The organism is Gilliamella sp. BG2, assembly GCF_046635645.1.
GTDB classification, from domain to species: Bacteria; Pseudomonadota; Gammaproteobacteria; order Enterobacterales; family Orbaceae; genus Gilliamella; species Gilliamella bombi.
Genome location: NZ_JBIDFF010000001.1, coordinates 115,343 through 173,013, shown reverse-complemented (window position 1 = coordinate 173,013; position 57,671 = coordinate 115,343). Strand labels below are relative to the sequence as shown.

Below are 57,671 nucleotides of genomic sequence, written 5' to 3'. Positions count from 1 at the left end.
GAAAGGCTATATAAATCACCATTAACAAATACTTCTACAGATGAAGCATCAACATACACATGTAAAGTTAATTTTTGGCTCTCTGGTAATGGTACGCTACGATAACCAGTTAATTCAAGACCGGATAAACTACGATCAAGAACAATACGATTAGATTGTAAATCAACATATAGTAATGTTGCTTGTTTACCATTTTCAGTGGCAGCAAGTTGCAAACCAAAACGCTCAGCATCACTTTCTTTTAGATCAAACTCAACACAAAGTTCACAACAAATTGACTCAATATTGGTATTTTTAAGTTCACTATTGAGCGTTATTTCACCAAATGATTTTGGCTTTTCGCGCAATGCTTCAAGTTCTTTTACTGGGCGATTTCTGACTTTATTATATTGATCTAAAATCAGTTCACGAGGAAGTGTAAATGCGCCTGCCCATTTATCTTTTTTGCTTGGCATGGCTGACTGCCACATATCCATCCAAGCAAAAATAATACGACGTCCATCAGCGGCAAGAAATGATTGCGGTGCATAAAAATCGTGTCCAAAATCCATTTCTTGAAAAGGTCTAACTATTGAAAATTGCTGCCCAGGTTGCCAATTACCTACTATATAGCCTGATTGGAATTGATTACGATACTGATAACCTTTTGCTTTCAACCCTTGTGGTGAAAACATCAAAACCCATTTATCACCAAGTGGAAAAAAGTCAGGGCATTCAAGCATATAAACATCAGGATCGATATCACTCACTACAACATGATCCAATTGCCACTCATTTAAATCATCAGATCTAAATAGTAAAACTTGACCAACATTATTTGGCGTTCTTTGACCAACAACCATCCACCATTTACCATCTTGTTGCCACACTTTAGGATCGCGAAAGTGCATTACTCCGTCTTGGGGTATAAGTACTGTGCCTTGCTTTTCAAAATGAATGCCATCTTTACTAGTTGCAAGACATTGGCTTTGTCGAATCTGTTCATCATAACCTTGGCCACTCAACCAAATATGACCAGTATAAATTAAGCATAACTCACCATTGTTATCTACGGCCGATCCAGAAAAACAGCCTGACTTATCAAATTCTTGATCGGGAGCAATAGCTATTGGCAACCTTCGCCATGTGACTAAATCATCACTAACAACATGTCCCCAATGCATTGGTCCCCAATTTTCATCATAAGGATGATGCTGATAAAAGGCATGATATTGACCTTTAAAGTAAATCAAACCGTTAGGATCATTCATCCAACCAGCTGGTGGAGCTAAATGAAAATGTGGATAATATTGTTTATTCATTACTTTTTCTAAATTTTTAACAGCTAGATTGGCTTTATCAATAGCAGTAGACATAAAAACCCCTTTTTTATCCAATATTAGATACCTTTATTTAATAGTATCTTAATTTAATTGTTAACGTTAACTGTTAATGAAATTAGCGATAAAATATGTGATGATAGTCACATATTTTTAACGTTAACAATGAATTTTTTGTCAAATGATTTAGTCTATGACGGACTTTTAAAAAATGACTATTATAAATTCAACAACAGATTAACTATTAATGACTTTACTAAAAAGTAAAAAGATGACATATTTCAAAAAACTCAAGTAATCTGTCTCTATACTAGATTACCGCAGTAACTGACTATAATCGAGTTAAAAAATGAATAATACTAAAGTTTGGTCCCTTGGGGATGCCGTTATTGATTTATTGCCATTTGGTGATATGAATTATAAAGCATGTGCTGGTGGCGCACCTGCAAATGTTGCAATTGGTATTGCAAAATTAGGACTGCCTTCAGCGTTTATTGGTCGTGTTGGTAATGACCCTTTTGGTGATTTTATGGAAACCACATTCCGCCAATATAACGTTGATTGCCAAAGCCTTGAAAAAGATGAACATCATCGAACAAGTACTGTGGTTGTTGATTTAGGAAAAAACGGTGAACGTAGTTTTACTTTTTTGGTTTCACCTTCAGCAGATCAATTTTTATCTCAGCAAGCAATCCCTAATTTTAACCAAGATATTTTACACTTTTGCTCTTTGGCGCTAGTTGGCCACACCTGCCGTCAAACACTTAAAACTGCGATTGAACAGCTTACCGCTAAAAATGGCCTAATCAGCTTTGATGTTAACTTGCGCGAACAGATGTGGGCCAATAAAGACGAAATGCGTACCACCATTACCCAATTTTGTCATGATGCTGATATCCTCAAACTATCAGACGAAGAACTATTTTGGTTAACTCAAAGCAATGATTGGAGTGAAGCATTAAATAAACTACAACAACACTATGAAGCACCATTAAAATTAATTACCAAAGGTAAAGATGGCAGCATTGTATTATGGCAAGGTAAAACATTTTCGTTTGATTCGTACCATGTAAATAGTGTTGATACAACTGGTGCAGGTGATGCTTTTGTCGCAGGATTACTCAGCAGTATTGCATCATCAGGCATGCCTGATGATAAACTGATGTTAGAAAGCATGATGACCATTGCCAGTGCTTGTGGAGCCTTAGCTACAACCAAAAAAGGCGCATTAACTGCACTACCTGATAGTACATTTTTACAATCATTTATTAGCGATAATCCAACATTAACAGCAAAACAAATAGCATACTAAAAATAGTAAAAACTTACTAATAGGGCAGCAAGATTGAACACAATAGTTTCAAAATATAATTATGATTGACTGCCCTTTACCACTCAATAACTTAACTATTTAGTTAAATTACTGTTTATAAAATAAAATAGCATTTAACACCGACTGCATTGTGATCTTGCCCATTGATCTATCATAAAAACATCATCAATTGTCGATGGCTCAGGGAAAGCCAATTGATCTAATACTTTTGATACATTTTTAGCAATATCCATAAAACCAATTTTATGTTGCAAAAATGCTTCAACCGCAACTTCATTGGCGGCATTGAGCGCCGTGGTAGCCGCTTGGCCTTGATTAAAGGCATCGATTGCCAATTTTAAACATGGATAACGGTCAAAGTCAGGTTGTTTAAATGTTAACGACGAAATTTGCGTAAAATCTAAAGGTGGTACGCTTGAAGGAATACGATCGGGGTAAGACATGGCATAAGCAATTGGCGTGCACATATCAGGCACACCAAGTTCAGCCACCACACTGCCATCTTGATAACGTACCATTGAATGGATAATTGATTGCGGATGAATAATAATTTCCATTTCGTCGGCACTGGCATTAAATAGCCAACGAGCTTCAATATATTCCAGCCCTTTATTCATCATCGTTGCCGAATCGACAGATATTTTTTTACCCATCGACCAATTAGGGTGAGCAACCGCTTGCTCGGGGGTGACATGTACCAGTTTAGCTAAATCCCAATCGCGAAATGGTCCGCCAGAACCTGTTAACACGATTTTAGTAATACCATGCTCAGCAAGGTTAGCAAAACCTAAATCATGCTGTACCGCCGTTGGTAAACTTTGAAAAATAGCGTTATGTTCGCTATCTACCGGCAACAACTCAGCGCCATACTCTTTAACCGCTTGCATAAATAAATGCCCACAGGTTACTAGCGATTCTTTATTGGCCAACAAAATACGCTTACCTTTCTTAATCGCAGCAAGCGTTGGTTTTAATCCTGCCGCCCCCACAATAGCCGCCATCACTTGATCGACCTCGGGCAACTGCGCTAAGTCGCAAATGGCTTGTTCACCACTTAACACATCAATATCCAATTTTAGATTGGCAAGATTTGCTCTTAATGCCGTCTCAGCTTGCGCTGTTGCCATGGCAACGTATTTAGGCTTAAAAGCCAGACATTGCTCAGTCATTTTGGCAACGTTATTACCTCCTACTAAAGCATAAGCTTTAAATAGATGTGGATTTTGAGCAATAACCGCTAGCGTACTGCAACCAATTGAACCTGTCGAACCTAAAATTGTGATATTTTTCATATTAATACATTAAATCTATATTATGGTTAGCTAAAAAATTAATAAATTCCTTGGTTGGCACTTTATCTGTAATAATTTGATTAAACAGAGTTAACTCACCAATAAAAGCCGGTTTAACTTGATTAAATTTAGTATGATCGGCAATCAAAATACTTTGACCTGATTTTTTTATAGCCTGCAATTTCATATCAACTTCATCAAAATGATAACAAGTTGCACCTTGTTCAATATCAACCCCTGCGGCCGAAATAAACGCTTTATTTGGGCAAATCGAATTTAATTCACTATGCTGTCCAATAGTGCTAAAAATCGCATTATTAGCCTGATAATGACCACCACATAAAATTGTCTTACAATTAGATTTATTTTGTAATGCTAAAAATGCGTTTAATGAATAACAGATAGCAGTAAAAGTTATTTCATCATTAATGGCATCAATAATAAAAGGAATAGTGGTACCACAATCAAAAAAAACGGTATCGTTTTCTACAATGTATTTACTAGCTATATTGGCAATATATTGCTTTTCATAAACCTGTTTATCTTGTTGGTCTGACAAAAAATACGGGGTAATTTGATGACGAGCATCACTAACAACATAGCCACCTAAAACACTTAGGGAACAACCAACATTGCTCAAATCTCGGCGAATAGTCATTTCTGAAACAGCCAACAACTTAGCGGCTTGTTTTAAATGAATCTTATCTGTTTTTTTTAAAAGTTGAATAAGATCATTCACTCTTTTTTGTGATTGTGTTTCCATGCTGATCCCATAAATCAATAATAACAAGCTACATAAGTAGCTTATTAATTGATATCATTGATTAATAATCACTGGTCGAAGTTGCATCGCCAGAAACAATCGCAATACCAGCACTAGCCCCTAAACGCGAAGCCCCCGCTTGAACCATTTTTTCAGCCGTTTGACGATCACGAATACCACCCGATGCCTTAACGCCCATCTCATTGCCAACGGTATCACGCATCAACTTAACATCCTCAACCGTTGCGCCAGATACACTAAACCCAGTCGAGGTTTTAACAAAAGCAACACCGATTTGCTTACAGATTTCACAGACTTTAACAATTTCGTCTTTAGTTAATAAACAAGTTTCTAAAATCACTTTTAATGGCACAGCACCACAAGCATTAAATACCGCCTCAATATCTTGTTTAACCGCATCCCAATCATTGCTTTTTAACCAACCCACATTGATGACCATATCGATTTCTTGCGCACCTGCTTTAACCGCCATTTCGGTTTCAAAGGCTTTAGCGCTAGTTAGCATTGCACCTAAAGGAAAGCCAACGACTGAACACACTTTTACATCGCTACCTTTCAGTAAACTAGCCACTAAAGGAACATAGCCTGAATTTACACAAACTGAATAAAAATGATATTGTTTAGCTTCTTCACAGAGTTTAGTTATTTGGTCTTTTGTTGCGTTCATCGCAAGTAAAGTATGATCGATATACTTTGCATAACTCATAACGAGATCCTTAAAATGTCTTTGTAATAATGTTTAATTAAATATTGTTAGTCTGTAAATAAATAGGGATGTTATAAAAATAACAAATATAGCCAAGCACTGTTATTTTTATAACATTATGGCGTAATTGATTGAAATAGTACAGATAAAAATCTGTGTTTAAATTTTAGTTTTTCGTGAAAGAAATAACATTTATATCAATACTTTACCAAACATTATTATTTGGCGTGCTAATTTCGCTTAGGTGACGGCACATCCTGATGAAGGAAAAGAGTTAATGGAATTTAATTCTTCTATTTTTCATTTTTTTTATAATACTCTGTTTTATGAGCCGAGTGTGTTTTATCACAAGATAAAAACGATCGAAACTCAGCACATCCAAAAAAAATCAAGTATCTTAATAAATCTTTACAAAATTTTTAGTTAAAAATGTAGCCAAATTTTTTTTAAACATTATAATTTTAAAAATTAAAATTAATTCAGCTATATTTTATAGATTATAGATCGTTAAAAAAATAAAATAAAACAATATATTACTTTACAAAAGGGATGTTATGCAGTATACTTATCAACACCAGACACCAGACACCAGCACTGGCAAACCTATGTCTTAAATTTATTAAATAACCACGCTAGACGAGTTTTTACACTTACTTCATTTTTAGCATCGAAATTATCCATACAATTATCTACAAAAAAAACGTTGGTATTAGTGCCATTGTTGTTATTGCCGTATTCGCCTAATTTGCAGGCATTAACTGCGCATACTAGTAATGTTATAGAAGGTAGTGCACCATATTTAACATTTGATGGTGGTAAAACTAAAGCGATCACAACCGATGATTTATTGAATATCACTCTATTGGATGGAACAATAGTTACTCCATCAACCAATACATCAAGCGTAACAAATCCAATAACTTTACCTAAAGGAAGTACTTTAAGTGATATTCACATGTTGATTCCCTCATCAGTTGATTCAGTCAGTTTAAATGATATAGTGAACACTTATCATTATTGGGGCGATGATGATGGTGATGGTCAGGGAATAAATGGCGTAACCGCAAAAGGAAATCTATCTGCTTATTTTTCCGATAAAAATGGTAATGCTGTTAGTCGTAATGATATTTTAGATATTTGTAAAGCACCTTATAAGGTGATATTAAGTAGTACAGAGGGGTCTTTAAAAACACAGTACGGTGTACCAGATACAAATTATTTCCACCGTCAATCGGTGGAGTACTACATCAGCCCAAATTTACCTCCTAAAATCTGTCATGTAAGACCAAATCTAACCTATGGTGCAGGTGATTACGCTGGTCCAGCTAATATTTGGAATCCAACTAAAGGATTTCTAGTTCAATCAACTAATCCAACATTTTACGAATTAAATTTTCCGACAACAGGTGCAGATGGTTTGTACTTTGATTTAGACATAGGTGGAGGTAGTCAGTTGACTTGGACTCCTGTTACACATGGGGGAATAACAGCTACTGTGACAAGGACGTTACCAAATGCAGGCGATAATTGGATATCCAATCATTCAGTAGAGGTAATGCGCGTTACGCTAACGGGTCCTAGGGCAAGTGATAACCAAAAAAGCTCAGATTCACCAAGTCCAATTAGCAAGCCAACCTTGCCTCAAACATTCGAGTTAGTGGGTAGAGATAGTCAAGGTAGTGTGGTTGTCAAGTATGGGTTTGTGTTGAAGCAATGGTTCGTTAATCGTGGATTTCGAGCGACTGACGCTTCTAAACAAGCTTCTTGGTGTAGCCATTTAGGTTATCGTTTTCCACAGGTAAGGGATTTAACTAATGCGGTTTGTTCCGGTAAGTGGTCAGGTCACTGGTGTCAAGGTTCTGTCGGTGCCATCCCATCATCATCTGGTAATCATTACCAGCGTCGAATTGGCGTAGGCTTTTTTACTGAGTGGGGAGATATGAGCCGTTATACCAACGCAGATTTTGCTAGTCGCAACTACTGGACAAGTGATACTGGAAATAATTACTTATTCGGTGTTGACTCGGACGACGGTGATGTGCTCGGTGAGAGAGCTAGTAGGAATGGACTTTGTGCTGCTAATTAGCCTTTCGGATTTAGTCCTTGACTGCTGGGGGGAATTATATTCTCAATAGCAGACAATCTATTAAAAAAAGTAAACTTTAATGGTTGTTTTTATTCGGTATAGTTTCGGACGTTTTGAGCTTTTGCTTTAAATAGTTTTAGTAGCAATGTATGAGCTAAGAAGATAGAGCGATTTTCTTAGCAATTTTTGGCTTTAGCTGGGATAAAATGGTCTCTTTGCTATCCTGTTGCAGTTGTCAGCAATTTGTAAGAGTGGTAAATAATCCAAAAAACATCGTAATAAAAACATAAAGCAAACTATAAGTATTTGATTTTACAAAAACAATAAATTTAAAAAACTTTAATAAAATCAATACTCTACCTGAACGATTTTATGGGGGAATATCAACTTTCATAATATCGAAAAGCTAGGCAAACGAGTCGTTACCTAGACCGTCATTTAGTCTGTAATACATTAAAGCAAGCTTTGTTTCGGCGCTACTTTCTTAAAAATATGCTCGTTCGCAGTGACCGAGGATGCTAGCCAATAAAGCACTATTTAAATATATTGAAATCTATTATTATTGTATGCGTGGTTGTTCAGCCAAGAACTAGGTATTGCTAGAACAATATGAACAACAATATTATCAAAATAAAAAAATGATAGAGGGGGCTATGTATAATATTTTGGTAAGGATCGTGTTAATTCTTTTTATGGTGATGTGACATAATCAGCAAATATTTAGCGATTTAAAAAGATAGAAAACGAAAGTTTAAACTATTTATTAGCTTTGATATTATGGTTAATATTTAGAACTTTGACACCATATTAAATATGATGTCAACAAATGAGAAGATGAAAATATTAGGTTGGTGTATCGACATCATCCCAATCAGCATTTTCAAAATTGGTTAACCAATTTAAAGCATAATGACGCTCTTGAATAACATCACTTATAATCGATGCGGGAGGTTGCTTATCTTTCATTCGAAAATCTGTGGTTATCCAATGTAAGCGGTAGTGTAAATCTAAAGCATCCAACAATTCACTAACTGGTCTTAAGGCCACGGTTGAAAAATCTTGTCCACTATGTTGCATTCCTTGGTCAACTAACGATGAAACATCGCAGATAGTATCAGCAAAAGGGAGCTCAGATTGCCAATTGATAGCCCATTGTAAAGGTAATAATGCTTCGTATTTCCAAGACATATCTATCACATCTTGCTCTGTCGGCTGCCCGCTATAAATAAAGTCACGCTCATTATTTGATAAAGCCTCAAACCCCATTGGACAACGTTCTTTAAATTCCATCGGATTAATTGGATCATTTTCTCTAAAACTTTCAGCCTGAATACCTGTTAACATTATTGCTAAGGCTCGTTTAGCTACTTCGTCAGGTGTTCTAAGTATTACTTCCGATTCGGCAATAACCGGTGGTAAATGTGTAGGTGTATGCAACCCCAATTTGGCTAAATACTGTTCAGTTTTTGTTTTTCGCTTTAATGCTTCTAGTGGATAAGGGACGATTACATCTAAATCAATGTTACCATCAGGATCTTGTAATACATCTCCGTCAGGATTCCGAATAGTTCCATCAGGCATAAATATAATTGCATTCGCCTGCCAGCCCCAAGTGGTAAATTCATTGAAATTATCTTCTTCAATCTCAAAGGTAAATTGATGTTTAACTCGTTGGATATGGCGATACAAAGCATAACGGCGTGAATTCATCTGCCCATCTCCTGCTTGCATGACATAACCGATAAAACCATCAAGGTGTTTCGTCAACTCAGAATCATCCAATCCGCGATGGTATAGACGCTCGCAGGGAAAATTAATGGCTGGTGGATGAGTGACTGTAGAATAAGCATTTATCAATATTGGCATTTCAAATATTCCTAGTTTAGATTTGGTATTTTTATTATTATAAATAGTGGCTGTTTTTTAATCTAATTCTATAATAGATCATGGTAGTTTTCTATATTTTTTAAATGCTATACTCCGTTTTGTGATGTTTGTTATTCTGTTGAATAAATGATTTTATCTGGTGCATCGCTGAACAAGATATATTTTATTTTTCAATGTATACGTTTATTCCTTACTTTGTAAATACCATACTGTCATTTCCATTCTTGATTTAAAATTAAGTTTTTTGAATATACTTTTGATATGTACTTTGACTGTGCTTTCAACGATACCTAAATCTTTTGCAATTAGCTTATTTGGTAGTCCTTGTACTAATAAATTAAAAATTTCATTTTCTCTTGGTGTCAATAAACTGACATCATGCATTTGTTTTGTAGTTAGTTGTTCGTTATTACGCATATAATTGAGGATAATATGTGAAATAGCATTATCCATAATTAGCTTTCCAATCGAGATTTCTTGTAGTGATTTTAGAAAATCTTCAGGCTCCATATCTTTTAATAAATAGCCATCAGCACCTGTTTTTAGTGCGGTGATTATATCTTCTTTTGCATCTGATACTGTAAACATAATAATGCGACTCGATATTTTTTTTTCACGCAGGTAGCGTAATATTTCTAATCCATTAACATCTTGCATATTGATATCAAGTAGAATAATATCAGGATCAAGCTCTTCGGCTAATTTAACGCCTTCTATTCCAGAGCCAGTTTCTCCCACAATGTCAAAATGGTTGACTGTATTTATCAGCTGTTTTACGCCATTTCTTAACATTGGATGATCATCAATAAGAAGTATTGAGCAATTTATTTGTTCCATTTTTACTCTTCTATTGCTTTGAATGAAATGGTTTTATTAACCTTAAATGCTATCATAATTTGTGTCCCTTTGTGGGGAGGACTGTTTATTGTTAAATTACCATTTAGTATTTCAACTCTATCACGCATAATGATTAGACCATAACTATTATCCTGTTTAATATTGTTTTGTAAACCAATGCCATTATCCTCAATACAGACGGAAATAATTTGATGATCATCAATTTTTAAACTGACAATAACCTGTGTGGCTTTAGCATGTTTATATATGTTATTTAGTCCTTCACGAATAATTTGTAATAAATGAAATGCATATTTACTATTGATAATATTCAGCGGCAATAAATATTCAAACTGAATATTGAATTGTAATTTTTGATTAAATTCCTCAATTAATTCCATTAAATTTGCATAAAAACCCGTTTGGTTAAGGCGTAAGCGAAAAGAGGTAATTAGTTCTCTTAGTTGAGAGTAGGTTATATTGACTTCTTTACGCATTGTTGCCAATAAATCAATACTGCTTTGTGATGTTAAATCTGATTGCATTTGTAAGCAGCTGAGGTGTATTTTTAAACAAGATAGAGATTGAGCAATGGAATCATGCAGCTCTCTGGCCATTGCTGAGCGTTCTTTTATTAATAAATATTGTTTTTGTTGTTCAATTTGTCTATCGAGCTTCATTGCAGTAGTCATTTGCTCGATAACTCCCACAATTAAGTTTTCTTGTTCATTGGTTAATATGATATTTTTTGGCTGCAAAGCAAATAATATCCCATATTTTTCCCCGTTTTCTTGAAGGTGCCAATGGCGTTGAAAGTTATTTTTTTGATAAGATTTTGATGAGATTAAACAAGCTTTGCATTTAGAATTTTGGCAATAAGGTAATTTTTGCTCATTATCGTAACTGATTTGTTGATAATGCTCAGGATCATTTGATTCATAAAAACGGATTTTAAATTGAGTTAATGGTACTAAATCTTCTAATTTGTGTAGTATTTTTAGAAAACGTTCACACAATGGCTCTGAAGTATGTAGTTGCTTAATTGTTTGATATTGAAATGAAACAATTTTATTGGTTTGTTGTAATTTAGCTGTTTTTTCTGCAACTTGTTTTTCTAACAATAAATATTGTGATTCAATTTGCTCGGACATTTTGTTAAAAGCTAGCCCTAAAAGATCAAATTCATTCTTTCTGCTTTTAATATTAAAACGCGATTTAAAATTGTGGCTAGAAATTGCTTCAGCCATACTAACTAATTTTTGCCATGGTGCAAGAAGGTAGTAACGTAAGTAATAAATTTGAACAGCTAAAAAAATTACGATAATAACAATAAATAATTGTTGTACTTGAGAAATATAATAAATTTTGTTTTCGGTTTTTTGATCAATCTTATCTACCAAATGGTTGATACGAGCAACATAGCTTTCAATATCAATTCTTATTTCATCGATTTTTTGTGCTTGCTGTATTTTAGTAATAAGTCGAGTATTCCAATCAGTTTCTAACTGATTAAATTCATTAATTAAATTATAGCGTTTTAAAAGCGTTAAATGTTTTTGTGATGAAGAAATATTAATAAAAATATTTAAATTATCATAATCTTTCTTATTGAGTGGAACCATTGTTAGTATTTGGTAGTTCTTCATTCTTAGTAAGCCTAATTGATTAACCATATATGCCCCACCTTTTGTATCATTGGCTACCTGGATTGAAAATGATAAAGCGATTAAAGCAATAGCACCTAAACAGAACAGTAATAGTGTTAAACGATTAATAATTGATTCGGTGGGGCGAATTTTTATTTTCGACATATAAACACTCAATATTATTTTGTAATTTTATTTTAGCTAAATAGTAATTTATGGTTATTGTAGCTTGAAAAGAGTATCTATCTGATCTTTTTTGTAACTTTTTGCGATCTTTTGTTAAACAGCGCTTGCAACAAGAATAAAATTTGCGTAAAATTCACGCCCTATAAGATTAATCACGCAGACATATATGTTTAATCAAGTAATCGTCTGCTTTTTATTGCGGAGTTAAGTATGTACGCAGTTTTCCAAAGTGGTGGTAAACAACACCGAGTTAGCGAAGGACAAGTCGTTCGCTTGGAAAAAATTGAAGTCGAAACAGGTGCAGAAGTTGTTTTCGATAAAGTTTTAATGGTAGCAAATGGTGAAGACATCAAAGTTGGTGCTCCGTTTGTTGAAGGTGCAACAATTAAAGCAGAAATTGTTGAACACGGTCGTGGCGATAAAGTGAAAATTGTTAAATTCCGTCGTCGTAAACACTATCGTAAACAACAAGGTCACCGTCAGTGGTTCACTGATGTGAAGATCACTGCAATCGCTTAATAGGAGTATCGAACAATGGCACATAAGAAGGCTGGTGGTTCATCACGTAATGGTCGTGATTCCCAAAGTAAACGTTTAGGTGTTAAACGTTATGGTAGTCAAGAAGTTCTTGCTGGTAACATTTTAGTTCGTCAACGTGGAACTCAATTCCACCCTGGCACTAATGTAGGTTGTGGTCGTGATCATACCTTATTTGCTTTAATTGATGGACAAGTAAAGTTTGAAGTTAAAGGACCTAAGAATCGTCGTTATGTTAGTGTAGTTGCTAACAGCTAATTCATAAACGGTTCAAAAAGTTTTAGAAGCCTCACAATTATTGTGGGGCTTTTTTCATTTCTTGAAGTTAATATAAAATTGATGGTGATATGATAAAGCAGCAAAATGTTAAATTAGGTTTTGCACTTGCCATGTTAACCGCAGTGATGTGGGGCATTGTGCCAATTGCAATGAAATATGCGCTAGTGGTTGTTGATCCATTGACATTAGCTTGGTCGAGATTGGCTATTTCAGCTCTTGGTATTACTATTTGGTTGGCTTACAAAAAGCAATTTCCTAATTTAATGATGTTCAGAAAACATCGTCGTTTTGTTTTATTGATGATTGCAGGTTTTGGGTTGTTGGGTAATTTTGCACTGTTTGCTAGTGCAGTTCAGTATCTTTCAGCTACAACCGCTCAGGTTGTCGGGCAAACTGGCATTGTGATTTTTATGATTTCAAGTGCTTTTATTTTTAGAGAGCGACTCAGGCCGACTCAAATTATTGGTATTTTAGTATTATTAGTTGGGCTTGCGTTATTTTTTAATAAAAATATTGTAGATCTGTTTTCTAATATGTCTTCGTATGGTATTGGTGTGTGGTTTGGTTTACTGGCTTCGGTATCATGGGCTTGCTATGCGCTTGCTCAAAAAGTACTATTACAGAAATTACGTGCAGAACAGTTACTTTGGTTAATTTACCTTATTTGTACTGTTTTTTTGTTGCCTTTTACGTCGTCAAGTAAAATTATAAATGCTGATGCAACTCAACTGTTTGCTATCATATTTTGTGGTTTAAATACTATTATTGCTTATGGTGCGTTAGTGATGGCTATGGAGCGCTGGCAAGCAGCACAAGTGAGTGCAATAACAACTTTAACGCCATTATTTTCGCTCATCTTTTCAGATTTGTTTGCTTTAATTTGGCCTGAAAAGTTTGCTATGCAATATTTAAATATTTTAGGTTATATTGGTGCAGTATCTGTTGTTGCGGGTGCTATGTTTGCGACCATTGGGCATTATATTTGGCATCCAAGGAAAGGCTGGCTAATTAACCGCAATAAAGGGGAAGAATAATGAAATTTGTTGATGAAGCATCAATCCGTGTTGAAGCTGGAGATGGTGGAAATGGTTGTGTCGGTTTTCGCCGAGAAAAGTATATACCTAAAGGTGGTCCTGATGGTGGCGACGGTGGCGATGGTGGTGATGTCTTTTTTATTGCTGATGAGAATTTAAATACATTAGTTGATTTTCAGTTTGAAAAAAATTACCGCGCTGAGCGTGGCCAAAATGGACAAGGTTCTGATTGTACGGGTAAGCGTGGTCGAGATATTACCGTTAAAGTGCCTGTGGGAACACGAATTACCGACAAATATACAGGTGAAATTATTGGTGATTTAACGCATCACCAACAAAAAGTATTGGTTGCCAAGGGCGGTTTTCATGGGCTTGGAAATGCGCGTTTTAAATCATCGGTAAATCGTGCGCCAAGACAAAAAACTGATGGTACTCCAGGTGAAAAGCGCGATGTATTATTAGAATTATTATTACTTGCTGATGTGGGGATGTTGGGTTTGCCTAATGCTGGTAAATCAACTTTTATTCGCTCAGTTTCAGCAGCTAAACCGAAAGTTGCAGATTACCCATTTACTACCTTAGTGCCTAGTTTAGGTGTAGTAAGAATGGATAATGAACAAAGTTTTGTTGTTGCTGATATTCCTGGTTTAATAGAGGGGGCATCAGACGGTGCAGGACTTGGTATTCGTTTCTTAAAACATCTTGAACGTTGTCGTGTTTTAGTTCATTTGATCGATATGGCACCAGTAGATGAATCAGATCCGATAGAAAATGCTAAAGTAATAATCAAAGAGGTTCAACAATATAGTGAAAAATTAGCTAATAAACCACGTTGGTTGGTATTTAATAAAATGGATGTATTAGGTCCTGAAGAGAGCGCTAAACGTGCAGCTGAAATAGCTAGGGCACTTGATTGGCAAGATAAATATTATATTATTTCAGCCATTAATCAAGAAGGTATAAAGGCCTTATGTTGGGACTTAATGGAATATATCAATGCGCATCCACGTGAAGCCGAACAAGAAGAGTCATCACCTGAAAAAGTGGAATTTATGTGGGATGATTACCATCAACAAGCAATGGATGAGGCTTTTGATGATGACGATGATTTTGATGACTGGGACGAAAGCGATGAAGAAGGTGTTGAATTTATTTATCAAAAATAATAAGTATTATACTCTATTTTATTTCGCCTAAATTAGCCATTGCGTATAATTTTTTATAAAAAGCAGAATAGGAATATTCTGCTTATTTTTTATATTGTTAAATATCAATCCTCTTATTATGAAATTAGTGAATAAAGCGTTTATTTTTATTTAGCTTAGAAAAATAAAAAAATGCTTGATTTTGTTAATGATAATCATTATCATTAATTCGTACTTTGTTAGAGCTTTAGAGGCTTTTGAAAAAGTATGACATTGCTCACATTGCTTCCAATGTTTACCAGCTTGACGTTATCGCTAAGCTGGTTTTTTTGTTTTATGTTATTAACAACTATTTTTTAAACATTATTCTTTAGTTAACGTTATTTTATTTTTTGTTTTTTATCTACATGCTAATGTCATCACAAAGGTTTAGATGAAAATTGACGGAAGAAGAGTAAAAAATTATTTTTATGATTATCTAGATAGTTAAGTTTTCAAAAGCTAACTATTTATTAGTTTGTTCTCGATATCAAATAAAATGAGAAGTGCTGCGTTGCCACCAAATTCTTTAGGCGCTTGATGAAAACAGATAACATGAGGATGTTGAGCTAGCCACATGGGTGTTTGTTTTTTTAAGATGTTTTTCCCATGTCCATACATGATACAAGCACAATGAGCTCTTTCATGTAAACATGCTGCGATAAGAGCGGCAATTTCTTTTTTAGCCTCTTGTTGAGTTAACCCATGTAGATCCAAAAAGAATTCTGGTTCATAAAATCCACGGCGCAATTTTTTTACTTCGTAGGGATCTGCATTTTCTCGGCTATAGCGAATTGGGTCTTCTTGCAATAGCGGCTGATAATCATCAGAAAAATAAAATTCAGCATTAATTTTTTCATATTGCTGTTTTTGGGTTTCTATTGCTTTTTGTGAACGTTTTTGTGGTTTATGAACGACAGTATCTTGTTTTAGTTTTTTGGTGATGTTACCAATACTATTTTTAAACAAGTTTATATCATCTTGGTCTAAATTAAATTTATTTGGCATTGATTTCTACTCTGGGTAAATTTTTTCTTTAAATTCGCACAAATCTTCTATAACACAGGATCCACATCTAGGCTTTCTAGCAATACAGGTATAACGGCCATGTAATATTAGCCAGTGGTGACAATTTATTTTATATTCTTTAGGTACGACTTTCAGTAATTTTTCTTCAACAACCTCTACCGTTTTACCTGGTGCAAAACCTGTACGGTTGCTTACTCTAAATATGTGTGTATCAACTGCAATGGTAGGCCAACCGAAAGCGGTGTTTAACACAACATTTGCCGTTTTACGACCAACACCCGGTAATTCAATTAGTGCATCAAAACTTTCAGGGACTTCACCTTGATATTTATCTACCAAAATTTGACATGTTTTTATAATGTTATCTGCTTTACTGTTATAAAGGCCAATGGTGCGGATGTAACTTTTTAATTTCTCAATACCAAGAGCCAAAATTTGTTCAGCCGTATTTGCAATAGCAAACAGTGGTTTTGTGGCTTTGTTTACACTAACGTCAGTCGCTTGAGCAGAAAGTACTACTGCGATTAATAGTTCAAAAGGTGTTTCATACACTAGTTCTGTTGTTGGATCTTTAATATGATCCTTTAATCTTTCTAGAATTTGAATTCGGGTAGATTGTTTCACAAAATAATTTTATTAAAAAATAGTAAGGTGCATATTATATACTTTTATTTATTGTTTATCTGTAAGTTGCCTTTAGTTTTTTTAATATAGATGGGAACGATGAAACATACTGATTAATAATTGTAAGATATTTTTATTTTTAATGTTGTTTAGTTTTTTATTATTTGTCTATTCACATTTATACTCACTGACTTTTTAGCATAGTCATTTTATGATAAGCTAGCGTACTATTTCTTAATTTTATCAAATAAGGTTTTTTAAAGATATGCCCTTACCAATGATTGTCACCTTTGCTGTATATATTTTAGGCATGATTGCCATAGGTTTTTTTGCGTTTCGCTCAACGCAAAATTTTGGTGATTATATTTTAGGTGGGCGTCGTATCGGTAGTGTTGTGACTGCGCTTTCAGCTGGCGCATCAGATATGAGTGGTTGGCTATTAATGGGATTACCTGGTGCTGTTTTTTTGTTTGGTATTTCACAAAGTTGGATTGCAATCGGATTGATTATTGGTGCTTATTTAAATTGGCTACTCATTGCTGGACGATTACGAGTCTTTACTGAAATCAATCATAATTCATTAACTTTACCCGATTATTTTGCTCGTCGATTTGATGATAAAAGCTCACTTCTACGCATTATTTCAGCTGTCATTATTCTAATATTTTTTACCATTTATTGTGCTTCTGGTGTAGTTGCAGGCGCAAAGTTATTCGAGAGTACATTTGGTATGAGCTATGGCTGGGCGATGTTAGCGGGTGCAGGTGCAACAATTGCCTATACGTTTATCGGTGGTTTTTTAGCAGTAAGCTGGACTGATACTATTCAAGCTAGTTTAATGATGTTTGCACTTATTCTAACGCCAATTATGGTTATGGTGAATGCTGGTGGGCTTTCTGATGCATTGATATATATTGAATCGCTCAATTCAGATTATACCAATTTATTTGCTCATATGGATTTTATTGCCATTATTTCATTATTAGGTTGGGGGCTTGGATATTTTGGGCAACCTCATATTTTAGCCAGATTTATGGCTGCTGATTCACATGAAGTAATGAAAAACGCTCGACGGATTAGTATGACATGGATGATTTTGTGTTTAGCTGGCGCAATCACGGTTGGTTTTTTTGGTATCGCCTTTTTTGCTCATAATCCAGATTTATCTTACTTGATTAACGATGGTAAACATGAACGTATTTTTATCGAATTGTCGAAATTACTTTTTAATCCTTGGATTGCTGGTATTTTGTTGGCAGCTATTTTAGCTGCAGTCATGAGTACATTAAGTTGTCAGTTATTAGTTTGCTCAAGTGCTCTAACAGAAGATTTTTATCGTGCGTTTTTTAGACCAAAAGCAAAACAGAAGGAACTGGTTTGGGTTGGTCGTATAATGGTGCTATTAGTTTCAGTTATTGCTATTTTATTAGCTATTAATCCAAATAATAGTGTACTTGATTTAGTGAGTCATGCTTGGGCTGGATTTGGTGCGGCGTTTGGTCCTATAATCGTATTTTCTGTTTTTTGGTCGCGTATGACACGTAATGGAGCACTAGCTGGAATGATAACTGGTACTGTAACTGTGTTGCTATGGATTAATTTTAATTGGTTTAATTTGTATTCGCTTATCCCTGGATTTTTATTTGCTTCTATAGCTATTATTATTTTTAGTCTTTTTGATAAAAAACCAAACGAAACAGTAGCAGATCATTTTAAACAAGCGTATAAACGTTATCACAACAAAATAAATTAGAATAAATTTTATTTAAACTAGAATATAACTGTAATAAATTTAATAGGTAAAATATCATGACAAAAAATGTGATCAAACAACTACAAGAACGTGGGCTGATTGCTCAGCTTACTGATGAAAAAGCACTAATAGAACAAATTGAACAAAATCCTATTGCGCTTTATTGTGGTTTTGATCCAACAGCAGATAGTTTGCATCTCGGTCATTTAGTTCCATTACTTTGTTTAAAACGTTTTCAGTTAGCTGGTCATAAACCTGTTGCGCTTGTAGGGGGAGCAACTGGATTAATTGGCGATCCAAGTTTTAAAGCTGTTGAACGAAAACTTAATACTGAGGAAACAGTTATTGAGTGGAGTGAAAAGATCAAACAACAAGTGTCACCATTTTTAGATTTTAATTGTGGTGAAAATTCAGCGATTGTGGCTAATAACTATGATTGGTTTAGTGGCATGAATGTACTGACATTTTTACGTGATGTTGGTAAGTATTTTTCAGTTAATGCGATGATTAATAAAGAATCAGTAAAACAACGTATAGATCGTGATGAGGTGGGTATTTCATTTACTGAATTTTCTTATAGCTTGTTACAATCTTATGATTTTGCTTGTTTGAATAAATCACATGATGTTGTTTTACAAATTGGTGGGTCTGATCAGTGGGGTAATATTACTGCAGGTATTGATTTAACCCGTCGTTTACATCAAAAACAAGTTTATGGTTTGACTGTACCGTTAATCACTAAATCCGATGGGACCAAATTTGGTAAAACTGAAAGTGGTGCCGTATGGTTAGACCCTAAGAAGACAAGTCCTTATAAATTCTATCAATTCTGGATAAATACTGCTGATGCTGATGTTTATCGATTCTTAAAATTCTTCACATTTATGCCTCTAAGTGAAATTGATGCATTGGAAGAGGAAGATAAAAATAGTGGTGTTGCCCCACGAGCTCAATATGTACTTGCTGAGCAAGTTACACGCTTAGTTCATGGTGAAGAAGGATTGATCGCAGCAAAACGTATTACAGAAAGTCTATTCTCTGGTAAATTAACTGACTTGTCTGAAGCTGATTTTGAACAATTAGCTCAAGATGGTATGCCAACATTAGCTGTTGAGGAAAATGTTGATTTACAACAAGCAATTGTTAATGCGGAATTTGCACCATCAAGAGGACAAGCTAGAACGATGATTGAATCTAATGCTATTTCTGTTAATGGTGAACGTAACACTACAACTGATTATCATTTTACTGATAGCGATAAACTATATAATCGTTATACTTTACTTCGTCGTGGTAAAAAATATTACTGTTTGTTAATTTGGAGTTAATTTCATGAGAAATATTTTATCGATTCAGTCACATGTTGTATTTGGTCATGCAGGGAATAGTGCGGCTGTATTTCCTATGCGTCGAATAGGCGTAAATGTTTGGCCTTTAAACACCGTACAATTTTCTAATCATACTCAATATCGACAATGGACTGGAACGGTAATGTCTGCATCGCATTTAACCGAAATTGCTGATGGAATTAATGAAATTGATGAATTGAAATGGTGTGATGCAATATTAAGTGGTTATATGGGATCACCTGAACAAGGTAATGCAATTATTGAAATAGTTAAAAAAGTAAAAGCTGTTAATCCTAATGCTATTTACTTTTGCGATCCTGTAATGGGACATCCTGAAAAAGGATGTTTTGTTGCACCAGGTGTTTCTGAGTTTTTATGCAATACAGCATTGCCTATGGCTGATATGATGGCACCCAATATTTTGGAACTTGAAGAGCTTAATGGAAAACAACGTATTAATAATGTTGATGAAGCAATTTTAGCTTGTCGAGAGTTATGTAAAAAAGGGCCTAAAGCGATTTTAGTTAAACATTTAAGCAGAGCTGGATATAAAATTGATCGCTTTGAAATGTTGCTTGTAACTAGCGGAGAAGCATGGCATATTGACCGACCACTAGTTGACTTTGGTGTAAGACAACCCGTTGGTGTTGGTGATATGACAAGTGGACTTTTTTTAGCTAATGTTTTACTTGGGAAATCATTGGTTGAAGCTTTAGAACATACTACTTCGGCCGTGTATGCGGTTATGCTTGAAACCTTAAAACAAGATGAATATGAATTACAATTAGTTGCAGCTCAAAATGAAATTGAAAAACCAGCACAATGGTTTAATGCAAATAAAATTGATTAATTGTAAAAATATGTAACTGTTTGTAAAGATTAAATTAGCTAACGATTAGTATTAAATGAGGGTATGATGGATAATATTTCATTAGGAGTGATGCTCGTTGATTTACGAGAACAAATGGGATTAACTCAAGATGATATTGCCAATAAAATTCATGTGCGAAAGACAGTAATTGTTGATATCGAAAATGACCAATTACCTCACGTCCCACTTGTTTTTGTAAAAGGTTATATTCGTTCTTATGCCGAAATTGTTGGCTTATCATCAGAACACTATCAACCGTATTTCGATGAATTAACTAAACAATCTAAGTCTCAACAAAAGAAAGTTCAAACGCAAGCATTTAAAACAAAAAGAACTAGAAAAGCTCCTTTTATTTTTTGGGGAATATTTATAATTCTTTGTGCGCTTGGTGTAATTTTATATTATGCCAATAAAGATAATAAAAGTAATCTTATTGAAGTAAGTCATTATATTTCTCCAGCCTCAGCTACTCGTGTTAATAGTTAGCAAATTTTCTTATTCTCATACAGACATTTGTCTTAAATCTTGTTAAGATCATTACTAGTTATTTTGTAAAATGGTTAAGTATGTATGAGTCATCAAGATTCACCAATTGTTAGACGAGAATCTACCCGAATTTATGTCGGCAATGTTCCTATTGGTAGTGGAGCTCCGATTGCAGTTCAATCAATGACAAATACTCGAACCACAGATGTAGAAAAAACAGTAGCCCAAATTCAAGCACTTGAACGTGTTGGTGTAGATATTGTGCGTGTTTCTATACCTACAATGGATGCAGCTGAAGCTTTTAAATTTATTAAGCAGCAGGCAAAAGTTCCACTCATTGCTGATATTCATTTTGATTATCGTATTGCATTAAAAGTTGCTGAATATGGCGTTGATTGCTTAAGAATCAATCCTGGCAACATAGGTAATGAATCAAGAATTCGAGCTGTTGTTGATTGTGCTAAAGATAAAAATATCCCGATACGAATCGGTGTTAATTCTGGTTCTCTAGAAAAAGATATTCAAGAAAAGTATGGTGAACCTACACCAAAAGCGATAGTTGAATCAGCGATGCGCCATGTCGATATACTTGATCGACTTAATTTTGAGCAGTTTAAAGTCAGTGTAAAAGCATCTGATGTGTTTACTGCAGTTGATGCTTATCGATTGCTAGCTAAGCAAATAAAGCAACCATTACATCTAGGTATAACTGAAGCTGGTGGTGTTCGAAGTGGTGCTATTAAATCGGCCATTGGATTGGGATTATTGCTATCAGAAGGCATTGGCGATACACTTCGAGTTTCCTTAGCAGCTGATCCTACAGAAGAAGTGAAAGTTGGATTTGATATTTTAAAATCGCTGCGTATACGGTCTCGTGGCATTAATTTTATTGCCTGTCCAACCTGTTCTCGCCAAGAGTTTGATGTGATTAATACAGTCAATACATTAGAACAGCGATTAGAAGATATTATTACACCGATGGATGTATCAATTATTGGTTGTGTGGTTAACGGTCCTGGGGAGGCATTAGCTTCAACTATGGGAGTTGCTGGCGGTCATAACAAAAGTGGTTTTTATGAAGATGGTGTACGTATTGGTCGTATTGATAATGAACAAATGATTGATGAGTTAGAAGCTAGAATTCGTGCTAAAGCATTAATATTGAAAAACAGAATTGCAGCAACTGAATTATAATTTTATTAGATAGTGAATAAATAAATGACAGAGAAAAAGATCCAATCTATACGAGGGATGAACGATTTACTCCCAACAGATAGTGCAAGTTGGCAACAGATTGAAAAAATCGTTAAAGGTGTACTAAACAGTTATGGCTACAACGAAATTAGAACACCTATTGTTGAAGATACCGCACTATTTAAGCGAGCGGTCGGAGAAATCACCGATATTGTCGAAAAAGAGATGTATACTTTCAATGATCGAAATGATGAAAGCATTACTTTACGCCCTGAAATTACTGCAGGTTGTGTTCGTGCAGGAATTGAGCACGGACTTTTTTATAATCAAGAACAACGCCTTTGGTATTTAGGACCAGCATTTCGTTACGAAAAACCCCAAAAAGGGCGTTATCGTCAATTTCATCAATTTGGTGTTGAAGTCTTTGGACTTGAAGGGCCCAATATTGACGCCGAGCTGATTTTATTAACGGCTCGTTTTTGGAGAGCACTTGGTATCGAACAGCATACTTCTCTTGAACTTAATTCAATTGGTTCGCTTGAGGCTAGGGTCAACTATCGAAATGCATTAGTTACTTTTCTTGAACAATATAAAGATAAATTGGATGAAGATTGTTTACGTAGAATGTATACTAATCCGTTGCGCATACTTGATTCAAAAAATCCAGTTGTTCAAGAGCTGCTGAATCAAGCTCCAAAATTATTTGATTATTTAGATGAGGAGTCCAAAATTCACTTCGAAAGCTTATGCCGACTATTGGATAGTGCTGGGATAGAATATAATATTAATCAAAGATTAGTACGCGGTTTGGATTACTATAATCGAACAGTTTTTGAATGGGTAACTAACAGCCTAGGGGCACAGGGAACCGTTTGCGGTGGTGGAAGATATGATGGTCTTGTAAGCCAACTTGGAGGAAAACCAACACCAGCAGTTGGTTTTGCAATGGGAGTTGAACGTTTAGTATTATTAGTTCAAGCGGTTAATCCATCATTTAATGGTGATAATTCGATTGATATTTATATGATCACCTCTGGTGATGAAAAAACCATTTCAGTTGCTCAAAGTGTTGCAGAGCAATTGCGTGATGGTCTACCTGATTGGCGAATCATGACAAATTATGGTAGCAGTAATTTTAAGAAACAATTTACCAAAGCAGATAAATTAGGTGCTAAGATAGCAGTTATTATTGGTGAAAATGAATTAGCTAATCAGACAGTAATGATTAAAAATTTACAAACAGGCGAACAAGTTGAAGTGGCACAAGCAGATATTGTCCAAACTTGTTTGTCTATTAAGTAAAGGAAATAGGAGAAAAACGTGAGTCATCAGTTATCCAGTGAAGAACAAATTGAAGAGATAAAAGGTTTTTTTGCTAAAACATGGAAAATTATGGTTGCCATTATTGTGATTGGATTATTGGCCTTTTATGGCTGGCGTTATTGGCAATCATATAAAGTTGAAAAGGCGATAGCATCATCAGATAAGTATGAACAATTAATTGCTCAATTAGATGATAATAAACCAGATTCTGTTAATGAATTAGTATCTTTTGCTAAAAACAACGATACTATTTATAGCGTGTTTGCTAATTTGCGTGCAGCAAAATTTTATGTTGAGGTATTAAAAGATTATCCTGAGGCACAAGCCTTGTTAGTTGATGCATTAAAGAAAGCGGATTCAGAGCCTGTTAAAGCGATTACCAATATTCGTATAGCACGCTTACAGTATCAACAAGGTCAATATCAAGAAAGCCTAACATCTTTAGGTAATGTAACTAATGAAAGTTGGGGTGCCGTAATTAATGATCTCCGAGGTGATGTGCTTGTTAAAATGACTCGTTATGCTGACGCAGTGAGTGCTTATAATGTTGCTTTGACTTCTTCACCAACTAAAGATTTAGAAGAAAGTATTAAAATGAAGTTGAACCAAGCTGAATATTTAAAAGCAAAACAAGAAGTTGAACAAGAAGTTTTAGCTACTAAAGAAAAGGCAGAAAAAGAGGCTCAGGCAGCCAAAGAAAAAGCAGAGCAAGAAGCTAAAGCGAAACAAGCTGCATCTGAAGAAAGTAAAAATTAATTTATCCTGCTATAAGGGTCTATACAATGAAGTTATCAAAATATCTTTTTGTTGGTGTTTTTGTTTTTTCACTAGCTGGGTGTTCTTTATTCGGTAAAGAAGATGAGATTGTACAAATTGCACCGTCACCGAAAGTAGATAATCAATTTTCTATTCAACAAGTATGGAAAAATAGTACAGCTGGTAATACTCATATTTATTCATTATTAGGTCCGATTAATTATGATAATGCTATCTATGTAGCGAGTCGTAGTGGACAAGTTAAGGCAATTGATTTATCAAGTGGTAATACTATATGGGATGTCAATTTATCTAAAAGTACACTTTTCAGTAGTAAAACTGCACTATTTTCAGGTGGTGTAAGTGCTGATGATAAATATGTCTATGTAGGTAGTGAACGTGCCATTGTCTATGCGTTAGATCGTCTCAACGGTAGAGTTGTTTGGGAAAAAGCAGTGAAAGGGGAAGTACTTGCCCGCCCGGTATCTTCTGATAACAAATTAATAATTCATACTGCTAATGGTGTTCTTCAAGGTATTAATCGTGACACTGGTGATTATTTGTGGGATGTTTCCTTCGAAGTTCCAACATTATCAATAAGAGGTAACTCTACACCCACTATCGCTCATGGTGCAGCAATCGTTGGTGATGATAATGGTCGAGTAAATGCTTACTATATTAATGATGGCCAATTAATTTGGCAACAACGCATTTCACAGCCATCAGGCTCTACAGAAATAGCAAAATTAAATGATGTTGATTCTACTCCGGTAGTTGAAGGTAATTTAGTCTATTCTGTTGGTTATAATGGTAGTGTTGTTGCGCTTGATTTAAGTAATGGTCAAACTGTTTGGCGTAAAGTACTTGGATCTATTCATAGCTTTGCTGTTGATACCGATAGATTGTTTGTTATTGATCAGGATGACAATGTTCGGGCCATCGCTAAGAGTGGTGGCGGAGAACTTTGGACTCAGTCAAACTTTACTCATCGTTTGTTAACTGATCCTGTCATCTACCAAAATTATGTCGTGTTTGGTGATTTTGAAGGTTACCTATATTGGTTAAATGCTGAAAACGGTGAACTTGTTGCTAAAACACAAGTGAGTAGTAGCGGATTAATATCTAAACCATTAGTTGTAAGCAATAAGTTAATTGTCCAAGCTAAAAATGGTGATATTTACGCCTTTACAAAGAATTAAAGTAATCTAGAGAAGAAACATGGTACCTGTTGTAGCGCTTGTTGGTCGTCCAAATGTTGGAAAGTCGACTCTATTTAATCGGTTAACACGAACTCGAGATGCCTTAGTGGCTGACTTTCCTGGATTAACTCGTGATCGTAAATATGGAAGAGCTGTGATCAAGGGCCATGAATATATCTTGATTGATACTGGTGGTATTGATGGAACAGAAGATGGGGTTGAAAGCTTTATGGCTGAACAATCCCTACAAGCAATAGAAGAAGCTGATATTGTTCTTTTCTTGGTTGATGCTAGAGCTGGTACAATGCCAGCTGATCATGCTATTGCAAAACATCTCCGTTCTCGCGATAAAGCTACTTTTTTAGTAGCCAATAAAATTGATGGTATTGATGTCGATACTGCGATTTCTGATTTTTATGGTTTAGGATTGGGAGAAATTCACCCAATTGCAGCTAGTCATGGTCGTGGCGTAAGTTCATTAATTGAAACTGTATTAGATCCTATTTTCCAGTTCGATAATAACGAAGATAATAACTCGGATGATAATCAACAATTAGATGATCTAACTGAATTATGTGATGATTTTGTTGATGAAACAGAATCATTAATCAATCAACCTATCAAAGTTGCTATTGTTGGCCGACCAAATGTTGGTAAGTCAACACTAACTAATCGAATTTTAGGTGAAGAGCGAGTTGTTGTATATGATATGCCAGGGACAACTCGAGACAGTATCTATATACCAATGAATCGAGATGAACGTGAGTATATCTTAATTGATACGGCTGGTGTACGTAAACGAGGAAAAGTTACTGAAACAGTTGAAAAATTTTCAGTTATTAAAACGTTACAAGCAATTGAAGATGCTAATGTAGTTATTTTAGTAATTGATGCCAGAGAAGGTGTATCCGATCAAGACTTATCATTACTTGGTTTTATTATTAATAGTGGGCGCTCACTTGTAATAGCCGTTAATAAATGGGATGGTTTATCACAAGATATCAAAGAGCAAGTTAAAACGACATTAGATGATAGATTAGATTTTATTGATTTTGCTCGTGTGCACTTTATTTCTGCGTTGCATGGTAGTGGTGTTGGTAACTTATTTGATTCGATTCAAGAAGCATATGATTGTGCAACACGTCGTGTTAATACCGCATTATTAACCAAGATTATGCAAATGGCACAAGATGACCATCAGCCGCCTTTAGTTCGAGGACGACGTGTTAAACTGAAATATGCACATGCTGGTGGTTATAATCCACCAATTGTTGTGATTCATGGTAACCAAGTAGAAGATCTACCAGATTCTTATAAACGTTATTTGATGAACTATTTTAGACGATCACTAAAAATCATGGGATCACCAATTCGAATTCAGTTTAAAGAAGGGGCTAACCCATTCGAAGGTAGAAAAAATACTTTAACTGCATCACAGCAACGTAAACGTCGTCGATTAATGAAGCATGTAAGAGGGCGAAACTAATTTATGTCAGGAAAATTAATGAATGATTCAGGGAAAGAAGGCCTTTGTCCAAAGTGTCATCATAAAATGAGTGTTGTTTCGCCACAGAATTTTAATTGTCCTCATTGTAAGCAACATTATCTTGAACAGTATATTTGCCCAACTTGTTTGCAAAAAGCTCAAATGATCAAAGGTTGTGGAGCGGTTAACTATATTTGCCCAACTGATGGTTTAATATCCAGCAGTAAGGTGATATTTCATTATCTACCAGAATAGAAGCTTTATTTATATTAAAGCTATAAGAGGTTATTTTATGAGAATTATTTTATTAGGAGCACCAGGAGCTGGAAAGGGAACACAAGCACAATTTATTATGCAAAAATATGGTATTCCTCAAATTTCAACTGGTGATATGTTGCGAGCAGCAGTAAAAGCTGGTAGTCCACTTGGTTTACAAGCTAAGGAGTTAATGGATGCCGGTAAGCTAGTTACCGATGAACTCGTTATTGCATTAGTTAAAGAACGTATTGCACAAAGCGATTGTGCTAATGGCTTTTTGCTAGATGGCTTCCCTCGCACGGTTCCACAAGCAGATGCAATGAAAACAGCTGGCATAAATGTTGACTATGTGCTTGAATTTGATGTACCAGACGCAGTGATTATTGATCGTATGAGTGGGCGACGAATTCATGCTCCTTCAGGTCGTGTTTATCACATTCGCCATAATCCACCAAAGGTTGAAAATGTTGATGATGTGACTGGTGAACCACTTACTATTCGCAAAGATGATAACGAAGAAATCGTTCGTAAACGCCTTGTTGAATATCACGATTTGACTAAACCACTAATTAGTTATTATCAGCATGAAGCCAAAGAAGGGCGGACACAATATTTCCGTATTGATGGAACGCAAGCTGTAACTGAAGTAACAAAAGAATTAGTGAAAATTTTAGGATAATTTGTTTTTTATTAAAAGCGCAAGGCAGTTAACACTATCTTGCGCTTTATCATCTTGAATGAATTTATGTTACTGCTTATACAATACTAATTTGAATATCTTAATAAAATACATTGATTCTATAATATTTTCTAATTAATTCTTTTGTTGTAATAAAGATGAATATTCACTAAAAATCATTCAGGTAGGGCATTGATTTTATTGAATTTTTTATTGTATAGCAGAAAGCCTTATCTATACCGATAAAACTTTCAATTTTTAGCAAAAAGTAAAACACTATAAAACCATTCTTACAATATCGATTTCACCTAATTCTTTATAAAGATTTTCGACCTGATCGATATGCGTTGCATTAATGGTAATTGATACAGAATGATAATTACCTTTACTACTAGGTTTGATTGATGGCGTATAATCGCCAGGAGCATGGCGTTGAATCACTGATACCACTTTGTCTACAAGCTCTGGTTTTGCTTCTCCCATTACTTTATAGGTAAAAGAGCATGGGAACTCTAATAACTCATTTAATTTAGTTTTTTGCATAATTTTATTTTTCTCGTTTATTTGGTTCGATGTATCGTTACGACTACCAAGAATAAACACTATATATAGGCAGTTTACTATTCTTCAAGTAACGAATAATAAACATTGCTTTTTAAAGTATATATTTTGATCTATGATAGAAAATTATAACATAGTGTAATTAACGTATCTTGCTATTTACTAATAAGGCTAAAATAACATGTCATCTAAGTTCAATAATAAAGAACCTTTTGGTACATTATTAGGGTATGCGCCAGGTGGCGTTGCCATTTATTCATCTGATTATGAAACTTTAGATCAAAAACAATACCCTAATGATGCATCTTTTCGTAGCTATTCTGGTTATGAATATATGGGATATAAATGGCAATGCGTTGAATTTGCAAGGCGATTTTTATTTTTAAACTATGGTATTGTTTTTACAGATGTTGGTATGGCGCATGAAATTTTTTCACTACGTTTTCTAAGGAAAGTTGTTAATGAAGCGATTTTACCTTTGCAAGCTTTTGCAAACGGAAGCAAAAAAAAGCCCGAGGCTGGTGCGTTACTTGTTTGGGATGATGGTGGTTTTTTTGACCGTACAGGTCATGTGGCTATCATTACTGAAGTATTTAAAGATAAAGTACGGATAGCAGAACAAAATGTCATACATAAGCGTTTACCAATTGGGCAGCAATGGACTCGTGAACTTAAAATGACAGTGACCAGTGACGGTTACCAACTACATGACTCGTTTGATGATACGAAAATCTTAGGGTGGATGATTCAAACTGACAAGACTGAATATAGTTTACCGCAACCTAAAATTCCTAAACCGTTACTTGAAATTCATAGCGCGCATATTGAAAACCAAGGTCAATTTGATAAAAATTGGTTAAATGAATCAGATCCATTAGAAAGTGCGTATGTTTCAGCGACAGGTCATGCTATTAGTCATGATGATCACTATCGCTATTTCACTATTTCTGAAAGTGCCGAACAAGAGCTTATTCGCGCAACCAATGAATTACATTTAATGTATTTGCATGCCACAGATAAAGTATTAAAGGACGATAATTTATTACTTAATTTTAATATCCCAGAAATATTATGGCCAAGATTAAGACTTTCATGGCAGCAGCGCCGTTACCAAATGATTACTGGGCGGTTAGATTTTTGTATGGATGAACGAGGCTTTAAAGTCTATGAATATAATGCTGATTCTGCTTCTTGCCATACTGAGGCAGGTCATATTTTGCAAAAATGGGCTATTCAAGCTGGACTGAATATAGGAACCAATCCTAGTAGTGGTTTGCTTAATTCTTTAGCTAACTGTTGGAAGCATAGTGATGCTCAATCTTTTGTTCATATTATGCAAGATAATGATAGTGAAGAAAATTATCATGCATTATTTATGCAAACAGCACTTACTCAAGCGGGATTTAATAGCAAAATTTTACGAGGGCTTACTGGACTAAGATGGGATAAACGTGGTCGACTTGTTGATGATGAAGATCGCCAAGTAACTTGTGTCTGGAAAACATGGGCTTGGGAAACGGTATTAGAGCAACTTCGAGAAGAAAGCGAGGCACAAATTGCAGGTTTACCAATTCGTACATGGCATCCTGAAAATTCAGTTAGATTGCTCGATGTGCTTTTGCGACCGGAAGTCTCTGTTTTCGAACCACTGTGGACGGTTATTCCAAGTAATAAAGCTATTTTACCCGTATTATGGTCTTTATTTCCTAATCATCGTTACCTATTAGAGTCTACATTTGAACTCAATGAAAGCCTAATTAAAAAAGGTTATGCAATAAAACCAATAGCTGGACGCCGTGGTAGTGATATTCAATTAGTGAATAATCAAGAACAGATCCTTGATAAAACAGTAGGTCGATTTGCTAAACAAGAAAATATTTATCAAGAACTATGGTGCTTACCGAAAGTCGAAGATCGTTATCTACAGTTATGTACTTTTACTGTTGGTGGACATTATGGTGGGACTTGCTTACGCTCCGATCCTTCGTTAGTTATAAAAGGTGAAAGCGATATGCAACCATTACGAGTATTAACAGATGATGAGTTCTTAAAATAATTTTGTAAAAAACTTTCAGGAAAGTATATGTTTTAGTATAAAAGTTAAGCTCATCAATCGTATCGCAATTATGATTAAAGTTATTATAATTCAGTTGATTATTTAATTTTTTATAATCTGTATTAATTCTGCCATTTATGACATAATCTATTAAAAGATATGTTTAAAATTCAGAATATCCATGATGATATCAATTACAATAATGGCGTTTTCTGTTAAACTTGTCATAATTTTAAAAAGAAATTATAAGAAATAAAAATGATATAAAGGAATGAAAAGAAATATATGGCAAATACATTACTTCGAAGTGGTGATATTAAAGATTTCAAAATGCTTGGGCATGATGGAAAAGCTGCTTATTTAGTCGCAGCTCAAATTCGGGAAACGTTTAGAGTTAAATTAGGCAAACAATTTGCCGATTATTTAGCCATTCCTCAACGCAATGACCAAGGTAATATTATTGATTGGTATATTCCTTTTGATTCAAATCAACCAGATGGGCAATATGATATAGTCCCTTGGACATCGGCTAGTGAATCCGAACAAGAATCCGCCCTTAAGCTTTTAAAGGAATTTGAGCGAAAAGTTGTGGCTCTAGGTGAGCAACTAGCTAGTAACCCAAATATTAAAGGCGATCAGCTATTGTTCAGCCGCCTTATTTATGATCCAAAACACAATTCACAAAGTCTAGAACCTAACTTGATGGCAATACGCTTTCCTAGTAATCAATTTGTTTATATTGTTAATGGTAAACCAGTGATTACTTTTTGGGGGTTTGTTTATCCACAAACGCCTCAAGTAAATTCTCCATTCTATTGTTTAGAGCCTGCAAAAAAAGTAACGCCAACAATCACAGAAGTAGTTACTCCACAAATTAATAATAGACCATGGTGGAAACGTTGGTGGGTATGGTTGTTAGGGTTATTACCTTTATTGTTACTTTTGTTAGCATTGTTTTTATTACGCGGCTGTTGGCTAAAACCTCAAATATCGATTAACCCGAATGTATCTTTAGATAATAGCAATATTAGCCAACCAGAAAAAGATGAAAAACAAGATAGAAAAGATCCAGAGCCAAAAAATGTTGTCGTTGATAATCGATTAGGTGTCACCAATAACGCTATACCAAATGGTACGATTTTAGACAATGCAAATAATATTCCTACCAATAGCAACGTGGCTGGTGATTCAGTTGATCATTCTTTACCTACAGACAATGGAAATGATAGTAATAATATTCCAGATCCTGATGCTAAAGATAATAAAAGCGAGCAAGATGCGGCAAGAACGGATGATAAAGATGACAAATCTACCCCTTTAGATCCTGATAAAAAAGATGATGCAAATATCCAAAATGATCAAAGCGAGCAAGATAAACAAGATAAACAAGATAAAGATAGTGCTGAGCAGACATCTTCGCCATCGGATAAAGATAATAAATCAGATTCTAATTCAGCTGTTGATCAAACTAATCATTTAGCTATGCCAGCTGATGCAATTAAACAAGGATCGACAAAATTCTTAAATGGTCAATGGTCTGTAAATGGTGGTATTCAAGATAAAGCCACTGGTAAACCATTACAATTAAGTTATAACTTTAATGATGGGAATGGCGAAGTCACTGTAACACGTAGTGATGGTGTCAAATGTACAGGTAATGTGGGTACAAACATTAAAAATGCCAATTTAGATATAACGGGTAACACTGAGGCTGTTTGTAGTGACAATACCAAATATCAATTACCAAAGATTCAATGTACACCAGACAAAAATAATAATGCTAATTGTCAGGGAATTTATAATAATGGGACTTCATTCCCAATAACAATGAAAAAACAATAAAGGTTGTATATGCTTCCAGAATTACGCAATTATGGTCAAGAAGTGACACTTATTATGAATAGCGGTATTCAGTTTCTTGACTTTGCACTTAAAATCGATTGGAAAGATAATGAATGGCGCAGTAAAGTTAATGGGTGCTTTATTGATCCCTCTGAGAGTGGTGCGCTAATTAGGTTGGTTGAAGATGTGGAAAGTGGTCAATTTTTTACACCAGATAATCCCACATTTGCTGTTAATCCAACACAGGAAATTAGTGTTGAACAGTCCTTAAAACTATACGATGGCATTTGGTTACCAGTTCCTATGTTACGTTCAATACCTTCAAATCGTTTTGATAAAGGGCCACATAACTGGAGCCGAGTTCGAATCGTTAGTATTCCTGAAGGTGAAGATCCTGATGGTAATACACATCGAATCACTTTTGCTTTTGATACAAAAGTATTTGCTAACTTACAAGATGTTGCTTATCTTGCGCCAACCGAAAACGATGTGATGACTGGTGCAGTATTTAGTTTAGCACATCGCTCAGATCACGTTTCATGGTATTTAGAACTCAAATGGATAACCAGTTGGTTAATTGATCTCTTTCAAGAACTTGCGCCACAACCTGAACGTTTAAAGATACATAAAGATGATATTAATAAAGAGATTAAAAATAAATCTTATTATGCGCATTACCTAAATATCATCCACTTACTTGCCGACTCCTTGCAATTGCCAACAATTAAAATTGTGTCAAACAATAAAGATGATGTTGTTAAATCAATTCCTGTTGATATGATTTTAGATGTGGGTAATTCACGCACTTGTGGCATTTTAATTGAAGATCATGCCCAAGATAAAGATAGTTTAAATCATCGTTATGAGCTTGAAATTCGAGACTTAACCCAACCAGAGCATATTTACAATGAACCGTTTGAAAGCCGAGTAGAATTTGCCCAAACTTTTTTCGGTAAAGAACATTTTTCATTACAAAGCGGTCGACGAGATACATTCCGATGGCCAAGTATTGTCCGTGTAGGCCAAGAGGCAAGTCGGCTTGCAAGTCGGCGAGAGGGTAATGAAGGTGCAACGGGTCTTTCAAGCCCTAAACGCTATTTATGGGATCAAGATAAATATGAGCAAGGTTGGCGTTTTAATTCTCATTATGTAAAAAGTGATCATGAACCATTTGCTACAGCTGAACCTTTTTCAAGCTTAATTAATGAATACGGTGAAGCATTACATATTTTAAGTAATGATATTGAAGAAGAGTATGACCGTAAAATGCCAGTTTTCCACCCAAAATACTCACGCAGTTCTTTGATGACTTTTATGTTATGTGAAGTATTAATGCATGCATTAATGCAAATGAATAGTGTTGCTCAGCGTAATAAACTCGAGCATGCTAAAACGCCACGTAATTTAAGATCTATTATTTTAACTATTCCGCCAGCTATGCCAAAACCAGAACAAGCAATATTTAAAAGTTGCGTATATCAAGCAATAGGTTTGGTTTGGAAAAGCCTTGGTTGGGATAGTTCAGATAAAAATATTGATTTCAATAATCCAGAACAACTAAAAAGTGTATGGCCAAATATCCCTGAAGTGTATATTCAATGGGACGAGGCGACTTGCGGGCAAGTGGTTTACCTCTTTAACGAGACACAAAATAATTATAATGGGCGCAGTGAAGAATTTATTGCTTCAATGGTACGTCCAGGTAAAGCTAATAAACAGAAACTAACTATTGCAACAGTTGATATTGGTGGCGGCACAACAGATTTAGTGATTAACGATTACCAATTAGATTATGGTGTAAGTGGTCAAACCAACGGTAGTAATGCTTATATTGTACCAACGCAACGTTTTCGTGATGGATTTAAGGTTGCAGGGGATGATATTTTACTTGATATCATTCAAGATACCGTTCTAACCGCTTTAACAAATGGTCTAAAACAAGCTGGAATTGCAGATCCAAACCCAATTTTATCTACTATTATTGGTTCACAACAACTATCTATCCAAGATGCGGTATTGCGCCAACAACTCACTTTACAGTTATTTACACCGGTTGGATTACAAATATTAAAAGCGTATGAACTTTATGATCCATTACATTCAGAGCAACATGATTATCGTTCTACCTTTGGCGAATTATTACAACATAATACTATGACTGACAATGTGCTTAATTTTATAAATGAACCTATTAGGCGCGCATTAAATAACTCTGAGTTTTCGGTACTTGATTTAAGTATCGATATTAACCTTAAACGTATACATTATTTGTTTATTCGTGGTGATTATTACAACATCTGTAAAACGTTTGATGCATTATCCGAAATTATTAGTTGTTATCAGTGTGATGTTCTTTTATTAACTGGTCGCCCTTCTCGATTACCGGGAATTCAAAGTTATTTCCGATCACGCTTATCTATGCCTGCAGGGCGAATTTTGCCTTTACATGGTTATTATACTGGTGGTTGGTATCCTTTCCATAAACAAGAACGCATTGATGATCCTAAAACAACGGCTGCTGTGGGTGCTATGCTTTGTTTTTTAAGTAAAAATTTACGATTACCTAATTTCTATTTTAGATCTTCTAATATGGATTTATATTCAACAGTTAAATACATTGGACTTTTAGATAATCTTAATATGATTAAAAAAGAAAATGTTTATTATCAAGATATTGACTTAGATAATCCTGATTATGATTTCCCAGATCTCTCATTTGAAATTAGAGGCACCACAAGACTTGGTTTTAGGCAACTCGAAGTTGAAAGGTGGCCAGCATCGCCTATTTATATTTTAACAATTGAAAATAGTGAAGTGGCCAAGCGATTAAGTGCTGAAGGCGTCGTATTAGAAGTTACTCTCGGCATAAAAAACAAACAAAAAACGGTCGAAAATTTTTATATTAAGGATGTAAAAGCCTCTGATGGGCGAGCCTGTAATAAAAATCAGGATATTAAACTAAGTTTAAATACAATGGTTAACTCTGGTTTAATAAGTACGCAATATTGGCTTGATAGTGGAATGATAAAACGATGAAAAACTTAAATGAACAACTTCCTAAATCTTGGGAACAGGTCTATCAAGCATCAGCAAAGGCCATTGAGTGGGTAGATCAAACACGCCATTCATCTAAACGTTTAGATAGTGAAGCAGATAATTTAATTTTAGATTTACGTCGTTTACGTAATAGTGCAAAACGATTGGGTGATGTATCAACTAAGTCTGTTGCAGTTGGTTTTTTTGGATTATCACAGGCAGGTAAATCGTACCTTATTTCAGCGCTAGCTGCGGGTGAAAATGGTAAGCTTGAAACGGTTGTTGATAACGAAGTTTTAGACTTTATTGATCATGTAAACCCTGTAGGTAGTGGTAAAGAAGCGACAGGTCTTGTTACTCGTTTTAGCCGTATTGCTAAAGGTGGTATAGCTAACTATCCGTTAGAATTAAAATTATTTAAAGAGATAGAAATTGTAAAAATCTTAATAAATGCCTATTTTAAAGATTTTGACCAACAAAAAGTATCCAATAAAATTGAGTTTTCACAGCTAAATCAGTTGATTCAAGGGTTAGAAAATAAAAAACAAATAAGCTATGTTGGCGGTATTATTGAAGATGATGTTGTTGATCTTTATGATTATTTATCTGAGAACTTCGGTAACTCGCTTGAAGGTTTGAAAGGGGGATATTGGGAAAAAGCAACGCACCTTCTTCCTTATTTGCCTGTATCTGATCGTGGTGAACTGATTTCTGTTTTATGGGGTGGTATTTCTGAACTCACCACAATCTATACCCAACTAGCGACGACCTTATCAAGTTTTAGTCATGCTGAAACGGTATATGCGCCGCTTTCTGTCTTAATCAAAGATAATAACGGTACTAAGTCACAAATTGACAGTATTATGAATGTTGATATTCTTGAGCGATTAAATACCGACAAAGATTCATCTGTCACTATAACGCCATTAAATGGCGCACCAACAACTATATCTTTAGCTCAATTGGCTTTTTTAACTGCCGAATTAATTTTTCCATTAGTCAATAAAACCAGAGTACCGACATTTGAAAATGTAGATTTACTTGATTTTCCTGGATATCGAGGCCGTCTAAACTTGATATCGATTTCTGATGTTAAAGAAGGTAATCCAATTGCTCAGCTTTTATTGCGTGGTAAAGTTGCTTATCTTTTTGAAAAATATACTGACAGCCAGGAAATGAATGTGCTAGTTGTTTGTACACCATCAGATAAACAATCTGATGTTAATGATGTAGGTCCAGTACTTGAGCGCTGGATTGATAAAACCCAAGGTGAAACAGCTGAAAAAAGAGCTACTAAAAAGCCGGGATTATTATGGGCAATAACCATGTTTGATAAACGCATTGGCACATCATTAACACTATCTGAAGATAATTTAAAAAATAGCTGGGGCAAAGGAGGTTTGTTACAACAAACTATCTTAGAACGTTTTGGTAGTTATGATTGGTTAAGTAATTGGTCGAACAATCACAAATTTAATAATATTTTTCTAGTTCGAAAACCAGGATTTGATGTGCCATTTTTAAATGTCGAACCGAGCACTAGCCAAGAGATTGATTATAGAGAAAATTATCAAGATAAAATGAATGTATTAAAAAATACATTTGTGCAAAATAGTGATATTAAAGAATATGTGTTCCAGCCAGAAGAAGCATGGGATGCCATGTTAAAACTTAATGATGGCGGTATAGGCCGAATTAGCCAATACTTGGAGCAAGTTGCCATTACGGAAGTAAAACAACAACGTATTGTTGAACAACTTAATGAGAAAATTGATTACATTATTAATATGCGTTTTGATACTTGGTATCAAGCGGATAGTGATGAAGAGCTAGTTAAGAAAAAGCAAGTAATTGCTGATGCAGTTAAAGAATTGCAAAGTAAAGCACTATTATTAGGTGAACTACTTAAAGTGTTTGAATTACCAGATCAAACAATTAGAGCACTTTATCATTCCAATACAATAGAAAATGAAACACAGCAAGATAGCAATGATAATTTGTTAGATAATTTATCGAATGATTTTGGTTTAAATGCTGATTTCGAGTTATTTTCTGATGAGAATTCACCATTGACCACTAAACAAGTTGCCACATTACCAACCGAATCAAAGTTTGCTAAAACTGTTTTTTCGGCATGGTTAGAGCATTTAAGGAATATTGTATTAGATAAGCATATTTTACAGTTTTTTGGTATCAATCAAAAATCACTCTCTTTTATTGTAGAAGAACTTATTACTGCAGCTAATCGAATGAAACTTGAAGCAAGTTTAACCGAGCATATTTTGAATAACGAAAATACTGGTAGTAAGCGTGATGATCTAGAATCTAGACAAATTAGTACTATTCACACTTTACTAGCCGATTTTATTGCATGGCTTGGTTTTATTCAAGGGCAGGGAAGTGATATACCAATGAGTAAAGTTAATCAGGGGAAACCGATATTTTCTTCACCGCTAAGTGAATTGAATGTTCAATCATCACATTCATTACCGAAACTGGACGATAAAACTAAAAATTATTCCCAGTATGCGATATTTGATTGGTTTGTTGCATTTGCAATGCTTGCGCAAGAAAATGTGGGGCACCATGCAGGACGAGAAATTAGTCAAGAACAAAATAGCCGATTGGGTGAAATTCTTAATTTTTTCAAACAATCGCAGATTAATTAAAATTAAATAAAAAATAGAGTAATAGGGAAGTCTTATTTGAGTTGAAAATGTTTCCCTATTCAATAGATCGGATGAATAATACTCGCGTATTTGAGTATAAAAATAGAGGATATCATGGCATTAAGAATTGAATTAGATAGTTATAAACCCGGTATTGCGAAGTTTTTAGCTCAAAAATGGAGTGGTAGTTCTCAAATTGATATACTTGTACAACGCAATCAGGATGGCTATTACTTATCTGGTTTGAATCAATGGAACCCCGAAAAAAATTGGCATACTCTTGAAAATATGTCAGTTGAAAATGAAAAATTAACGGGATACGTTGGTGAATGGTTGGTCGACTCTTTGGTGACACAAGAAAGTCAGCTCCGATTTCTTATACAAATTCGTGATAAGCAAAATCAAAGTTATGTTGATGGTGGTGTTGTTAGTATTGCAGAAACTGTTTTTGCCTCAACAGCATTAAACGCACAAACAACTTTATCTAATGAAGAACAAGTTATAGAACATCCTGAGCCAGTTAATGATCCTATTGTTGAAGATGAACCGCCATTAATTGAAGAATCTAATATTACCTCTCAAAAGGAAACATTAGTCGAACCTATTGAAACGGAGTCAGAATCTGGAATAACTCCTGAGGAACCAGTTAAATCAAAAAGTCGCCTAGGGCTAATTGTTTCTATTGTTGTTGGATGTATGATACTAATTGGACTAGGTCTTGCGGCGTGGTATTTTTTATTTTTCCAAAAACAATTACAACCGACTCCCACAGTGGAAGTTAGTGAACAATGTAGTTTAAGCAACATTTCTACTGATGATTTAACATTTATTCAACAATGTTTACAGACTAAACCTGAAACGGGAGCAATTATTCAGATAATTACTGAAGCTAAAAAAGCAGGAAAATGTAATATAGCTCAGCGTTTATATGCAAATCAAGCACAAACAAATGCTAACATTGCTATGCTATATGCAAAAGAGTATGACGAAAAATTTTATGAAGTGAATAATTGTTTTGAAGCTGATAAAGAAACGGCTATTTATTGGTATGAAACATCTTTGACTAACGATCCAAAGAATACATTCGTTAAAGATCGTTTAACCCAATTACAAAAATAGTGAGGAGCAAGAATGAATAAGCTAGCTATCTCAAAACTGATTTCCACAATAGGTTTAACATGTTTACCATTAATTGGTTTTGCCGCAGAGCCACTTAAGCAGGTAGGTAAAAAAACGCTATATCAGCGTGTACTAAGTACGCCAACATGCGAATTAAAAAGTAATATTGCTGATCCTACTGGTAAATCTTTACCTGCATTTTCACGTTATTATGTTTATGAGCGCAAAAATCAGAATAATCAGCAATGGCTTAATGTAGGACCAGATTCTTATGGAAAAACTATTGGTTGGATTAATGATTCATGTACTATTGCTTGGAATATGCAAATGACATTAGTTTTTACTAATCCAGTTGATCGTGATCCTTTGCTATTTTTCAAGGATAAGGCTGCATTGACTGCGATTGTTGATGCCGATAAACCTGAAACTTTATTAAAACCTATTCGTGAAGCTCTAAAAGCGAATAAAGCAGCTCCAGAAGTACTTGCTCAAGAACCTAAAGAGTTTGTAGATTTTAAAAGTAATTTCTATTTATTACCTATTTTGCAAGGTGAAGAAGTAATGAATGGGCGAGGGTTTTATGAGCGAGTGCTAGAGGTCGCATCAGTAAGTAAACAAGAATCATTGATAAAAAATAACCCAAAGCAAAACACTGCTCAAACTGCTGATGATAGTGCAAATCAAGTAGTACCTTTTAAAGCCGCTATTGTGTTTGTTATTGATTCAACTATTTCTATGGATCCTTATATTTCAAGAACTAAAGAAGCGGTAACGCGAGTTTATCAGCATATTGAAAAAGAAAAGCTACAAGAACAAGTAAAATTCGGATTGATATCATTCCGCTCAAGCTTAAAAGCATCGGATAAGCTCGAATTTGTTACTAAGATTTTTGCCGACCCAAATAAAGTTAAGGATAAAGAAGACTTTAAAAAGTTAAGTGCTTCACTTAAACAAGCTTCTGTTTCTACCTCGTATTTTGCGGAAGATTCTTATGCGGGCATTGCTCAAGCATTAAATGATATTAATTGGAATAGTTTTGGCGCACGTTATATGATTTTAATAACAGATGCTAGTGCGATTCCGGGGGATGATAAGCTTTCTAGTACTGGCATGGATGCAGCGCAATTAAGGCTTGAAGCTCAGCATAAAGGAGTTGCCATTTATGCACTACATTTAAAAACGCCAAGTGGTGCAAAAGATCACCAAGTAGCGGCAGCACAATATTCAGACTTAACTTATAACGATTTCATTCATAAATCACTTTATTACCCAGTTAATGCTGGTGATGTTAATGAATTTGGTAAAAAAGTAGATTTATTAGCGCAAGCACTATCTGAACAAGTCAAACTAGCATATAGAGGTGAAGCTTCTGTTGGTAATGCTCTAAATGCAAAAGATGATAACTCTGATATGTTAAAAGATGCATTGTTATTAAGTAAGGCAATGCAACTTGCTTATTTAGGGGATGTAAAAGGTACTAAAGCACCGTCAGTTTTTAAGGCTTGGATTGCCGATAAAGATTTTGTTAAACCAACTATACCAACAGCAGAGCCACGTATATTATTAACAAAATCACAACTGAGTGATCTGAGTGATGTTGTTAGCAAAATTGCAAATGCAGCTAATGATGGATTGATTTCTGCCGATGATATGTTTTCGCAACTTCGCTCTGTTGCTGCCGCAATGGGGCAAGATCCAAGTAAATTAAAATCAGATTCTGTCACAAAAATTGCAGATTTGGGTTTACTTGGTGAATATTTAGATAATATCCCTTATAAGAGCGATGTAACGGGGCTTGATCAAGATACATGGAAAAGTATGAGTGGGCTTGAACAAGAAAAATTTATTCGTAATTTAAATAGTAAAATTCGCTATTATCAAAAATGTAATGCAGATGTAGATCGTTGGATTTCATTAGCTGAAGGTAGCGATCCGCGTGAGAATGTGTATCCTATACCATTAGAAATGTTGCCATAAAGTTGTGTTGTTAGAAAATATGTTAACCATCAATCAAATTGCAATTTCACGCTCAACAGGCAAATCCTTTTTTAGTGTTTGCCTACCAAAGCTAACTGTAAAAGCTGGTGAGGTGGTCGTTATTCAGGGCGACAGTGGTGCTGGTAAAAGTACTTTACTTGAAATGGTGGGGATGATTCTAAAACCAGACGAAATTGGCTGTTATAATCTGGCTATAGATAGTTGTGATATCGATATTGCAACACTCATCAAACAAGATAAAATAGATCAATTGGCAGATGTTCGTGCTAAGTATTTAGGTTTTATGTTACAAACAGGTGGATTACTGCCATTTTTAACGGTTCGTGACAACATTTTATTATCGTTAAAGTTATTACAGAAAAAAGTGGATAATGATCGCTTTGATTATTTAGTGCAAAAACTCAACATTATTCATTTACTAAATAAATATCCTAAACAGTTATCAATTGGTGAAAGGCAACGAGCTTCCTTTATTCGCTCTATTATTCATAAACCTGCGTTATTACTCGCCGATGAGCCGACTTCGGCATTGGATCCCTATAATGCAAATTTACTTTTTGATTTAATTATAGAACAAGCTCAGCAGGATAATATAGCTGCCATGATTGTAACACATGACCTGCAGCGTATAGCTAACAAAGGATTATTTACTTTATCGGCTAAATTAACCTCCTCACAATCTTCGGAATTTCTACCATTACAAGATAAGGCATAAAAGATGACTAAAGCAATATCAAAATGGTTACTTATAACTCGTTTGTCTGTAGCTGACTTATGGTATGACAAAAAAGTTTCATTTTGTATTATTGCCTCAGTAATATCAGTAATTACACCGCTATTATTGCTATTTAGTTTAAAATATGGTGTGGTTTCTCAACTTCGAGAGCAATTGCTTAATGACCCGCAAAATTTAGAAGTAAAAATAGTTGGTAATTTACAACTAAAAGATGAAGTGTTTGAGTGGATAAAGAAACAGCCAGAAACAGCTTTTGTTATTCCATTAACTCGTTCATTAAATACGCAAGCTGATTTAATGAAAGATGCTAGCCATTTTGTTAATAATGCCGAAATTATACCTACAGCCAAAGATGATCCAATAACAAAAAACTTGCCATTACTTAATAATAAAAAACAAATTTTATTAAGTTCATTATCAGCCGAAAAAATGCAAGTAACAGTAGGAAGTCGAGTCAAAATGGTAATTACTAGGCAGCTTGATGGAAAACTAGAAAAAGGCATGACTGAATTAGATGTGGTTGGCATTATTCCCGAAAACCGTTATAGCCGTGCCGCGGTTTTTGTTACTTTAGAATTGCTTATTGATATGGAAAATTATTATGATGGTTATCAAAGTGACATTTTTCCAACCTCAACAGGACAATTAAATCCACCTGAACATACCTCGTTCGCACGAGCTCGTATTTATGCAGACTCACTTGATAATGTATCACCACTAGCATTTAAATTAAGAGAAAAACACATTGAAACGCGTACACAGGCTAACGCAATTGAAAACATGCAAGCGATTAATAGAGTACTTAATTTTATTTTTAGCGTTATTGCAATTACAGCGATTTTGGGGTGTGTTTTATCATTTATAGGATCATTTTTATCAAATATTGAACGCAAACGTAAAGATATTGCCTTTATGCGATTAATCGGTTTTCGCTCTAAAGGTATTATGCTTTATTTAATAAACCAAGCTATGATTTTAAGCTGTTTGGCTTTTGTTGCCTCTTGTACTCTTTTTGTAATAGGTAATTATGCGTTTAATTTAGTTTTAGGTAAAAATTTGGTTTCACAATCTGTTGTAAGTCAATTACAATTTTATCATCTTATCATTGCCTTTTTACTCACTTTATTTATTGCTGCAGGCATTGTGCTTATAGGAGGGCGACGTGCTATCAAAATTCAACCAGCAGAAAGCTTACGTGAAGCATAATTGTACTCGATACGTCCGACTAGCTTGTTGGGGATTGGCTGCAATTAATCTACATCCATCATTAAGTTTTGCTCAACCTTGGGATAGTAAATTTTATAATCCCAAACCAACAAAAGATGACGTGATTTTACCTATGCCATGTGATGGCAGTTTAGTGATGAAAAAGGTTTTTACCCCGACCAATAAACCGTTAGATGATATTAAAATCATTTTAGGTAGTAACCAAAAAGAACTCGGTTTTGCCGAGTATGCAACACCTAATTATATTGCTGGTAGTTTTTCTGATGCAGGTAAAGAACGGTATTACCTGATAGGTAAATATGAGATTACCGCATTGCAATATCAATCAGTAATGAACGAGACTTGTCCAACTCCTAAAGTAAATCTTTCTTTTCCCATTACTGATATTAGCTGGTTTGATGTCATCGCCTTTACGGATAAATATAATCGTTGGTTAATTGAAAACCAATCAAAAATAAAATCAAGTAATTTACCTAATGGTTATGTTCGTTTACCTAATAATACCGAATGGGAGTATGCCGCTCGCGGTGGGTCAAAAGTGACAGAATCGGAGTTTCGTGAATCCCTATTTCCGATGAAAGGTAATCTCGAAAGCTATGCATGGTTTTCTGGCGCAAAATCTGCTAATGGTAAATTACAACTGATTGGTAGGTTAGAACCTAACCCGCTAGATCTTTATGATATTTTAGGTAATGCAAGCGAAATGATGTTTGATTCGTTTCGAATGAATAAACTAGATCGCTACCATGGTCAACAAGGTGGAGTGATTGTCCGTGGTGGGAGTTATTTAACACCAGAATCATCAACTACCAGTGCTTTTCGTACCGAAAAACCTTTTTATGATGATAAAGGTGCGTATAAAAGTAAAGATGTTGGGTTTCGTTTAGTTTATACAACCGAAGTGATGAATTCGAATGACAAAATCAAAGAGTTAGATAAAGAATGGAGTCAGTTAGGTAACGAAACAGACAGCACAAAAAATGGTAATGTCGTTAATGAGCTTGAAAAAATCACCAAACAAGTTGAAGATGAAAAAACAAAAAAAGAATTAAATAAACTAAATACGCTTTTAAGAAGTGCTAATCAAGCTCGAGATGAACAACGGGATCGTTCCATTCAATCGGCATTACAGCTAGGCGCATTTTTGTGCGCTAATGTTTCAGATTTAAACAGCAAATTTGAGTATAATGACAATTTATATAAAACAATGACCAATGAGGTTTGTGATCCAAAAGAAACAGACGCATTGGAAGATGACAATATGTGCTCAAAAGCGAAGCTAGATAATTTAAAAAAAGTTGTTGATGAATCTAAAAGTGCACGGGATTTTATATTGAAATATTATTCCGACACAATAGTTAATACTGCGTCAAATTACGAAAAAAATACGATTAATGATCAAGCCAAATCAACTCAATTTATTTTAGAAAATAGTGGCAAAGCTAATATGAGTGATTATTTAAAACTTTACTTCAAACATATTAATCAATATATTGAATCGGGAAAAATCGAACGAACGGTTTGGCTACAAACATGTACCGAAATAAAAGGAAATAAATGATGAATAAAATTATCCTAACACTTGCTTTGTGTGTATCGCTTATTCTAACAGGATGCCAAGGTTCTGGCGGAGTGAGCTCCAGAAATGTCGATCCCGCATTGGCCAAAAGTAATACAGCTAAATTTTTTAGTAAATCAGCGTGGCAATCCTGTGCTATTGGTGCTGGTTTGGGCGGTATTGGCTGTATGCTAGCAGGAGGAAAAACAGGCGTATGTATTGCGTCTGCAGCCGTAGGTTGTGGTGTTATGATGGGAGCAAACTATTATCTTGACAACAAACGAGCAGAATATGCGGATGCTGAAATGCGCCTCGATGTTTACATCCAAGATATTCAACAAAACACTTACGAAGTACAAGCTGTAACTGAAACAGCTAAAGCTGTATTAGATAAGAATTTAGCGACACTTAATGTATTAAATAATCAAATTAAAAAAGAAACCTTAAATAAAAAACAGGCTCAAAAAGATTTAGTTCAAATTGATGCTAATATTGCTTATTTACAAGATAAATTACAACGCATGAGAGGCGTTGAAAATGATTGGATTTCAATATCATCTCAAGAACGACAATCAGGTATGAATGTATCAAAACTTGATAAACAAATAAGCCAATTACATAAACAAATTTCAGTACTTGAAAATCAAATTAATCTTGTTACAAAACAACGTTCAGCGGTTAAGGTTAGCTAATTATGAAAAAAAAATATCTTCTATTACTCAGCCCGTTTATTTTTTTAGTTGGTTGTTCAACAACGCCCGAACAGTGTGATCCAACTAATACTAACATTGGTATTATGGACAAAATCAGCTGTAATTATTCAGGGAATTACCAAGCTAGAATTGATCAAAAAAAGCAAATTCTAGAGAATGAAGTAAGAGCTAATCAGCAGTTTAAAGAAATTTATGCCGTAATTGAAAAACAAAAAAATGACACTTCATTAAGCATTAAACAAAAACAGGCACAGCAGCAAAAATTAAAAACTGATTTAACTAAACTAACTGATGAGGTTAAACAAAAAGCCCAAGGCCGTGACGATCTACAGGCTCAAGTCAGAGATATAGAACAGCAACTGAAAAAAGTTAACAATTCAGGTAGTTCTGAACTTGAAAAACAAGTTGAGTTAGAAAAGTTAAATAAAAAACTTCAACAATTGCAAAAAGCACTGAATATATAAATATATTCTGGTTTAATCAATATTCAAACAAAAACTGAAGTTAAATAAAAGGGAATAAATAGGCAATGCAGCGAATAACAAGAGTTATGTGTGATCGTAATAATTCTGAAAAAATATCTTTATTAGATCAATATAATTCATTGTTAGCATTGCTAAAACCGTATTTAACTGATCGTACTTTTTCTATCTTAGCAATAGCAAGATTGATTGACGATAATCAATATATTGGTTGGTATACCGAGTTAGAAGGACAACCTGTTTTATTGAACGAAATTAGTGATCAATCACTTAAAGCTAAGATAGAAAAAACGCTACAATATCGTATTAACGATATCGAAACAACTGTTAAGATAATACCCATAACAGCTGAGCAGCAGGCATTCATTTCATCATGGTTACCTAGAATTAAAAGTTTAGGCAATCATATTTATGTTATTAATGATGAGCCGGTTATTGTTAATACCTTTGAAGACCCTGTTTTACCTGCTCCAGCACCAGTTATTCTTCCAAAATCATTTTGGCGTTGGTGGCATTTTTTACTTCTGGCCCTATTATTACTTTCTTTGCTTGGTATTATTTGGTACTTATTTTGCCCATATGGAAAAGCAAAGCCTACGATTCCTGATACAAAGCCTGTAATTACTCAGCCAGTTGAAGAAAAGAAATCAGACCCACCAAAAGAAGAGCAACAACCTGTTGTAAAATCGGAGCCTGAACCGATACCAGCACCTAAAAGTTGTATTACTCGTGAAGAAATTGCGAATAATACAGACACACCAAAAATGGTTATGATATTTGACAATTCAGCATCGATGTCATTGACTTTAATGGAAACTCAGGCATCCATTAATCAATACTTGCATGCTGATTTTTATTCAATGACACAACAAGAAATTGATGAATATGAAAAACGAATGACTCGCTTACCAAATCGGTTATCAACAAGTAAAAAAGTAGCATTGTCGAGCATTGATAAAATACAAGCAGACGTTAATATTGCGCTAGTAACTCTATCTGCTTGTCCTGTTGCACAAACTACTCCATTTTATCATTATGAAAATAGAAGCAAGTTAAAAAATAAAATAAATAGGTTACAACCATTAGAAAATAAAAGCGCAACACCTTTATATAGTGGTATAAAACAAGCAAGTAAAATGCTTGATGGTGTAAACCGTGATGATTACATATTAGTTATTAGTGATGGTGAAGATAACTGTACCAAAGCTAATATTTGTGCTTTAGCGAACAAAATTGCCACTCAACAACCTCGTTTAAAAATAAATATTGTTGATATCGCTGGGCAGCATAAAATTGACTGTGTAGCAAACAAAACTGGAGGTAAGGTTTATATAGCTCAAAGTCCAAAACAGATAATTAACCAAATGGATAAAGCTATTTCGAGTATGAATATTAGTAAACCTATATGCGAATAATCAATTTTAAATAAAACGATACAATTACATAGCTCGAATGTATCGTTTTTTATATTTTTATCTATAAAAGTTAGATTTAGCACATTATTTAGAGTAATAATATGAGAATGTAAGGAATTAAATCAATAATGCAACGAATAACGCGGATAGTCTTTGATTATAATAATCTAGAGAAAATTTCTCTATTAGAACAATATAATTCCTTAATATTATTATTAAAATCACATTTAACTGATCGTACTTTTTCGGTTTTAGCAATACCAAAATTGATTGATAACAATGAATATATTGGATGGTACACTAATCTTGAAGGGCAACCTATATTACTTGATAGTCTTGTCGATGAATCGCATAGAAACAAAATAGCCAAGACATTACAAACACGTATTAATGATATTGAAAATGCTATTAAACTAATGCCATTAAACGGTGAAGAGCGAAATTTAGTTTCAGCATGGCTTCCAAGAATTAAAAGTTTAGGTAACCTAATTTATGTTATTAATGATGAGCCCGTTATTATTAATACCTTTGAAGAACCAGTTTTACCTGTAGTAGCTCCAGTTATTCCACTAAAACCATTTTGGCGTTGGTGGCATTTTTTACTATTAGCCTTATTGCTTGTTGGTTTGCTTGGTATTCTGTGGTATTTATTTTGCCCTTTTGGTAAACAAAAAACAGTTGTTCCCGATCCTATAGCTATTGTTGCGCCGGCTGTTATAGTGAAGAAGCCTGAACCTAAACCGGCGTCTGAGCCTGTTACTGAGCCAAAAGATACCGTGCCTGAAGAATCTACGCCAATTGCAACATCAGAGCCTAAACCTGAACCGATACCTCAGCCACCGTTAAAGCCAAAGGTAAAAAATCCACCGAACTGTATAACCAAAGAAGAGATGAATAAAGATCCTAATCCATCTAAAATGGCAATAGTGTTTGATAATTCATTATCAATGACAGTAACATTAAATGAATCACCATCAGCGGTTGAACAATATTTTCGATATTTGACGTATGGTAGTAATATGTCAGAAGAAGAAAGAATCAAATACGAAAAGCGTATGACCCGTTTACCAACTCGTTTATCAAGTAGTAAGAGTGTGGCTACATCGAGTATTGATAAGATACAACCAAATATTGGTATTTCACTGGTAACGTTGACTAATTGCCCAGCAGCAGAAGTTTCGCCGTTTTATAATTACAAAAATCGCCCATCACTAAAGCATAGAATTAGAAACTTAACACCGACTGCAGCCGGAGGAGGTGGAACACCTTTATATAATGGTTTAGAAAAAGCGAGTAAAATGCTTGATGGCATAAATCGTGATGATTATATTCTTATTATTAGCGATGGTGAAGATAATTGTACAAGGAAAAATATTTGTACATTAGCAAATTATATAGCTGCACAAAAACCACGATTAAAGATTAATATTGTGGATATTGCTGGTGAACACAAAATTGACTGTATTGCTAATGCAACAGGTGGAAAAGTTTATATTGCTCAAAGCCCTAAAGATATGATTAAACAAATGAATAAAGCGGTTTCAAATTTGAAAATTGATAGGCCTGTGTGCCAATAAATAATAAAAAATTATATTAACTAATTTTATTGAGTTTTTTTAATTCAATTATACAGCTATACAGTTATTTGAGCTCGACAATGTTTCGGACTTTTTTATAGAATAAATAACATTCGTACTAACGCCCGATTTGGCGAATTTTATGCGAAATTCCATAAGGCCAAGCCAACAGGAATGTTTGGCTGCGCTAGTCAAGAACGAATTATAGAGGATGAGTTAAAACTGAGCGCTGGCGGATATATTTTCTGTAACAAATTTGAATATTTGAGCAAAGTGAAGATGATCTCGAAAAGGCGAGTATCAGGATAATATGAGTAAATATAAGTAGGCTTTATTCTGTACAGCTAAGAATGAGATTGTTAAATGGGATCTGGCAATTCGCATAGCTTGCTTGCCACTATTGTTATTTATTCCACCAAAAGGCTAAAACGTCTAAAACCACTACACCAAACAAAATCTTAGCACGCTGTAACCAACAGATTTAATTTAAAAAAGCAAAACAAAAATTCCAATACAATCAAATTCTATATCTTGATGGTTTTAAATCAAAATAAACGCTCACAACACCGTAAAGTAAATATGGGAATCTTCTTTATGGTGTCAGAATGTAATGACAATTATAAGTAAGAGCAGCACGCAAAACAGGAGGTTTGGTGGATTATTTTGTTGTTGCCATTACTATGTTTAAATTGGTGAGTAAAAATTATAAAGGTAAATTACGTTTAATCATACATTGTTTATAAGCATCAAAAGCTTTTTGATTTAATTTCATGCCATACATATAAAGAATGCCGTAGCACAAAACTGCAAGAGCAACACTATCTTTGTATTTTTTAAACATATTATAGTGTTGTATTAATATTTCATCACTTATTTTATCACTTTTTTTATCTGATTTTACTTGCTTTATAATTGTGTAACATAGCAATAGAATAAATATGCCTAAGAAAGTCAACAGTCCGATAATTAATGCAGCAAAAACTGCAAGTCCCATAATGGTTTGTAAAAAATTCATCATTTTTAAATTCTCCTATTTCTCAATTTAATAAAATATGCTTTTATATTAGTATTATTTTCAATCATTACCATAGTTAGGCTTTAAAACGGAAAAAACACCGGTACTAAAGCAATATCTACCGCCATTACTAAAAACGTTAATGGTACACCAATTTTGACAAAATCGCTAAAGCTGTATCCTCCCGGTGCCACCACCATGGTTTTAATCGGTGAGGATACGGGCGTAATAAATGACGATGATGTGGCAATTGCCACCGTCATGGCAAATGGATAAGGTGAGTAACCGAATTTTAGTCCTAAATCAATAGCGATTGGCGCAATTAAAATTGCTGTTGCAGTATTGGATATAAATAATCCAATTGTTGAGCATAATAAGAAAATAAATGTTAGCACCATGTATGGGCCGAAAGAGCGTAAATGGACTTCAAGCCAAGCTGATATGAGTGAAATTCCCCCCGTTTTGTTGAGTGCTAGTGCAAAAGGCATCATACCTATAATTAGAATTAAGGTTGGCCAATGTATGGATTTATAGGCATTGGTCATGTCAATGCATCGTGTTGCCCCCATCAGTAAGCAGGCGATTAATGCCGCAACCACATTAGGCACAATACCTGTCACCATTAAAATAATCATAATGGCGAGATTAATTAAAGCCGCTGGTGCTTGTGAGCTTGCTGGTGCAATATCGTCGATATCGGCTGGAAAGTCTAATACAACAAAGTCATTGGTTCGAGTTTGTAGTTTTTGGATCGAACCCCAGTCACCACAAACTAATAATGTATCACTCATTTCTAAACGTTCTTGGAATAAGTTGTTTGTTTCAACTGGTGCATGATTACGCCAAATACCAATTACAGTCAGGAAATATTTTCCTCTAAAATCAATTTCATTAAGTGTTTTTCCACACAGTGTCGATTCTGGGAGCAGGGCAACTTCGGCCATGCCGACTTGTTTAACCTGTTCTGAAAAATATTCACCTCGTAATACTTTCGGTTCAAGGTTGTTAGTGTTTAAAAAGGTTCGATAATCGGCTTCGGAGTGTGACATATCGAGTAATAAAATATCATTTTCACGAAATTCGGTTGAGCCATTAACGGGGATTAGTACTTTGTGGAATTTGCGCCAACGTTCAATACCAATAACATTTACACCATGTTCACTACGCAAATGTAAGCCATCAATTGTGCGCCCAACAAAAGGTGAGCCAGCTAGTATTTGTGCTCGATGGGCTCGGCCAATTAATTTATAGTCTCGAATTAAATCGGTGATTTTTCGTCTTTGTGGTTGGGTATTAGTTGGGGTAACTTGTTCTGCTGTGAGTAACCAATTGCGTGTTAATATGCAATATATAACCCCGACAATTAAAACACCAATACCAATTGGGGTGATCGAGAAAAAACTGAATTCAGTCAAAGCGGCACGGTTTAATTCACTGTTTACCACAAGGTTTGGTGCGGTGGCAACCAGTGTCATCATGCCACTTATTAATGCCGCAATACAAAGTGGCATCATTAATTTTTTTACATGAATACCGGTATGGTTAGCAATGCTAATGGCAACAGGTATAAAAATTGCAACTACGCCAGTTGAGCTCATCACTGAGCCAAGTAAAGCAACGCCTAACATAATACAGGTGATAATGCGAATATCGTTTTTGCCTGCAACTTTTAATATGTATTCGCTCATTTTGTATGAAATGCCTGTTCTAACCAAGCTTTCACCAATAATAAATAGAAGGGCAATTAAGATAATATTAGGATCGCTAAATCCAGCGAGGGCTTCAGCTGGTGTTAATACACCTGTGATGGTGATTGCCGTGATTGTGAGCAATGCAATAATGTCCATTCTTAATTTGCTGAACGAAAACATTAAAATTGCTATTAATAATAATATGCAGACAGTAATAAGTGGGTAATATTCAATAAAATAATTAGGTAAGAATTTAGCGATTGATGATACTAAACCATCCTCAGATGACAAATGTTCCACAAAAAGTAGCTCTATGATACAGATTACATTTTGTACATAATACCTTGATTTATTGTAATAGGGAATATCTCTAAATAAAGTTTATATGGCTATAATTACTTTATCGTTAATTTTTTTTACGTTATTTTTCGTTTTTTAACATTTTTTGCTATTTTCTTTATGACCTATTCGCATTATTGAAAAGTAGGTGTAATTTAAGCAACTAAACCTATTTAATCGTTAACTCTTTAGGAGAGAATATGTCATCAAAAAAATCTGTTGCACAAATTATAGTTGATGTTTTGTCTGAAGCAGGTGTTAAGCATTGTTATGGTATTGTTGGGGATACTTTGAATCATATTACTTCTTCTATTAAAAAAAGTAATATTGAATGGGTACATGTTCGTCATGAGGAAGTCGGTGCTTTTGCCGCAGGGGCAGAAGCTTATTTAACAGACCAAATTACGGCTTGTGCTGGATCTTGTGGTCCAGGAAGTTTGCATTTTATTAACGGTATTTATGAAGCACACCGTAATAAAGTACCTGTTGTTTTATTGGCAAGCCAATTGGTGACTTCGCAACAAGGTACCGATTTTCCGCAAGAAGTTGACTTTGAATCTATTTATAAAAATTGTTCTGTATTTTGTCAGCAAATCAATGATCCAACCCAAGCAAGACAAATAACAACCGCAGCAGTTCAAGCTGCAATTAATCAACGAGGTGTAGCTGTTTTAGTGGTACCTTATAATATTAGTTTAATTAAGGTTGAAGATAATAGTGGGCATAAAATTTATCATCCTAAACCTATTATTCGCCCGTCAAATGAAGAATTGAATCAAATCGCAGAAATACTTAATAATAATCATAAAATAGCTATCTTCGCTGGGCAAGGAGTGTGTGAGGCTCACGATGAGCTTATTGCCTTTGCTGAAAAATTAAAATCACCTATTGTGCATACATCGAGGGGTAAAGATTTTGTCGAGTATGATAATCCTTATAACGTTGGTATGACTGGTATGTTTGGTATGGAGTCAGGAACAACAGCGATTAAAGAGTGTGATGTGTTAATTATGTTAGGTGCTGATTTTGCGTGGTCGCAATTTTATCCTGATAAAGCGATTATTATTCAAGTTGATATTGATGCCACTCATCTTGGGCGGCGTCATCCAGTGAGTGTGGGGGTTGTTGGTAGTAGTAAGCCAACGTTAGCCGCTTTAATTCCTTTAGTTGATGAAAAGCAAGATTCTAAGTTTTTAGAAAAATGTCGCCAATTGTATATAAAAGCAATGGATAAATTGAATAAGAAAGCTGTACCATCTCAAACAATGATTCATCCTCAATATTTAACCGAGCTTGTTGATAAATATGCGACACAAGACGCTGTGCTTTGTGCTGATGTTGGATCAGCTATGGTTTGGGCTTGTAGGCATTTTAATACCAACGGAAAAAGACGTACTGTAATTAGTTTGAAACATGGCACAATGGCAAATGCAATGCCGCAAGCGTTAGGTGTGCAAAAAGCATTTCCTAATCGTCAGGTCATTACTTTATCAGGTGATGGTGGTATTAGTATGTTATTAGGCGATTTGTTAACTACAATTCAAGAAAATTTGCCAATTAAAATTATTGTGCTTAATAATAGTTCACTTAATTTTGTTGAATTGGAACAGAAATCAGAAGGTTTAGTTGATCACTATACCGATTTACAGAATCCTAATTTTGCAAAAGTTGCCGATTCGATGGGATTATTTGCGATAAGAGTTGATAACTCTGATTCTCTTGATGAAGCAATGCAATCATTTTTATCGCATCAAGGTCCTGCATTATTAGATGTTAAAACCAGCTCTAATGAATTAGTTATGCCGCCTGAAATTCAAGCATCGCAGGTTATGGGGATGGCGCTTTACAGTGTAAAAGCTTCTTTGCAAGGGAAAATGGGCGATGTAGTAAATCTATTGGTGGATAATTTTATCAAGAAATAGTTTATATTATTTTTTATATTTATTTTAAATGACAAGTTTACAGAGAGTTTTTGTTAAAAACTTTCAGGAAATAGGGGTGTTTCAGTATAATTTGGGGGGGGGCTGCCGCTGATTTGCGGCAGAATAAATGAATTAAAAACTAACGGCGCCTTCTTCTGCGGAAGTTAAATTTTCTCGGATAACGGTAAATAGTTCACGCCCATAACCTAGATGTGAATCCGTTAAGTCGAAAGAATAAGGTTCACGTTTGGCTAATTCTGCTTCGTCTACTAATAATGTTATTTCGCCAGTTTGACCATTAACACGGATCATGTCGCCTTCTTGAACTTTACTGAGTAAACCGCCATCATAAGCTTCGGGGGTGACATGAATTGCGGCAGGTACTTTACCCGAAGCCCCCGATAATCGACCATCAGTTAATAGCGCAACTTTATAACCTTTATCTTGCAGAACACCTAGCGGTGTTATTAGTTTATGCAATTCTGGCATGCCAATTGCTTTTGGGCCTTGATAACGGACAACAACTACGCAGTCTTTATCTAGTTTGCCTGCTTTATATTCGGCATCTAAATCATATTGGCTATTAAAGATGACTGCTGGTGCTTCAATAATTTGATGTTCAGGTGCAACGGCTGATGTTTTCATAATTGCACGACCAAGATTTCCTGACATCACTTTTAATCCACCATGAGAATTAAATGGTCTTTTGATTGATGCAATGACGCTGTCATCTAATGATTTTGTTGGACCTTCACGGAAAGTAAGTTTGCCATTTTCTAAAATAGGTTCTTGAGTATAACGACTAAGTCCACGCCCTACTACAGTTTCAACATCTTCATGTAATAAACCACCCGATAATAATTCGCGAACCAATAAAGATGTCCCTCCAGCGGCTTGAAAATAGTTTATATCGGCTGGACCATTCGGGTAAATTCGGCAAAGTAGTGGTACTGCTGTTGATAGATCTGAAATATCATTCCAATTAATAATTATGCCTGCTGCTTTAGCCATCGCCACAATATGCATTGTTAAATTAGTTGAACCGCCAGTTGCGAGTAGTGCAACTAGACCATTGACAATCACCTTTTCATCTACCATTTTACCAATAGGCATATAGTTTCCTGATTGGTTGGTTAGGCGAGTAATTTGTTTAGCAGCAGCATTGGTTAATTCATAACGTAATGCTGTTTCAGGATGAACAAAGGCCGTCCCTGGCAAATGTAGTCCCATTAATTCAATAACCATTTGGTTACTATTTGCGGTACCATAAAAAGTACAAGTACCACTAGTGTGATAAGATGCCGATTCTGATTCAAGTAAGTCTTCACGCGAAGCTTTACCTTCTGAGTAAAGCTGGCGGATACGCACCTTTTCTTTATTAGGTAAGCCCGATGGCATTGGTCCTGCAGGTACAAAAATAGCAGGTAAGTGACCAAACGTTAATGCGCCAATAAATAGACCTGGTACAATTTTATCGCATATTCCAAGATATAGAGCACCATCAAACATATTATGTGAAAGCCCGACAGCAACCGACATTGCAATCACATCACGGCTCATTAATGATAGCTCCATTCCAGGCTCGCCTTGAGTTACACCGTCGCACATGGCAGGTACTCCACCAGCCATTTGCCCAACTGCGCCAACTTCGTGAAGTGCTTTTCGAATTTGTTCAGGATAAAACTCATACGGTTTATGAGCTGATAACATGTCATTATAAGAACTAATAATCCCTATGTTACTTTTTAAAATGTTTTTTAGATCACTTTTATCATCGCTACAACAAGCAGCAAAACCATGGGCTAAATTACTACATGGTAAACTAGATCGAGTTACTTTTTTATGCATAGCTCTTTCTATTTTTTGCAGATAAGCGGTACGAGATGCCCTAGAACGCTCAATAATACGTTGAGTTACAGCCTGAATAGTCGGATTCACATTGACCTCGTCTTATTTTTTTTCTATTTTTTTAACAATGACATATTGTGCGTATTACTTTTTCAGTATCGTGCACAACCTTTTCTAATGGTTGTTCAATATTGATGTTGTAGACATCTTTTTCATCAGTAGTTGGTTCTTCTAGAGTATCGAATTGGGATTGAAGCATCCCTGTTTTTTGGTAGTGTCCTTTACGTTTAGCTAGTCTTTCAGCGATTACATCGAAACTTCCTTTCAAATAAATAAAATGTACGTTTTTATTCTCACCGCGAATAATATCTCGATATTTTCGTTTTAATGCCGAACAGATAATAATTGAGACATCGTTAACATTACTCATAGCAAATACGGCATTACTGATTAAGCTAAGCCAAGGCATTCTATCTTCATCGTTTAAAGGTGTACCGCTCCGCATTTTTAAAATATTAGCCTTTGGATGTAAAAAATCACCATCTAAAAAAGCAGCATCCAGATTGTAAGCAACTTGTTTGGCAACAGCTGATTTACCACAACCAGATACTCCCATTAATACAAAAACTTGTTTATTTTTTTTAGTCATTATTGATCCTTCGTACATCCAACTAGTTACGGGTAACATTTTGACATGCTGACCTCTATTTGCAATATAAAAAAAGTTTATTTGTGATCTGGATCAGGTTTTACTTTTAATTATTAATAAATAGAAAATTATCTATTAGTTGAGCGTTACTATTGAAAAATAGATTCCGATCACAAAAATATAAAATCTTATTTGCTTTTCATACAAGTTGTTATTGATACCGCTAAACAGATGCAATCTCCCGTGATACTTGCTGCAAAGCCAGCAACTTATAGTTACGCAGGAATACAATATTTAATCAGTATTTGTGAAACAGCAGCAAGCATTCACTATTTTCCTTTTGCGTTACATTTGGAGCATCATAAAAATATCAGTGATATTCAAACAAAAATAGAGGCAGGAATTCGCTCGATTATGATTGATGCCTTGTATCACCCATTTGAAGAAAACATTGACATAGTTAGTAAAATGGTTGTTTTTAGTCATAAATATAATGCCAGTGTTGAAGCCGAATTAGGGCGGCTTGGCGGGCAAGAAGACGATCTTATTGTCGATAACAAAGATAGTGCTTTTACAGATCCCAATGCGGCAAAAGAGTATGTCGAACGTACAGGAATAGATTCACTTGCGGTAGCTAAATTGTGTATCTTAATTTTTACTCCAAATTTTATATTTTTATCTAAAAGGGTTAATACGTCATATTAACACAACAAATTACCTTTTAAATCTATTACTTAATTGAGTAACTCATTCTATTAATGGCATAAAAAAGTTCTTGACTGTTCAAAAAAAATACGTATTTTAATGGTATAGATTACCTTATGATTTATTTTATATAACCAAAATTATAAATATAAAACAAGGATTAAGCTATGGGCATAATAGATCAATTAGCCAGTCATCTTGATTCACTTGCCAGAATCACCCCGTTGAATCGTTATTCGTTTTCGATAGATGGACTTGAGATGACAACCGAAATTTCGGTCTTATCACTCGAAGGCAAAGAGCAGCTAAATCAGCCTTGGCAATATTGCATTGATTTTACCAGCACAAATCGTCAGATATCCATCGATTCAGTACTCAGCCAAACCGCATCACTGA

The 57,671-nt window shown here is 34.8% G+C and carries 46 protein-coding genes and 1 pseudogene (2 of these 47 running past the window's edge); 33 read left to right on the top strand and 14 right to left on the bottom strand.

Annotated elements, in window-relative coordinates; all coding sequences use genetic code 11:
- Window positions 1–1,355, bottom strand: partial view of a glycoside hydrolase family 32 protein gene (locus ACGH6Q_RS00725; RefSeq protein WP_411591441.1) — the 5' portion only. Its footprint begins 115 nt before the window's first position; 1,355 of the gene's 1,470 nt are visible here — the first part of the coding sequence; it begins with the start codon at window positions 1,353–1,355; its stop codon lies beyond the left edge, outside the window.
- A 313-nt stretch (window positions 1,356–1,668) separates the two neighbouring features.
- Here ACGH6Q_RS00725 and ACGH6Q_RS00720 point away from each other — a divergent pair, with 313 nt between their 5' ends.
- On the top strand, window positions 1,669–2,631 hold the full coding sequence (locus ACGH6Q_RS00720; RefSeq protein WP_411591439.1) for an aminoimidazole riboside kinase: 963 nt from the start codon (window positions 1,669–1,671) through the stop codon (window positions 2,629–2,631).
- 134 nt (window positions 2,632–2,765) lie between these two features.
- Here the strand turns inward: ACGH6Q_RS00720 and ispC are convergent, their stop codons facing one another.
- The 3 genes from ispC to deoC form a co-directional block, all read right to left on the bottom strand.
- On the bottom strand, window positions 2,766–3,944 hold the full coding sequence (ispC, locus tag ACGH6Q_RS00715) for a 1-deoxy-D-xylulose-5-phosphate reductoisomerase (RefSeq protein WP_411591437.1): 1,179 nt from the start codon (window positions 3,942–3,944) through the stop codon (window positions 2,766–2,768).
- 1 nt (window position 3,945) lies between these two features.
- Entirely contained in the window at window positions 3,946–4,707 is a 762-nt protein-coding gene (deoR, locus tag ACGH6Q_RS00710) for a DNA-binding transcriptional repressor DeoR (RefSeq protein ID WP_411591435.1), read from the bottom strand.
- 61 nt (window positions 4,708–4,768) lie between these two features.
- Window positions 4,769–5,434: a deoxyribose-phosphate aldolase gene (gene deoC / locus ACGH6Q_RS00705; protein WP_085164593.1), complete on the bottom strand. Its 666-nt coding sequence runs from the start codon at window positions 5,432–5,434 to the stop codon at window positions 4,769–4,771.
- 712 nt (window positions 5,435–6,146) lie between these two features.
- On the opposite strand from deoC, the gene ACGH6Q_RS00700 reads away from it, so the two are divergent.
- A complete protein-coding gene (locus tag ACGH6Q_RS00700) occupies window positions 6,147–7,520 on the top strand; it encodes a hypothetical protein (RefSeq protein ID WP_411591434.1) in 1,374 nt (457 codons plus the stop codon).
- An 843-nt stretch (window positions 7,521–8,363) separates the two neighbouring features.
- On the opposite strand, the gene ACGH6Q_RS00695 is transcribed toward ACGH6Q_RS00700, so the two are convergent.
- The 3 genes from ACGH6Q_RS00695 to narX all read right to left on the bottom strand — a co-directional run bounded on the left by ACGH6Q_RS00695 (window position 8,364) and on the right by narX (window position 12,055).
- Window positions 8,364–9,386 carry a DUF4272 domain-containing protein gene (locus tag ACGH6Q_RS00695; protein ID WP_065590207.1) on the bottom strand — a complete coding sequence of 341 codons (1,023 nt, stop codon included), beginning with the start codon at window positions 9,384–9,386 and terminating at the stop codon, window positions 8,364–8,366.
- A 204-nt stretch (window positions 9,387–9,590) separates the two neighbouring features.
- Window positions 9,591–10,244 (bottom strand): two-component system response regulator NarL, encoded by a 654-nt coding sequence (gene narL / locus ACGH6Q_RS00690; RefSeq protein WP_065590206.1) that lies wholly within the window; start codon window positions 10,242–10,244, stop codon window positions 9,591–9,593.
- Between the two features lie 2 nt (window positions 10,245–10,246).
- Window positions 10,247–12,055, bottom strand: a complete 1,809-nt coding sequence (gene narX / locus ACGH6Q_RS00685; RefSeq protein WP_411591433.1) for a nitrate/nitrite two-component system sensor histidine kinase NarX — start codon at window positions 12,053–12,055, stop codon at window positions 10,247–10,249.
- A gap of 231 nt (window positions 12,056–12,286) precedes the next feature.
- Here narX and rplU point away from each other — a divergent pair, with 231 nt between their 5' ends.
- The 4 genes from rplU to cgtA all read left to right on the top strand — a co-directional run bounded on the left by rplU (window position 12,287) and on the right by cgtA (window position 15,092).
- Window positions 12,287–12,595, top strand: coding sequence for a 50S ribosomal protein L21 (rplU, locus tag ACGH6Q_RS00680; RefSeq protein ID WP_025314436.1), 309 nt, complete (start codon window positions 12,287–12,289; stop codon window positions 12,593–12,595).
- A gap of 15 nt (window positions 12,596–12,610) precedes the next feature.
- Window positions 12,611–12,871, top strand: coding sequence for a 50S ribosomal protein L27 (gene rpmA, locus ACGH6Q_RS00675; RefSeq protein WP_034915250.1), 261 nt, complete (start codon window positions 12,611–12,613; stop codon window positions 12,869–12,871).
- Between the two features lie 89 nt (window positions 12,872–12,960).
- Window positions 12,961–13,926 carry a DMT family transporter gene (locus ACGH6Q_RS00670; protein WP_065590204.1) on the top strand — a complete coding sequence of 322 codons (966 nt, stop codon included), beginning with the start codon at window positions 12,961–12,963 and terminating at the stop codon, window positions 13,924–13,926.
- Window positions 13,926–15,092 (top strand): Obg family GTPase CgtA, encoded by a 1,167-nt coding sequence (gene cgtA / locus ACGH6Q_RS00665; RefSeq protein WP_065590203.1) that lies wholly within the window; start codon window positions 13,926–13,928, stop codon window positions 15,090–15,092. Before ACGH6Q_RS00670 ends, cgtA begins: the two co-directional genes overlap by 1 nt.
- A 480-nt stretch (window positions 15,093–15,572) precedes the next feature.
- Here the strand turns inward: cgtA and smrB are convergent, their stop codons facing one another.
- Window positions 15,573–16,118 (bottom strand): endonuclease SmrB, encoded by a 546-nt coding sequence (gene smrB / locus ACGH6Q_RS00660; RefSeq protein WP_065590202.1) that lies wholly within the window; start codon window positions 16,116–16,118, stop codon window positions 15,573–15,575.
- 6 nt (window positions 16,119–16,124) lie between these two features.
- A complete protein-coding gene (nth, locus tag ACGH6Q_RS00655) occupies window positions 16,125–16,763 on the bottom strand; it encodes an endonuclease III (protein WP_065561076.1) in 639 nt (212 codons plus the stop codon).
- 265 nt (window positions 16,764–17,028) lie between these two features.
- On the opposite strand from nth, the gene putP reads away from it, so the two are divergent.
- The 11 genes from putP (at window position 17,029) to adk (ending at window position 28,117) form a co-directional block, all read left to right on the top strand.
- Entirely contained in the window at window positions 17,029–18,516 is a 1,488-nt protein-coding gene (gene putP, locus ACGH6Q_RS00650; RefSeq protein WP_176701303.1) for a sodium/proline symporter PutP, read from the top strand.
- Window positions 18,517–18,572: 56 nt separating this feature from the next.
- On the top strand, window positions 18,573–19,844 hold the full coding sequence (gene tyrS, locus ACGH6Q_RS00645; protein WP_194240441.1) for a tyrosine--tRNA ligase: 1,272 nt from the start codon (window positions 18,573–18,575) through the stop codon (window positions 19,842–19,844).
- A gap of 4 nt (window positions 19,845–19,848) precedes the next feature.
- Window positions 19,849–20,715 carry a pyridoxal kinase PdxY gene (pdxY, locus tag ACGH6Q_RS00640; protein ID WP_411591432.1) on the top strand — a complete coding sequence of 289 codons (867 nt, stop codon included), beginning with the start codon at window positions 19,849–19,851 and terminating at the stop codon, window positions 20,713–20,715.
- 63 nt (window positions 20,716–20,778) lie between these two features.
- Window positions 20,779–21,222, top strand: coding sequence for a helix-turn-helix domain-containing protein (locus tag ACGH6Q_RS00635; RefSeq protein ID WP_296299857.1), 444 nt, complete (start codon window positions 20,779–20,781; stop codon window positions 21,220–21,222).
- A gap of 84 nt (window positions 21,223–21,306) precedes the next feature.
- A complete protein-coding gene (gene ispG / locus ACGH6Q_RS00630) occupies window positions 21,307–22,416 on the top strand; it encodes a flavodoxin-dependent (E)-4-hydroxy-3-methylbut-2-enyl-diphosphate synthase (RefSeq protein ID WP_065590198.1) in 1,110 nt (369 codons plus the stop codon).
- Between the two features lie 24 nt (window positions 22,417–22,440).
- The gene (gene hisS / locus ACGH6Q_RS00625) at window positions 22,441–23,718 is read left to right on the top strand and encodes a histidine--tRNA ligase (RefSeq protein ID WP_411591431.1); all 1,278 of its coding nucleotides are present in this window, start codon (window positions 22,441–22,443) and stop codon (window positions 23,716–23,718) included.
- A gap of 18 nt (window positions 23,719–23,736) precedes the next feature.
- Window positions 23,737–24,495, top strand: a complete 759-nt coding sequence (locus tag ACGH6Q_RS00620; protein ID WP_065590196.1) for a YfgM family protein — start codon at window positions 23,737–23,739, stop codon at window positions 24,493–24,495.
- Between the two features lie 26 nt (window positions 24,496–24,521).
- A complete protein-coding gene (gene bamB, locus ACGH6Q_RS00615) occupies window positions 24,522–25,694 on the top strand; it encodes an outer membrane protein assembly factor BamB (RefSeq protein WP_065590195.1) in 1,173 nt (390 codons plus the stop codon).
- A gap of 19 nt (window positions 25,695–25,713) precedes the next feature.
- The gene (gene der, locus ACGH6Q_RS00610) at window positions 25,714–27,180 is read left to right on the top strand and encodes a ribosome biogenesis GTPase Der (protein WP_411591430.1); all 1,467 of its coding nucleotides are present in this window, start codon (window positions 25,714–25,716) and stop codon (window positions 27,178–27,180) included.
- Window positions 27,181–27,183: 3 nt separating this feature from the next.
- Window positions 27,184–27,435 (top strand): zinc-ribbon domain-containing protein, encoded by a 252-nt coding sequence (locus tag ACGH6Q_RS00605; RefSeq protein ID WP_081296711.1) that lies wholly within the window; start codon window positions 27,184–27,186, stop codon window positions 27,433–27,435.
- 37 nt (window positions 27,436–27,472) lie between these two features.
- Complete coding sequence (adk, locus tag ACGH6Q_RS00600; protein ID WP_034913307.1) at window positions 27,473–28,117, top strand: adenylate kinase; 645 nt, start codon at window positions 27,473–27,475, stop codon at window positions 28,115–28,117.
- Window positions 28,118–28,393: 276 nt separating this feature from the next.
- Here adk and ybeD read toward each other — a convergent pair whose 3' ends face one another.
- Window positions 28,394–28,660, bottom strand: a complete 267-nt coding sequence (gene ybeD / locus ACGH6Q_RS00595) for a DUF493 family protein YbeD (protein WP_034913328.1) — start codon at window positions 28,658–28,660, stop codon at window positions 28,394–28,396.
- A 199-nt stretch (window positions 28,661–28,859) separates the two neighbouring features.
- Between ybeD and gss the strand changes: the two genes are divergently transcribed.
- The 13 genes from gss (at window position 28,860) to ACGH6Q_RS00530 (ending at window position 49,106) form a co-directional block, all read left to right on the top strand.
- Window positions 28,860–30,734, top strand: coding sequence for a bifunctional glutathionylspermidine amidase/synthase (gene gss, locus ACGH6Q_RS00590; protein WP_174798837.1), 1,875 nt, complete (start codon window positions 28,860–28,862; stop codon window positions 30,732–30,734).
- A 285-nt stretch (window positions 30,735–31,019) separates the two neighbouring features.
- The gene (locus ACGH6Q_RS00585) at window positions 31,020–32,576 is read left to right on the top strand and encodes an SrfA family protein (RefSeq protein WP_174798838.1); all 1,557 of its coding nucleotides are present in this window, start codon (window positions 31,020–31,022) and stop codon (window positions 32,574–32,576) included.
- 9 nt (window positions 32,577–32,585) lie between these two features.
- The gene (locus tag ACGH6Q_RS00580; protein ID WP_411591428.1) at window positions 32,586–35,612 is read left to right on the top strand and encodes a virulence factor SrfB; all 3,027 of its coding nucleotides are present in this window, start codon (window positions 32,586–32,588) and stop codon (window positions 35,610–35,612) included.
- Window positions 35,609–38,281 carry a putative virulence factor gene (locus ACGH6Q_RS00575; protein ID WP_411591427.1) on the top strand — a complete coding sequence of 891 codons (2,673 nt, stop codon included), beginning with the start codon at window positions 35,609–35,611 and terminating at the stop codon, window positions 38,279–38,281. Before ACGH6Q_RS00580 ends, ACGH6Q_RS00575 begins: the two co-directional genes overlap by 4 nt.
- 114 nt (window positions 38,282–38,395) lie before the next feature.
- On the top strand, window positions 38,396–39,400 hold the full coding sequence (locus tag ACGH6Q_RS00570) for a hypothetical protein (RefSeq protein ID WP_085164565.1): 1,005 nt from the start codon (window positions 38,396–38,398) through the stop codon (window positions 39,398–39,400).
- A 12-nt stretch (window positions 39,401–39,412) separates the two neighbouring features.
- Complete coding sequence (locus ACGH6Q_RS00565) at window positions 39,413–41,377, top strand: vWA domain-containing protein (RefSeq protein WP_174798841.1); 1,965 nt, start codon at window positions 39,413–39,415, stop codon at window positions 41,375–41,377.
- Between the two features lie 19 nt (window positions 41,378–41,396).
- Entirely contained in the window at window positions 41,397–42,113 is a 717-nt protein-coding gene (locus ACGH6Q_RS00560) for an ABC transporter ATP-binding protein (RefSeq protein WP_065625390.1), read from the top strand.
- A gap of 3 nt (window positions 42,114–42,116) precedes the next feature.
- Complete coding sequence (locus ACGH6Q_RS00555; protein ID WP_085164559.1) at window positions 42,117–43,340, top strand: ABC transporter permease; 1,224 nt, start codon at window positions 42,117–42,119, stop codon at window positions 43,338–43,340.
- Window positions 43,297–44,922: an SUMF1/EgtB/PvdO family nonheme iron enzyme gene (locus ACGH6Q_RS00550; RefSeq protein ID WP_208610441.1), complete on the top strand. Its 1,626-nt coding sequence runs from the start codon at window positions 43,297–43,299 to the stop codon at window positions 44,920–44,922. Before ACGH6Q_RS00555 ends, ACGH6Q_RS00550 begins: the two co-directional genes overlap by 44 nt.
- A complete protein-coding gene (locus ACGH6Q_RS00545) occupies window positions 44,922–45,611 on the top strand; it encodes a hypothetical protein (protein ID WP_174798842.1) in 690 nt (229 codons plus the stop codon). Before ACGH6Q_RS00550 ends, ACGH6Q_RS00545 begins: the two co-directional genes overlap by 1 nt.
- A 2-nt stretch (window positions 45,612–45,613) precedes the next feature.
- On the top strand, window positions 45,614–46,096 hold the full coding sequence (locus ACGH6Q_RS00540) for a hypothetical protein (protein WP_174798843.1): 483 nt from the start codon (window positions 45,614–45,616) through the stop codon (window positions 46,094–46,096).
- 65 nt (window positions 46,097–46,161) lie between these two features.
- Window positions 46,162–47,529: a VWA domain-containing protein gene (locus ACGH6Q_RS00535; RefSeq protein ID WP_174798844.1), complete on the top strand. Its 1,368-nt coding sequence runs from the start codon at window positions 46,162–46,164 to the stop codon at window positions 47,527–47,529.
- 128 nt (window positions 47,530–47,657) lie between these two features.
- Complete coding sequence (locus tag ACGH6Q_RS00530) at window positions 47,658–49,106, top strand: VWA domain-containing protein (RefSeq protein WP_411591424.1); 1,449 nt, start codon at window positions 47,658–47,660, stop codon at window positions 49,104–49,106.
- 703 nt (window positions 49,107–49,809) lie between these two features.
- On the opposite strand, the gene ACGH6Q_RS00525 is transcribed toward ACGH6Q_RS00530, so the two are convergent.
- Both ACGH6Q_RS00525 and ACGH6Q_RS00520 read right to left on the bottom strand, forming a co-directional pair.
- A complete protein-coding gene (locus ACGH6Q_RS00525; RefSeq protein WP_065609344.1) occupies window positions 49,810–50,124 on the bottom strand; it encodes a hypothetical protein in 315 nt (104 codons plus the stop codon).
- Between the two features lie 80 nt (window positions 50,125–50,204).
- Window positions 50,205–52,046 (bottom strand): SLC13 family permease, encoded by a 1,842-nt coding sequence (locus ACGH6Q_RS00520; protein ID WP_411591498.1) that lies wholly within the window; start codon window positions 52,044–52,046, stop codon window positions 50,205–50,207.
- A 305-nt stretch (window positions 52,047–52,351) separates the two neighbouring features.
- On the opposite strand from ACGH6Q_RS00520, the gene ACGH6Q_RS00515 reads away from it, so the two are divergent.
- A complete protein-coding gene (locus ACGH6Q_RS00515) occupies window positions 52,352–54,073 on the top strand; it encodes a thiamine pyrophosphate-dependent enzyme (protein ID WP_174798845.1) in 1,722 nt (573 codons plus the stop codon).
- Window positions 54,074–54,205: 132 nt separating this feature from the next.
- Here ACGH6Q_RS00515 and edd read toward each other — a convergent pair whose 3' ends face one another.
- Entirely contained in the window at window positions 54,206–56,011 is a 1,806-nt protein-coding gene (edd, locus tag ACGH6Q_RS00510; protein ID WP_411591422.1) for a phosphogluconate dehydratase, read from the bottom strand.
- A gap of 31 nt (window positions 56,012–56,042) precedes the next feature.
- On the bottom strand, window positions 56,043–56,570 hold the full coding sequence (gntK, locus tag ACGH6Q_RS00505; protein ID WP_065589962.1) for a gluconokinase: 528 nt from the start codon (window positions 56,568–56,570) through the stop codon (window positions 56,043–56,045).
- 201 nt (window positions 56,571–56,771) lie between these two features.
- Here gntK and ACGH6Q_RS00500 point away from each other — a divergent pair.
- A pseudogene (locus ACGH6Q_RS00500) lies at window positions 56,772–57,206 on the top strand (class II fructose-bisphosphate aldolase); the annotation flags it as partial.
- 236 nt (window positions 57,207–57,442) lie between these two features.
- Window positions 57,443–57,671: the 5' end (the start) of a type VI secretion system Vgr family protein gene (locus ACGH6Q_RS00495; protein WP_411591420.1), read on the top strand. It continues 2,294 nt past the right edge of the window; 229 of the gene's 2,523 nt are visible here — the first part of the coding sequence; the start codon lies at window positions 57,443–57,445; its stop codon lies beyond the right edge, outside the window.

Coding starts and splice junctions, on each gene's coding strand:
- ACGH6Q_RS00720 (WP_411591439.1), top strand. CDS start 1,669: ATGAATAATACTAAAGTTTGGTCCCTTGGGGATGCCGTTATTGATTTA.
- ispC (WP_411591437.1), bottom strand. CDS start 3,944: ATGAAAAATATCACAATTTTAGGTTCGACAGGTTCAATTGGTTGCAGT.
- deoR (WP_411591435.1), bottom strand. CDS start 4,707: ATGGAAACACAATCACAAAAAAGAGTGAATGATCTTATTCAACTTTTA.
- deoC (WP_085164593.1), bottom strand. CDS start 5,434: ATGAGTTATGCAAAGTATATCGATCATACTTTACTTGCGATGAACGCA.
- ACGH6Q_RS00695 (WP_065590207.1), bottom strand. CDS start 9,386: ATGCCAATATTGATAAATGCTTATTCTACAGTCACTCATCCACCAGCC.
- narL (WP_065590206.1), bottom strand. CDS start 10,244: ATGGAACAAATAAATTGCTCAATACTTCTTATTGATGATCATCCAATG.
- narX (WP_411591433.1), bottom strand. CDS start 12,055: ATGTCGAAAATAAAAATTCGCCCCACCGAATCAATTATTAATCGTTTA.
- rplU (WP_025314436.1), top strand. CDS start 12,287: ATGTACGCAGTTTTCCAAAGTGGTGGTAAACAACACCGAGTTAGCGAA.
- rpmA (WP_034915250.1), top strand. CDS start 12,611: ATGGCACATAAGAAGGCTGGTGGTTCATCACGTAATGGTCGTGATTCC.
- ACGH6Q_RS00670 (WP_065590204.1), top strand. CDS start 12,961: ATGATAAAGCAGCAAAATGTTAAATTAGGTTTTGCACTTGCCATGTTA.
- cgtA (WP_065590203.1), top strand. CDS start 13,926: ATGAAATTTGTTGATGAAGCATCAATCCGTGTTGAAGCTGGAGATGGT.
- smrB (WP_065590202.1), bottom strand. CDS start 16,118: ATGCCAAATAAATTTAATTTAGACCAAGATGATATAAACTTGTTTAAA.
- putP (WP_176701303.1), top strand. CDS start 17,029: ATGCCCTTACCAATGATTGTCACCTTTGCTGTATATATTTTAGGCATG.
- tyrS (WP_194240441.1), top strand. CDS start 18,573: ATGACAAAAAATGTGATCAAACAACTACAAGAACGTGGGCTGATTGCT.
- pdxY (WP_411591432.1), top strand. CDS start 19,849: ATGAGAAATATTTTATCGATTCAGTCACATGTTGTATTTGGTCATGCA.
- ACGH6Q_RS00635 (WP_296299857.1), top strand. CDS start 20,779: ATGATGGATAATATTTCATTAGGAGTGATGCTCGTTGATTTACGAGAA.
- ispG (WP_065590198.1), top strand. CDS start 21,307: ATGAGTCATCAAGATTCACCAATTGTTAGACGAGAATCTACCCGAATT.
- hisS (WP_411591431.1), top strand. CDS start 22,441: ATGACAGAGAAAAAGATCCAATCTATACGAGGGATGAACGATTTACTC.
- bamB (WP_065590195.1), top strand. CDS start 24,522: ATGAAGTTATCAAAATATCTTTTTGTTGGTGTTTTTGTTTTTTCACTA.
- der (WP_411591430.1), top strand. CDS start 25,714: ATGGTACCTGTTGTAGCGCTTGTTGGTCGTCCAAATGTTGGAAAGTCG.
- ACGH6Q_RS00605 (WP_081296711.1), top strand. CDS start 27,184: ATGTCAGGAAAATTAATGAATGATTCAGGGAAAGAAGGCCTTTGTCCA.
- adk (WP_034913307.1), top strand. CDS start 27,473: ATGAGAATTATTTTATTAGGAGCACCAGGAGCTGGAAAGGGAACACAA.
- ybeD (WP_034913328.1), bottom strand. CDS start 28,660: ATGCAAAAAACTAAATTAAATGAGTTATTAGAGTTCCCATGCTCTTTT.
- gss (WP_174798837.1), top strand. CDS start 28,860: ATGTCATCTAAGTTCAATAATAAAGAACCTTTTGGTACATTATTAGGG.
- ACGH6Q_RS00585 (WP_174798838.1), top strand. CDS start 31,020: ATGGCAAATACATTACTTCGAAGTGGTGATATTAAAGATTTCAAAATG.
- ACGH6Q_RS00580 (WP_411591428.1), top strand. CDS start 32,586: ATGCTTCCAGAATTACGCAATTATGGTCAAGAAGTGACACTTATTATG.
- ACGH6Q_RS00575 (WP_411591427.1), top strand. CDS start 35,609: ATGAAAAACTTAAATGAACAACTTCCTAAATCTTGGGAACAGGTCTAT.
- ACGH6Q_RS00570 (WP_085164565.1), top strand. CDS start 38,396: ATGGCATTAAGAATTGAATTAGATAGTTATAAACCCGGTATTGCGAAG.
- ACGH6Q_RS00565 (WP_174798841.1), top strand. CDS start 39,413: ATGAATAAGCTAGCTATCTCAAAACTGATTTCCACAATAGGTTTAACA.
- ACGH6Q_RS00560 (WP_065625390.1), top strand. CDS start 41,397: ATGTTAACCATCAATCAAATTGCAATTTCACGCTCAACAGGCAAATCC.
- ACGH6Q_RS00555 (WP_085164559.1), top strand. CDS start 42,117: ATGACTAAAGCAATATCAAAATGGTTACTTATAACTCGTTTGTCTGTA.
- ACGH6Q_RS00545 (WP_174798842.1), top strand. CDS start 44,922: ATGAATAAAATTATCCTAACACTTGCTTTGTGTGTATCGCTTATTCTA.
- ACGH6Q_RS00540 (WP_174798843.1), top strand. CDS start 45,614: ATGAAAAAAAAATATCTTCTATTACTCAGCCCGTTTATTTTTTTAGTT.
- ACGH6Q_RS00535 (WP_174798844.1), top strand. CDS start 46,162: ATGCAGCGAATAACAAGAGTTATGTGTGATCGTAATAATTCTGAAAAA.
- ACGH6Q_RS00530 (WP_411591424.1), top strand. CDS start 47,658: ATGCAACGAATAACGCGGATAGTCTTTGATTATAATAATCTAGAGAAA.
- ACGH6Q_RS00525 (WP_065609344.1), bottom strand. CDS start 50,124: ATGATGAATTTTTTACAAACCATTATGGGACTTGCAGTTTTTGCTGCA.
- ACGH6Q_RS00515 (WP_174798845.1), top strand. CDS start 52,352: ATGTCATCAAAAAAATCTGTTGCACAAATTATAGTTGATGTTTTGTCT.
- gntK (WP_065589962.1), bottom strand. CDS start 56,570: ATGACTAAAAAAAATAAACAAGTTTTTGTATTAATGGGAGTATCTGGT.